This window comes from Bradyrhizobium sp. SMVTL-02, from assembly GCF_051853005.1.
Taxonomy (GTDB): domain Bacteria; phylum Pseudomonadota; class Alphaproteobacteria; order Rhizobiales; family Xanthobacteraceae; genus Bradyrhizobium.
Map to the genome: position 1 here is coordinate 3,806,106 of NZ_CP182469.1, position 54,275 is coordinate 3,860,380.

Here is a 54,275-nt window from a genome sequence, read left to right on the forward strand (position 1 = left end):
GCCAGCGGGGTCCCCAGGGGGTCGGGACCAGCCGGCGCACGTAGCAGCCGCCATAACCGTAGGAGACGGGGGCATAGGCATAGAAGCGCGGGCCACCCCAGCCGTAGCCGTGGTGCCAGCCGCCTCCGTGCCAGCCCCAGCCGCCGCCATGCCAATGTGCGGAGGCCGAGGTCGGTGCCAGCGCGGCACCCAGCGCGACCGCGGCAACGGCGGCAAGCGAAAGTTTCCTCAACATGGTGATCTCCTCAAAACTGCCGGCGCGGGGCTATCGCGTCGATGGAAAGGCCGCCGAAACGTTCCGCCCTTGATCAAGCTTCGGTTTCGATAAGCCCGACCTTACGCCAGCGAGGCTGAACCAAACCCTGAATGGTGGCTTCAGATTCGGTTCATCTGGGTGAAATCTCGGTAATTCACCCAAAATCCGATTGGGCTGCCCTGCGGCGAAGCGCCCGTGTGGGGTGTCTGGCGGTCGCTTGCCGTCCGGCAAAGGCGCCGATATAAGCCCCCGCAACTCCGAACCACCGCTTTCTTCCCAAGGACAAGATAATGGCCATCGAACGCACTTTCTCGATCATCAAGCCCGACGCGACCGAGCGTAACCTGACCGGCGCGGTCAATGCCGTGATCGAGAAGGCGGGCCTGCGCATCGTCGCGCAGAAGCGCATCCGCATGACCAAGGAACAGGCCGAGACCTTCTATGCAGTCCACAAGGCCCGTCCGTTCTTCGGCGAGCTCGTCGAGTTCATGACTTCGGGCCCGGTCGTGGTGCAGGTGCTCGAGGGCGAGGGCGCGATCGCCAAGTATCGCGAAGTGATGGGCGCGACCGATCCGGCAAAGGCCGCCGAAGGCACCGTCCGCAAGCTTTACGCAAAGTCGATCGGCGAGAATTCGGTGCACGGTTCTGACGCGCCGGAGACCGCCGCGATCGAGATCGCGCAGTTCTTCTCGGGCAACGAGATCGTCGGCTGATTCGTCAGCCGAAACACTTAAGTTGACGGGGGATAAGGACTCATTGTGAACTGGCTCTGGCAGATCTTCGATCCCGCTGCGATCGGGGCATTCTTCACCCAGTTCCGCAATGAGATGGCCGAGCCGACGTTCTGGATTGCGGTCGGCAAGATCATCTGGATCAACATCCTGCTCTCCGGCGACAACGCGCTGGTGATCGCACTTGCCTGCCGCGGCCTCAAGCCGCGGCACCGGCTCTGGGGCATGATCCTGGGCGCCGGCGCGGCCGTGCTGCTGCGGATCATCTTCACCGGCATCGTCGCGAGCCTGATGGAGCTCCCGTACCTCAAGCTCGTCGGCGGTCTCGCGCTGATCGTGATTGCGGCCAAGCTGCTGGTGCCGGAAAACGAGGATGAGGACGACGTCGAGTCCGCCTCGCATCTGTGGCAGGCGGTGCAGATCGTCGTCGTCGCCGACATCGTCATGAGTCTCGACAACGTCATTGCGGTCGCCGCCGCCGCCAATGGCAGCGTGCCGCTGCTGATCCTCGGCCTTGCCATCAGCGTGCCCCTGATCGTCGCCGGTGCGGCCTTGATCATGGCGCTGCTCGCCAAGCTGCCGGTGCTGGTGTGGGCCGGTGCTGCGCTGCTCGGCTGGATCGCTGGCGAGGTGATCGCGACCGACCCCGGCGTGGCGCCGAGGCTGCACACGCTGTTCGACGGCCCGCTCGGTGCCTCGCTGGACAAGATCCTCGCCGGCTTGCGCATCCCGCTGCAATTCGGCCATGGCGGGTCGGGCGGCGAATATCTCTGTGCGGCGCTCGGTGTCGTCGTCGTGCTGGTCGTCGGCACGATCTGGCGACGGCGTAGCCTGAGTGCGGCCGCGCTGGAATCCTCCGAGCGGCACGCCAAGGCGTCGGCGGAGTAGTTCTTTAGCGCCGGACGATGGAGCCGGCGCGTCCGACAAGGCGAGCGAGCTGCTTGAAGCGGCTGCCGACGCGGTCGGCGACGAGATCCACGAGCCGGTGCTCGAACACCAGCATCAATTTGCGGCCCTGGGTACGGAAATGCGTGGCGGTCAAGACGCCCGGCCGCGCCGCCGAGATCAGATGCGCGACGCGGAACGCCGCGCCGAGCAGGCGGGCGCGCTCGAGCTGCGCCGGCGTCAGCAGCTCCTGCATGGTGACCGGCGGCTGGTTCTCCTCACTGAGACCCGCATAGCGATAGAACACCGACAGGCCGACGAAGGCGCGCTCGGTGTGGGTGATCGCACCGAAATTGCCGTTGACGACGAGGCTGAGCGTCTGCTCGCCCCGGTGATCGGGGTGCACGCGCCAGCCGATGTCGGAGAGCAGGCAGGCGGTGTGGCGCAGGCGGCGATCCTCCTCGGTCTCGCGCAGCTTCACCACGCGCACGAGGCGATCGGTCCAGGCGATCAGCTCGCGGGCGTGCCTGGCCGAGCGCGACAGCAGCTCATTGAGCTCCTCCGCCGCGCAGATCAGTCCGTCCTTGTTGCGCTCGGCCTCCGGCAGCTTCTCGTGCAAGAGGCCCTCGCGCACGCCGAAGGTCGAGAACACGATCGTCTTGGGCTTCGCCACGCGGATGATGTGCTCGAGCACCAAGGCCGCATAGGTGAGGAGCGGGCGGCGTGCGTCAGCGACGATCTCGATGTCGGCGAGCATGTCGGCGGCCGCCAGACGCCGCAGCCTGCGAGAAAAGTCGAGCGCCTCGGCTGCGGAAATCGAATAGCCGTGCATCACCTGGAGCGGATAGCCGCTCTGGATGATGTGGATGCGCGCGAGCGCGCGCCAGGTGCCGCCGACGGCGTAGAAGGCGCGGCCGCGGCCGGCAGTGAGCAGCTGCACCTCGTCGAGCTCCTCGCGCACGATACGGTCGGCGCGCTTGAGCGATTTGTGGGCGAGGTCCTGCAGCGCGAGGCCGCCGAGCGGCAGCGTGACGCCGCTGCGCACGCTGTTCCTGCGCACGTCGATCAGCTCGAGCGAGCCGCCGCCGAGGTCGCCGACGATGCCGTCGGGATGGTGGATCCCGGAGATTACGCCAAGCGCCGACAGCCGCGCCTCGCGCGGACCCGACAGGATCTCGATCTTGACGGCGCAGATGCGCTCGGCCTTCGCGATGAAGTCGGGGCCGTTGGAGGCGTCGCGGCAGGCGGCAGTGGCGATCGCGAACACCCGACCGACCTGCATCACGCGGCACAGCGCGCGGAAGCGCTTGAGCGAGGTCAGCGCCTTGTCGACGGCATCGGGCGCGAGCAGGCCCGTGCTCTGCACCTCGCGCCCGAGGCCGCACAGCGTCTTTTCGTTGAAGATCGGAATGAGGCTCCGCGCCAGCGCCTCGTAAACGACGAGACGTACCGAGTTGGAACCGATGTCGATGACCGCGACAGTGCCGCCGCGCTTGCGCGGCCGCGTCACGTCAGGGATCCCGGATCAGGAGTGATGACGTTCATTCCGGCGCGTGAGACGGCGCGGCGAGGATTCCTTGAGCGACTTTCCACGGCCAGACAGACTCGGATTTGTCATGAAGTAGTTGTGGACGTTGAAAGGCTCCTCGCCCTTCGCCGCCTTCATACGCGTTGAGGAACCGTCCGGCAACAACTGCCAGCTCTGCTCATTGTCCTTCAGATTCGCGACCATGATCTGTTCGAGAACCTGCTGATGCACCGTGGGATTTTGCAGCGGACACAGCACCTCGACGCGGCGGTCGAGGTTGCGCGGCATCATGTCGGCCGAGGAGATATACACAGCCGCTTTCGCGCTCGGCAGGCCCTGACCCATGCCGAAGCAGTAGATTCGGCCGTGTTCCAGGAAGCGTCCGATGATCGACTTGACGCGGATGTTCTCCGACAGGCCGGGAATGCCGGGCCTGAGGCAGCAGATGCCGCGCACCACCAGCTCGACCTGCACGCCGGCCTGCGAGGCCTCGTAGAGCGCGTCGATGATGTCGGGATCGACCAGCGCATTCATCTTCATCCAGACCGCGCCGGGACGGCCGTGCCGCGCATGCGCGGTCTCGCCCTGGATGTGCTCGATGATGCGCTTGCGCAGCGTCAGCGGTGATACCGCCATTTTTTCCAGATCGCTCGGCGCGGCATAGCCCGTGATGAAGTTGAACACGCGCGCCGCATCGCGGCCGATGGTCGGATCCGAGGTGAAGTAGGAGAGATCGGTATAGATACGCGCGGTGACCGGGTGGTAGTTGCCGGTGCCGGTGTGAACGTACGTCGTGAGGCTACCGCTTTCACGGCGGACCACCATCGAGAGCTTTGCGTGCGTCTTCAATTCGAGGAAGCCGTAGACGACCTGCACGCCGGCGCGCTCCAGGTCGCGCGCCCAGCGGATGTTGGCCTCCTCGTCGAAGCGCGCCTTCAGCTCGATCAGCGCGGTGACGGACTTGCCGGCTTCGGCAGCCTCCGCCAGCGCGCGCACGATCGGCGAGTTGTTGGAGGTGCGGTAGAGCGTCTGCTTGATCGCGACGACGTCGGGGTCGCGCGCGGCCTGCTGCAGGAACTGGACGACGACATCGAAGGATTCATAGGGATGGTGGACGATCAGGTCCTTCTGCCGGATCGCGGCAAAGATGTCGCCCCCATGCTCGCGAACGCGCTCGGGATGGCGGGGCACGTAAGGGGTGAATTCGAGGTCGGGCCGATCTAGGCGGGTGAGCTGCGAGAGCTCGTTCATCGCCTGCACGCCGTCGACCAGGAACACCTCGTCGTCGGCGGCCGAGAGCGCATGCTGCACGAAGTTGCGCAACTCTTCGGGCATCTTGGCGTCGATCTCGAGCCGGATCACCGATCCGCGGCGGCGGCGCTTCAGCGCGGTCTCGAACAGGCGGACGAGGTCTTCGGCCTCTTCCTCGATTTCGAGCTCGGAGTCGCGGATGATGCGGAAGGCGCCCTGGCCGCGCAAATTGTAGCCGGGGAACAGGCGGTTGATGAACAGGGCGGTTGCCTGTTCCAGCGAAATCAGCCTGACGGCCTTGCCCTCGGAGGGTAGGCGGATGAAGCGGTCGATCTTGCCGGGCATGCGGATCAGCGCGTTCATCTGCTTGCCGTCGGCAGCGCGGGTGAGCTGGAGCGCGATGGTGAAGCCGAGGCTCGGAATGAACGGGAAGGGGTGGGCCGGGTCGATCGCCAGCGGCGTCAGCAGCGGGAAGACGTTGTTGAGGAAGTAGTCCTCCACCCAGGTCCGTTCCGGCTTGGTGACGTCCTTGCCGTCCACCAGGACGATGCCGACGTGGGTCAGCGTGCCGCGCAGGTCGCGCCAGATCGCCTGCTGGTCCGAGGCGAGCTGGGACACGGTGCGGTTGATCAGCGCGAGCTGCTCGGCCGGCGTCAGGCCGTCGGGGCTCCGCTCGGCGATGCCCTCGCGCACCTGTGCCTTGATGCCGGCGACGCGGACCATGAAGAATTCGTCGAGGTTGTTTGCCGAAATCGACAGGAATCGCACCCGTTCCAGCATCGGATGGCTCGGATTGACCGATTCCTCCAGGACGCGGCGGTTGAAATGCAGCCAGGACAGTTCGCGGTTAATGAACCGTTCGGGGCTCGATGCGATCGCCGGGAGGCCCTCGGTCTCCGCGGCTTTTTCTTTGATTTCAACGGCTTGCGCAGAGTCCATGAGAGGTCGATCCATCCAGTTCACCCCAATTTGCGACTTATGCGCAAAACCGGCGGGAGCATGTGTTAGAGCGATGACGTTTCGATGACATTGATGTTCCGCCGCTCCGCGCCGTCAAGCAGTGTGAGGACCGGGCGAGGGTCAGGCGTCCCGCAGCAGCTCGGCGGCCAGGGCCCGGGTGACGGGCCGGCCGAGGCGCAGGGCCTCGCTGTCGAGCAATTCCACTGCCTGCCGGGCCGCCGCCGAGGACCGCTCCAGCCGGGTGGCGAGGTAGCCGACCACGCTCTCGTCCACAATGAGCTGGCGATCGGCGCAGAATTTGACGATGAGGCCGCGGAACAGCTGGTCGTCGGGCGTCAGCAGCGTGACCACAGGCACGGCGCGCAGCCGCGAGCGCAGGTCGCGGAGCTCGATATCGAGCGAGGCCGGTGCGTCACGTCCGGTGAAGAGGACGAAGGCGCCGTCCTCGCGGGCGAGATTCATCAGGTGGAAGAGGGCGCGTTCGTCAAAATTTTTCGCCCTGAGATCCTCGACCACCAGGGCACCGGTGGCGAGCGCGGTCGGAACGCCCGCAGCGGTGAGAGCATTGGCGGTGGTCGACCGAGCGCCGGCCTCCTCGGCCCAGATCGCGGCGAGATGGCTCTTCCCGCTGCCTTCGGGCCCGGCCAGCCACATGATGCGGTTCGGCCATTCCGGCCAGCCGTCGATCAAGCCGAGGCCGGCGGCGTTGGCAGGGCCTTCGAGGAAATTGTCCCGGCTGAGGCTCTCCGCATGCGGAAGCGAGAATGCCAATTGTCGGGGGTGAACGCGGCCTGCCACGCTAGCTTTGCTCCGTGCCGGCGCGCCGGCTTGGTTTGACGAGATTCGACTTGATCGAGCGGGAGTTGGCCTTTTGCGGGGCCGCGTCCCATCTCATTTGGCCTCGATCGTGCTCATGTGCCGCAGCCACTCGACGAGGTAGAGCGACACGGAGGAGAGCGTGAAGACCGTGACGAGGCCCATCATGATCATATCATAGGGCTCAGGCCTGAAGCCGAAGGCAAGAGACGCCAGCACCAGGGCGGCGTAGGCGACCTGGGCGGCTGTGTTTAGCTTGGATACTTTCGATGGCTTCATCTCGACCGGCTTGTCGAACAGCCAGGACACGATCACGGCTGCGACGATCATGATATCGCGCGACACAACAAGGATCACGACCCATCGCGGGATGTCGCCCCAGATGCCGAGCGCCAGGTAGATCGACACCAGCAGCGCCTTGTCGGCGAGCGGATCCAGCAGGGCACCGAGCTCGCTCGCCATATTGAAGCGCTTGGCCAGGAAGCCGTCGACGGCGTCGCTGATGCCCGCAATCAGGAAGACGGCAAACGCCACCTCCATTTGGCTGGACACGATGGCCCAGACGATGATTGGGACCAGCATGATGCGGCCCAGGGTAATGATGTTCGGAATACTCACGCAGCGCTTCCCGGCACCGGTCTCACCTCAAATCCGGCCCGTCGGAGGCTGAACCGGTTGATATGTCTACATAGTATAGGGAGGAGCGCCTTGCGAGCCATTGCGCGTCCCCGGAATTCGACGTAACCAGCCGCAAACCCACTGGAAATCGGGCATGACCGACCGCAAAAACGGCCTCACTTACGCCGATTCAGGCGTCGATATCGACGCGGGCAACCGCCTGGTCGACCTGATCAAGCCCATGGTGCGCGCCACCGCGCGGCCGGGCGCGGATGCCGAGATCGGCGGCTTCGGCGGCCTGTTCGATCTCAAGGCCGCCGGCTTCAAAGACCCTGTCCTGGTTGCCGCCACCGATGGCGTCGGAACCAAGGTGAAGATCGCGATCGAGACCGGCCTGCACGGCGGGATCGGCATCGACCTCGTCGCCATGAGCGTCAACGATCTCGTGGTGCAGGGCGCCGAGCCGCTGTTCTTCCTCGACTATTTCGCCTGCGGCAAGCTCGACCCGGAGGCCACGGCCGCGATCGTCGCGGGCGTTGCCGAAGGCTGCCGCGAATCCGGCTGCGCCCTGATCGGCGGCGAGACGGCCGAGATGCCCGGCCTCTACAAGGACGGCGATTACGACCTCGGCGGCTTTGCCGTCGGCGCCGCTGAGCGCGGTACCTTGTTGCCGCGCAAGGATATCGCCGCGGGCGACGCCGTGATCGGCCTCGCGTCGTCGGGGGTGCACTCGAACGGCTTCTCACTCGTGCGCAAGATCGTGGAACAATCCGGCATCGGCTTCGAGGCCCAGGCGCCGTTCGCGCCCGTCATGACGCTCGGCGGCGCGCTGCTGACGCCGACCAAGCTCTACGTCAAATCCTGCCTGCGGGCGATCCGCGAGACCGGCGCGGTGAAGGGGCTCGCCCATATCACGGGCGGCGGCTTCACCGACAATATTCCGCGCGTGCTGCCGCAGAATCTCGGCGTCGGCATTGACCTCGCGCGGCTGCCGGTGCTCCCGGTGTTCAAATGGCTGGCGGCGCAGGCCGGCATTGCCGAGTTGGAGATGCTGCGGACCTTCAACTGCGGCATCGGCATGATCGCGATCGTCGACCCCGACAAGGTCGACAAGGTGATCCAGGTGTTCACGGACGCCGGCGAGACCGTGGCGCGGCTCGGCACCGTGATTCCGGCCGAGGGCGAGCATCGCGTCGTCTATAACGGTCACCTCGATCTGGCGCTGTGATGAAGCGCCGCGTCGCCATCCTGATCTCCGGTCGCGGCTCCAACATGGCCGCGCTGATCAAGGCAGCCGCTGGCGCGGATTTCCCGGCGGAGATCTCGCTCGTCATCTCGAACAAGGCCGATGCGCCCGGGCTCGAACGGGCCAAGGCGAGCGGGGTCAACACGCTGGTGATCGAGAGCAAGCCGTTCGGCAAGGACCGCGCCGGGTTCGAGAAGGTGCTGCAGGCCGCCCTCGACCAGCACGGCATCGAGCTGATCTGCCTCGCCGGCTTCATGCGCCTGTTCACGGCCGAGTTCACCAAAGCCTGGTACGGGCGGTTGCTCAACATCCATCCCTCGCTGCTGCCGTCGTTCCCCGGCCTCGACCCGCACGGCCAGGCCCTGCGCGCCGGCGTGAAGCTGTCGGGCGCGACGGTGCACTTCGTGATCCCCGAGACCGATGCCGGCCCGATCGTGATGCAGGGCGCGGTTCCCGTCGGCGACCACGACACCGCGGACACGCTGTCGGAGCGCATCCTTGAAGTCGAGCACCGCATCTATCCCGAGTCGCTGCGGCTGCTCGCGACCGGCAAGGTCCGGATCGAGGGCGATGTCTGCAAGACCGCGGGCAGCTCTGCGACGGAGAATTTTCTGGTTGCGCCGGTGGTGAGCTGAAGCGCATTTGCGTTTCGTCTCCCCAAACAAAATCCCCCGGCAGAGCCGGGGGCAACGTCATGATCTCTCGCGCGTGGCGAGAGAAGTCAGGAGACCTTGAGGTTCTCCGCGGATGATTTGCCGCGATTCTCCACGAGGTCGTATTCAACCACCTGGTTCTCGTTGAGGGTCGAGAGTCCGGCGCGCTCGACGGCGGAGATGTGGACGAACACGTCCTTGTCGCCACCATTCGGCTTGATGAACCCATAGCCCTTGGTCGGGTTGAACCATTTGACGGTGCCCTTTTGCGGCATCCTCAGTCTCCTCCACTAGATAGAAAAAAGACGCGGCCGCTTTTCGCGTGCCACGCCACAAACGGGCTTCCGGAAGTCTGTTCGAGTCTCATCGTCGCGAAACGCACAGCCGAGCGGCCAATTCCGATTGTGTCGGATATTGCAACATGAAAATCGCGCGTTAGCAAGCCGCGCGCGATTTTCAAGAGCGGGGCGGGTGCCGTTGTCTGCTATTTGCGACCTGTGGCCGCGGAACCACAATCGAGGCAATAGGCTCGGTAACGGCGTGCCAACAGGTTGACCCTCCGTGGCAGTTCGGCACAAATCGCCGCACACGCGAGCCGCTCGTGTTGCATTTTTGCGGACGCCCTTTACTTCGGGATTAGTCGTCATGCGCTGCACCTCGCGGCCCACCGGGATACGGCAGATCGGGCTGGACCGGGTCCGGGGGATCGCGGCAGCGATTGCCAAAGCCCTTGCGGCCGTGGCGGTCACGCTGGTCGTGACAATGTGGGCGGCGGCCTCCGTCCTCGCGCAAACTCCGACGCCCACGCCGACCCCGACGCCGACGCCGACCGCGACCCCCACGCCGACCCCGACCGCGACACCCACGCCGTCGCCGGCCCCGGTCCCGATGCCCACCTCGACCAATTACAATCAGTCGGCCGGCAACAGCATGCTCAATTCCGGTTCGGGATTTCTGGAGCGGCTGGGCAACCAGGCCTCCAGTGGTTTCAACCGGTCGTTCCGGACCAATCCCGGCGGAGGCGGCGCGTCCGCAAGCACGGAAGATCCCCGCTACCGCACCTGGTTGGAGGGCTACGACGTCTCGGTCCGCACCGAGGCCCAAGGCGACTTCGTCGGCGACAAGCGCAAAACCTTTGGCGGTGTCGCCGGCTTCGGCGCGCGGATTGCGCCGGGGGTCAACATCGGCTTCTCCATCGATCAGAGCCACACCGACATCGACGTGCCGCTCGCGCTGCAGTCGGCAACGCTCGACCTAACCCAACTCGGCTTCAACGGCTCGGTCGACAAGGGCCCGTGGACCTGGGCATTCGCGGTGGTACATGGTTTCGGCAGGGTCCATTCCAGCCGCGATACCGGCTTCGGCCTTGCCACCGCCGGTTATCGCGCCGCGGTCGACGGCGCGCTGACCGAGGTCAGTTACTACTGGACCAGGGATCAGATGCGCATCGTGCCCAAAGGAGCGCTGGAATATGTACGCGCCACCAGCGCAGCGTTCCAGGAGGCCGGCGGGCTCGATCCGCTCAATGTGGGCTCGACGGCGCTCTCGCGCGCACGCGTGATGATCGGGGCGGAGATCGGGCGATATTTCATCTTCGACCAGAAGCTCCTGGACCTGTCGGCCTATGGCAAGTTCGTCGACAATTTCTACCAGAACCTGGGATCGGTGCAGGTCAGCCTCGGGACCCAGAGCATCGTCGTTGCCCGGCATTGGCGAGAGCCGTTACGGCATGGACACGGGTGGCTCGGCCTCGCTCAGCCTGACCAACACGGCGCGACTCTACATCAACTACGACGGCAAGTTCCGCAAGGAGCTCACCTCGCACCAGGGCACGGTCGGCTTCGAATCCAGGTGGTGAGCTGAGCTCGCCTTTGCCTTAAGCCGGCGTCGCCGCGACGTAACCCGTCAATCCGAAACCTTCGCGCGCGGCCGTCATCATCGGCACCAGCGCGTTCGGATGGATGAACTCGTCGCGGAAGCAGGGATAGGTCCTGGGATCGAAGATCTTCTTCAACCAGTCGACCACGATCTTGTGGCGCTCGGAGGCGCGAAACTCCCTGTGATAGGTGAGCCAGAGATCGGCGTGATGGCTGACGCCGAGATCCACGGCAACGAGCGGTGCGCCGAGCGCGATCGACACGGTCGGCAGGAAGCCGATGCCGGCGCCGCGCTCCACCGCATAGAGAACGCCGACGGAGGAATTGGTCTTGATGCCGACGATACCCTCGAGCGATTTCAGCCCGAGCACGCGGGCATAGGCGCTGTCGTCGACCTGGGGCGCATTCTGCTTGATGATGCGATGGTCCTGCAGATCGGCTAGCGTCGCCGGCAGGCCGTACAGTTTCTCGTATTCCCTGGAGACGAAAGGATAGATGTGCATTCGGCCGAGCTTGGCAACGATCAGATCGGGATTGGTCGGTGGCTCGAGCTGGATCGCGATGTCTGATTCCAGGCGCGCGACGTCGGCTTGCTCCATCGCGCAGCGCAGGTCCACGGTGATCTTGCGATAGGTCTTCTGGAAATCGATCAGCCGCGGCAGGATCCAGAAATTGCCCGGACCTTCCGTCACCGCAACGCGCACGGTGCCCGACGTATCGTTCGACGAGCGCGAGGCGCGGCGGAAGACGTTGAAGGCGTGACGCTCCATATGCGCAACGTCGGCAATCATCGCAGTGCCTTCGTCGCTGAGCGTGAGCCCGCTCTGGTCGCGCAGGAACAGCTTGCAGCCGATGCTCTCTTCCAGACGATCGATCCGGCGCATCAGCGTCGTCGAGGTGAGGCCGAGCTCTTCGGCGGCGTTGCGGAAACTTTTATATTTTGCGCAAGCTAAAAACAGCTTCAAATCGTCCCAGGACGCGCCCAGGGCTTCGTCACGGTGCTGCATCATCGCAGCACCCCGGTGCAATAACTGATGCATACTCCTGATCCCCAACCGCTAAGCTCGTCATAGCGGGGCATGAAAGCCGCAAACGATAGAGGGACGATCCGGCTATGGAAAGAGGCTCGTTTGCCGCAAGGCATGATTTCGACGCGCTGCCGCTCAGTCCCGAGGTCGACGTCCGCTGCGCGCAATTTTCCGAAATTGCGGCGCTTTCGGAAATGGCGCACCGGCTCGTGCCGGGTGTGCAGATCGGGACGGCGGAGCTTGCGAAATATCACACGTTCGATCCCCAGAGCATCCTGACATTCAGCCGGAAGGGCCGCCTGCTCGGCGGCATGGCTTTCCTGTTTCTCAACGACCGCGGACACGATGCGCTGCTGCTCGACGAGATCTGCCTCAACGCGCCCGAAACGCACTATCTCGCTTCCGCAAGGGAAGACGTTGCTGCCATCTATATCTGGGCGATCGCTGCGACGGGGCGCGGCATCGCGGGACTCGGCAAGGCCGCGGCTCATCTGCGACAGGTAAGATTTCGCGGCGCGGATTGCTATGCGCAGCCGTCAACCGTGGCCGGACGCGACATCATGAAGGCGACCGGATTCGAGCCGGTTCCGAGCTTTCAACCTGACCTGTGGTGCTACGAACGCCCGTGGCATCGGCAGCCGATGCGCATGCCGGGTGCGATCATCCAAGCAAGGAGTTTTGCAGATGCACGGCACTAGGATTCCTCTCGCCAAGCCCGACTCCCGCGCCATCACCATCCGCCTCGCGCGCGATCCCAGCGATCTCATGCTGGTCACCGCCATTCGCTCGGCGGTCTATCTTGCCGAGCAGGATTGTCCGTTCGAGGAGGAGTTCGACGGCAACGACATGGTCGCCGCGCATTTCATCGGCTATGTCGGCAACGAGCCCGCGGGCTGCCTGCGGGTGCGCTTCTTCGGCGATTTCGCCAAGGTCGAGCGGCTCGCGGTCCGGCACCAATATCGGCGTTCGCGCGTCTCCTTCAAGCTGGTGCAGGCGAGCGTCGACTATGTGAAGCGCAAGGGCTTTCGCAAGATCTACGGCCAGGCGCAGGACCGGCTCGTCGACTTCTGGGCCCATTTCGGCGCGAAGCCGCTCGGCCACAACCGCAAGATCACCTTCTCGGATTTCTCCTACACAGAGATGCTGCTCGAGATCGAGCCCGGGCCGGACGCCATCACGCTGGACAGCGATCCTTACGTGATCATCCGTCCCGAGGGCGATTGGGATCGGCCGGGCGTGCTCGACGCCTCGGCGGGGCGGGCGGTGACCTCGCCGCTGCGGGACCTCGCACTCGCCGATCGCTGAAACTGGTGCAGCCAAACGCAAGACAATGCTGGCTTCCATCACCGACGACCCGCCGATCCTGATCTGTGCGGATCTCCAGGTCGAGTATCTGACCCCCGGGCGGCGCCACGTGATCCTCGACGGCGAGGCCGCCACCATGCGCTGTCTGGAACTCCTGACGCTCTGGCGGGACAAGCTCTGGCCCGTGATGCATCTGAAGCGCATTGCCCAAGCCGCCTGGTTCAATCCGGCATCGAGGCTGACCGATTGGATCGCTGAGGCGAAGCCGCGGCCCGGCGAGATGACGTTCGAACATCCGCTGCCCTCGGCCTACAGCTCGTCGCGCTTCGTGGATTACAAGTCCAATATCCGCAATGGGCGCTGCGTGCTGATCGGCTTCTCGCTCGAGGAGACCATCCTGGCCACTGCCGTCGAGGGGTTTCACCGCAGCCACCACTACCAGGTAGTCGCCGATGCCGTGGCCTGCCGACAACCGGGAATGGGCGATGCCGCTGCCTACAAGCAAGCGGTAGTGAATGTTGTCGGAAATTTTGCTACAATCCAATCCAGCGCCGAACTGATTAAAACCAGCGGCGCCCTTGCGGCGTAGGCGGCTGCGATCGGCGGGTGGGTGGGACATTGTCACGGGGAGAAGAGCTCAAGGAGCTGGCGAGCGAGCTATCGCGCGCAACCGAGAGGGCGCGCCGCATCGGCTTGCCCACGACGGTCTACCTGCTTTCGATGGCGCTCGTCGAGGTGAGGGAGGCCGCTGCCGCCGCCGACGATGGCGATGACGACGGCGCGGCATGAGAACTGGCAAGCTCTGCAAGCTACCAAGTCTGCAAGCTGGCGGTGTGCGGCTTTCTGCAACGCTGCTGAGCGCTTGCTGCCGACGAATTGGCGTTGCAAGTTTTGCCTCGGCGCAATAGCCAAGTAATTGGATCATCACGTGACGAAGCTGGCCGCGCCCGGCGACGCGACTATTCGAAGGATTTCGCAAATGTCCATGCTGCCCAATTCGCAAGAGGCCCGGGACGTAGCCTACCAGCTCCATCCCTACACCAACGCGCGCACCCATCAGCAGGCCGGTCCTCTGGTGATCGAGCGCGGCGAGGGGCCTTACGTGTTCGATGCGGCGGGCAAGCGCTATTTCGAGGCGATGGCGGGCCTGTGGAGCGTCGGGCTCGGCTTCAACGAGAAGCGTCTGGTCGAGGCGGCGCACAAGCAGATGCAGGCGCTGCCGTTCTATCACACGTTCTCCGCCAAATCGCACGGACCCTCGATCGACCTCGCCGAGAAGCTGGTGGCGCTCGCGCCTGCCACGATGAGCAAGGTGTTCTTCACCAATTCCGGCTCGGAAGCCAACGACACCGTGCTGAAGCTGATCGCCTATCGCTCCAATGCGCTCGGTCAGCCCCAGCGCAAGAAGGTGATCAGCCGCCTGCGTGCCTATCATGGCGTCACCATCGCATCCGCCAGCCTCACCGGTCTTCCGAACAACCATCGCTCGTTCGATCTGCCGCTGCCGAACATCCTGCACACGGGATCGCCGCATTTCTACAAGGACGGGGCGCCCGGCGAGAGCGAGGAAGCCTTCGCCACACGCCGCGCCGAGGAGCTCGACGCCCTGATCCAGAAGGAAGGGCCGGATACGATCGCGGCCTTCTTCGGCGAGCCGGTGATGGGCGCGGGCGGCGTCATCGTGCCGCCGGCGACCTATTGGGACAAGATCCAGGCGGTTCTCAAGAAGTACGACATCCTCTTGGTCGCCGACGAGGTGATCTGCGGCTTCGGCCGCACCGGCAAGATGTTCGGCTGCGAGACCTACGGCATCAAGCCCGACGCGATGGTGGTCTCAAAGCAGATCACCTCGAGCTATTTCCCGCTGTCGGCGGTCATCCTGAATGACCGCATGTTCGAGCCGATCGCGGACGAGAGCAACAAGATCGGCGTGCTCGGCCATGGTTTCACCGGGGGCGGCCATCCCGTCGGCTCGGCGATCGCGCTCGAGAACCTCAAGATCATCGAGGAGCGCGGCCTGGTCGCGCATGCCGCCGAGCTCGGCGCTTACATGCAAGGCAAGCTGCGCGAGCTCACCAGCCATCCGCTGGTCGGCGAGGTCCGTGGCGTCGGCATGATCGCAGCGCTCGAGCTCGTGCTCGACAAGACCCGCAAGACCGCCGCGGCGACCCCCGGTGCCGTCGGCGGCATCGCCAGCCGCATGCTGCAGGAGCGCGGCGTGATCTCGCGCAACATGCTGGACGCCATCGCCATCTGCCCGCCGCTGATCACGACCAAGGCCCAGATAGACGATCTGGTCGCCGCGATCGCGGGCGTGCTGAACGACATGAAGGGCGAAGTGGCGAAGCTGACGCCGGCGTAGGGCACGCTGCTGCATCAAATCCGTCATTGCGAGCGTAGCGGAGCAATCCAGAATTCCTCCTCGGAAACAGTCTGGATTGCTTCGTCGCAAGAGCTCCTCGCAATGACGATGGGGAGGGCGGAGCGGCCGCTTACGCCCGCTGAACCCCGATCACGCGGCCTTTCTCGATGGCCAGCGCCAGCTCGCCGCGCTTGAGCTTCAGGGCGGCCTCGCCGAACAGCTCGCGGCGCCAGCCGCGCAAGGCGGGGACGTCGGCGGCATCGTCGGCTGCGATCTCCTCCAAGTCGTCGACCGTCGCGATCACCTTGCTCGCGACCGCATGGCGCTCGGCGGTCATGCGCAGCAGCACCTTCAACAGCTCGACGATGGCCGCGCCGTTGGAATTGTTGCGGGGCTTCTCCAGCTTCGGCAGCGTCGAGAAATCCCGCGCCAGCCCTCGCTCGACCGCGGCGACGATGTCCGCGCCCCATTTCGACTTCTCGAAGCCTTTCGGCACCGAGCGCAGATGGGCGAGCTTCTCCAGCGTGTTCGGGGCGTGAGTGGCGATGTCGGTGATCGCCTCGTCGCGCAGTACGCGGCCGCGCGGCACGTCGCGGCTCTGTGCCTCCTGCTCGCGCCAGGCCGCAACCTCCATCAGGACGGCGAGGTCCTTCGGCTTGCGCACGCGCGTCTTCAGCCGCTCCCACGCGCGCTCGGGATGGAAGTCGTAGGTCCTCGGCGAGGTCAGGATCTCCATCTCGATCGAGACCCATTCGCTGCGGCGGCGCTTCTTCAGGTCGGCATCGAGCGCGGCGAAGACGTCGCGCAGATGGGTGACGTCGGAGACCGCGTAGTGCATCTGCTCCTTGGTCAGCGGCCGGCGCGACCAGTCGGTGAAGCGGTGGGTCTTGTCCGGACGGTGGCCGGTGACCTTCTCGACCAGCTGGTCGTAGGCGATGCTGTCGCCGTAGCCGAGCACCATGGCGGCGACCTGGGTGTCGAACACCGGGTGCGGGATGATGTTGGCCTGATGCCAGATGATCTCGATGTCCTGCCGGGCGGCGTGGAAGACCTTCAGCACGCCCTCATTGGCCATCAGCTCGAAGAACGGCTTGAGGTCGATGCCCGGGGCGAGGGCGTCAATGACCACGGCTTCCTCGGCGCTGGCCATCTGCACCACGCATAGCAGCGGGTAATAGGTGGTTTCGCGCAGGAACTCGGTATCGACGGTAATGACGGGGTGCTTGGCCAGCCGGCTGCAGGCAGCCGCGAGGTCAGCGGTGGTGGTAATCAAATCCATGAACGGCCCATGACACTTGATATCAGCCGTTCTGCCGAAAGTGCTGTGATGTCAAGGGGCTCTAAGCGAATTCGAGCCTTGCACCGGCCCGGAATCGCCGCTTTCCGACGAAATTCCTATTCGTAACGCACCCGCTGCGAGGATTTCCGGGCGCAGGGCAGCGCCACCACCAACACGCACATGGCGACAAGAGCCAGTCCCAGGAACTCGAAAACCAACAGATCCACGGCGAAATCTCCAGAAACATTGGTAGATTTGTCGGGGGTGCGTTGATGGTCTGTTAATTCCAATGGTTACCGGCGGCAGGCGCGGTCGGATGGTGGACGCGAGGTTAATGGGATTGGGCGCCCCAAAACGATTTCGGCGCCCGGTTGCGGAGCGCCGAACGATGGTCGTGCGATGAACTGCCGGCCTTACGGCAGTTTCAGCGAGGTCTCCGCGTTGTACGGCTTCAGCGTCTCGTCGGCAGCCTTCTGGGCGGCGGCGAGGGCCTCCTTCGGCTGCTTCTTGCCGTTGAGGACCAGCATCACCTCGTCCTCGAGGTTCTTGCGGACGGGGACGGTCTTGTAGGTCGCAAACCACGGCTTTGCTACGTCGAGCTGCTCGACGGCGGTCTTGGCGTCCGGGTTCTTGGCCAGGAAGTCGACCATCTCAGGCGTCTTGTAGGCGGCGATGTTGGACGCGAAATAGCCGGTGGCGCGGCTCCACCAGCCGCTCTTCTCGGGCGAGGTCATCCACTTGATCAGCGTCCAGGCGGCCTTCTGCTTGTCGGCCTCGAGCCCGGCCGGCATGATCAGCGAGGCGCCGCCGATCGGCACGGCGTTGCGGACATTGCGCGGGATGAAGGCGACCTTGTAGGCGAACTTGGCGTTGTCGCGCACATAGGTCAGCGAGCCCGTCGACAGCATCATCATCGCGGCATTGCCGGAGATGAAGGAGGTGCTGACGGCCGGACCGGGCGTGGCGCCGGGCGGATGCACCTTGTGCTTAGCGATGAGATCATTCCACCAGGTCAGCGCGCCCAGCATCGAGGGCGTGTCGTAATAGACCTCGCCGCCGAACTCCTCGTTGTAGTAGCGCCCGCCATTGCTCATGGTGAGCGTTTCCATCATCCAGCCGCAATAGTCGTAGGCGCAGGGGATCGCGATGCCCCATTGGATCACCTTGTCACCCTCGCGCTTGGTGAGCTTCTTGGCCCAGTCGGTGAGCTCGGCCCAGGTTTGCGGCGGCTTGCTCGGATCGAGGCCGGCTTCCTTGGCCTTGTCGGCGTTGATGTAGAGTAGCGGTGTCGAGTTGTGGAACGGCACGCCGTAGACCGAGCGGTTGATCACCGCGTTGCCCTGCAGTGCCGGGAAAAACTGACCGAGGAACTGGTCCTTGGTGATGCCGTCGGCGGCGATCAGGCCGTCGAGATTGGTGAGCTCGTTCTCGATCTGCATGTCCAGCAGGAAGTTCGCCGACATGATCACGGCGGCCGGCGGCTTGCCGGCCTTGATCGATGCGCGCGTCTTGATCAGCGTGTCGTCATAGGAGCCGGTGTAGACGGCGGTCGCCTTGACGTCGGGATGGGTCTCGTTGAACTCCTTGATCAACGTGCCCATGTCGCGGGCGAGCTTGCCGTCGACGGGGACGGGGAAGAACAGGTCGATCTCGCTCGGGCCTTCGCCGGCGAGAGCCGGGAAGGCGAGGGCGCTGGCAAAAGAGCCTGCCATGGCGAGGCCGAGCATGAGCCTGCGGGAAAACAGCATCGGAAAATCTCCTATTTGATGCCTGAGGTGACGAAAGAACTGATGAAGCGCTTCTGGAAGATCAGGAAGGTGACGAGCAGCGGCGCGATCACCATGAGCGTGCCCGCGGCGATGGTGCCCCAGGCCTGGGTGCCTTCGGCGGTCTTGGTGAACACGGAGAGGCCGACCGTGAGCGGCCGCTTGTCGGGCGAATTGATCACCATCAGCGGCCACAGGAAGTCGTTCCAGTGGCTGGTCACGGAGATGATGGCGAACGCCGAGAAGCTCGGCATCGACAGCGGCACGTAGATGTGGCGCATGCGCTGGAACAGGCTGGCGCCGTCGATCAGGGCGGCGTCTTCCAGCTCGGTCGGGATCGCCTCGAACGCCTGGCGCATTAGGAAGGTGCCGAACGCCGAGGCGAAGAACGGCATCATCACCCCGGTGAGCGTGTCGTAAAGGCCGAGCTGCGCCACCAGCTTCAGGTTCGGCACGATCAGCAGCACCGGCACCAGCATCAGCTGCATCAGGAACAGGTAGAAGATCAGCGTCTTCCCGGCGAAGTTCAGGCGCGCGAACGCAAAGCCGGCCAGCGTGATGGTGAAGAACTGTACCAGGAGGATGCCGCTGCAGATGATCGTGGTGTTGAGCGTGTAGCGCGGAAAATCGCCGATCTCCCAGGCGTCCCTTACATTGTCGAGCGTGGGCTTCATGCTCGGCATCAGCTCGGCCATCGCGTTGATGCCGTCCGAGGCCGGGCGCAGCGTCGCAACGCCCATCCACAGGAATGGGATGAGCCAGACGAACGCGAGCAGCACGGTCAGCAGGAAGCCGAGCTTGGGGGTGATCTCGCCGCGGGTGGCGAGCGGGGCGTCCTTCCAGAGCGCCGTGAACAGCTTCATGGCCCGCCCTCCCGGTTCGCCATGGTGCGGAAGGACAGTGCGGTGAGCCCCATCAGCGCGGCGAGCGTCAGCAGCGTCGCCGCCGAGGCCTTGCCGACATCGTAGTGCTCGACCGCCTGCTGGTAGATGTAGAACAGCACGAGATTGGTCGAGTTGGAAGGCCCGCCCTGGGTCATGACGAAGACATGGTCGACCTGCGTCACCGCGTTGAGGATCGCGATGACGGTGACGAACAGGAAGGTGGGCTTGAGCTCCGGCAGGATGATGTGGCGAAGCCGCTGATAAGGCCCCGCGCCGTCGAGATGCGCCGCCTCCATGACATCCTCGGGCACGGCCTGCAGGCCTGCGAGGAAGAACAGCATGTAATAGCCGGCGTTCTTCCAAATCGTGATGATCATGATCGCGTAGAGCGCGATGTCGGGGTCGCCGAGCCAGTTCGGTAGCACCGCCAGCAGCCGGCCGATGTAATAGTCGAGCAGGCCGACGTTGGGCAGGAAGATGAACAGGAACAGCGCGGACGCGGCGACCATCGGGATCAGCACCGGCAGGAACAGCGCGGCGCGCAGCGCGCTGTTCACGGCATGGGTGCGCGACAGCGCCAGCGCAAACAACAGCGCAAGGGCGATACTCGGCACCGCCGTGCCGACGGCGTAGATCAAATTGTTGACGACGGCGCCGGTGAAGGCGGGGTCGGCGAGCACCGCGCTGATATTGTCGATACCGACGAAGCGCAGCGGCGCCTTGGGCGTGGCGCGCTGATAGAGCGCGTCGATGACGACGCGGCCCATCGCGCCATAGGTGAACAGCGCGAGGAAGACCAGCGAGGGCAACAGCAGCAGATAGGCCGGCAGCGAGGCTTTGAAGCGGTTCGAGAACCGCTTCAGGACGTGCAGACGCGGTCCCGCCGACGTCGCGACCTGGAGAGCCGCGGGTTCAGCGAGGCTCATCTCACCGCGCCGGGAAATTGAGTGCATAGTCGCGGCCGTCCACTCCTGCTGGTGGCTCGAAGGGGAAGCGCAGACTGACGTCGAGGAAGTCGTGGCTATGTACGACCAGCTTCTCCTGGTCGATCAGCACGACGCCATAGGCCGGCGGCTCGTGGCTAGCGAGATGCTCGGTCGCGGCAGCGTCAAGCTCGAACCAGACCTGGTGGTTGGTGCCGCGCAGCGTCGAGAACGGGATCTTGCCGTAGCTGCCGAAGATCGGCCGGTGCACATGGCCGAAGAAGAGATGGCGGATGCGCGAGCGATAGGGCGCGATGACTTCGGCGAATTCGGCGCTCTGCTTCAGCGCGATCTCGTCCATGGCGTGCACGCCGACCGGGAAGGGCGGATGATGCATGAACACGACGAACTCCTGGCCGGCTGGCGCGGACGCGAGCGTGCTGGCAAGCCAGCCGAGGCGTTTTGCGCACATTTCGCCGGCGTGGCTGGTCTCGTCCAGCGTGTCGAGGAAGACGAACAGGCCGTGCTCGGTGGTGCGTGTGCCCTGCACGAAGCCGTTGGCATCGCGCGGGGCGGCTTTCAGGCTGTCGAGGCAGGCGACGCGCTTGTCGTGATTGCCGACCATGGCGATGTAAGGGATTTTCAGCGCCGCCATGGCCTCGGCGAAATTGGCATAGGATTCCGCCTCGCCCCAATGGGTGAGATCGCCGGTCACGACCGCAAACGCAGCGTTGGACTGGTGCTTGTTGATGTCCGCAACCGCCGCGTCCAGCCGGGCGCGCGGATCGAGCCCATAGAGCTTCAGCCCGGGGTTCGCGAGATGCGTGTCGGTGATATGGATGAATTTGAAGGGCATGGCGCGCTTTGTTCGGGACTGTCTAGAGGACGGGCGCCTCCCGGCAGGACGGCGCTGCCAGCCCGTTAGAGCGCGTGTGTTTCAGTTTGATGACAGCGATTCCCGCGGACGGGACGTGTCCACATCGCCCGCCGCGCAGGAATGGGACTAGCGCAAGGCGCAATCCATGACGTGGATCAATTAGAGATGGTGGTGCGCGGCGGAGCCCGCCTCACGTCCCGCAAAACGTCTGCAGCACCCGCTGCGCCGGCAGCGGTGGGTCGGCGTAGGCGGCGTAGTCCGGCTGGTCCTCGTAGGGCTTGGCCAGCACCTTCACCAATTCCTCGAACGGCGCGTAGTCGTCGTTGTTCACCGCCGCCTGGATCACGGCCTCGACGCGGTGGTTGCGCGGGATGAAGATCGGATTGACGGCGTGCATGGCGGCTTGCCGCTCGGCTGCACTCTGCGGCTCGCGCGCGATGCGCTCGCGCCAGCGTTTGGCCCAGTCGTCGAAGGCTGCGGGGTCCATGAACTGCGCGCGGACGTCGGCGGCGCCGGTCTCACTGCCTGCGGCGTCACCGAGCTTGCGGAAGGTTAGGGTGAAGTCGGCCTGGTTTTTGGCCATGGCATCGAGCAGGTCCTGGATCAGCGCCTCGTCGCCGTCGCGCTCCGTGAACAGGCCTATCTTCTTGCGCAGGCCGGCCTGATAGGCGGCACTGAATGTCTCGGCGAAGGCGCCGAGAATGTCCTGGGCTTCGGCGACCGCCTTGTCCTGATCGTCCGAGAACAGCGGCAGCAGGCATTCGGCGAGGCGCGTCAGATTCCATAAGCCGATGCGCGGCTGGTTGGCATAGGCGTAGCGGCCCATCTCGTCGATCGACGAAAACACCTGCGCGGGATTGTAGGCATCCATGAAGGCACAGGGGCCGTAGTCGATGGTCTCGCCCGAGATCGATGAGTTATCGGTGTTCATCACGCCATGGATGAAGCCGACCAGCAGCCAGCGCGCGATGAGCTCGGCCTGCCGTGCGACGACAGCGGCGAGCAGGGCGTGGTAGGGCCGCTCGGCATGGAGCAACTCCGGATAGTGGCGGGCGATGACGTGGTCGGCGAGCCGGCGGATCGCCTCGGTGTCGCGGCGGACGGCGAAGAACTGGAAGGTGCCGACGCGGATGTGGCTGGAGGCGATGCGGGTCAGCACCGCGCCGGGCAGCGCGGTCTCGCGGATGACGTGCTCGCCGGTGACGACGGCGGCAAGCGAGCGCGTGGTCGGAATGCCCAGCGCGTACATGGCTTCGCTGACGATGTATTCGCGCAAGACCGGCCCGAGGGCCGCGCGTCCGTCGCCGCGGCGGGAGAACGGGGTGGGGCCAGATCCCTTGAGCTGGATGTCGCGGCGCACGCCATCTTTGTCGATGACCTCGCCGAGCAGGATGGCGCGGCCGTCGCCGAGCTGGGGGACGAATTGCCCGAACTGGTGGCCGGCATAGGCCATGGCGATGGGATCGGCCCCTGCGGGAACCGTCTTGCCGGCCAGGATCTCGGCGCCTTCTGGGGTCTCCAGCAGGTCCGGATCGAGCCCGAGCTGGACCGCCAGCGGCCGGTTCAGCTTGATCAGCCTGGGGGCCGCCACGGGGGTCGGCGCGACGCGGGCAAAGAAGCTATCCGGCAGCGCCGAATAGGAGTTCTGGAAGGGGAAATGCACCGTCATGGCCTCAAGATAGGGCTGGAACGGCCATCGGCAAAGGCTCCAGCCCCGATAAGCCAAAATTGGCTGCCTCAGGCGCAAAACAGGGCGTTCCCTTGGTTGCCGCCCCCGTCCTCCCGGGGTAAACCCTGCCGCAACTTCGGACCGGTCGTTTGAGGCTGTCCGATTCGCTTCCTCCGACATTGATTTTGGGACGACCATGCATCGCTACCGGTCACATACATGCGGCGCGCTCCGCGAGAGCAACATCGGCGAGACCACCCGCCTCTCGGGCTGGGTCCATCGCGTTCGCGACCATGGCGGCGTGCTGTTCATCGACCTGCGCGACCATTACGGCCTGACCCAATGCGTGGTGGACCCGGACTCGCCGGCGTTCTCGATGGCCGAAAAGCTGCGCTCGGAATTCGTGGTCAAGATGGACGGCAAGGTCCGCCGTCGCCCCGAAGGTACCGACAATGACGACCTGCCGACCGGCAAGGTCGAGGTCTATGTCAGCCAAATCGAGGTGCTGGGCCCGGCCGGCGACCTGCCGCTGCCGGTGTTCGGCGACCAGGAGTATCCCGAAGACATCAGGCTCAAATATCGCTTCCTCGACCTGCGGCGCGAAAAACTGCACCAGAACATCATGACGCGCGTCGAGATCATCAAGTCGATGCGTCGGCGCATGGAGGGGCAGGGCTTCTTCGAATTCAACACCCCGATCCTGACCGCATCCTCGCCGGAGGGCGCGCGCGACTTCCTGGTGCCCTCGCGCATCCATCCGGGCAAGTTCTACGCGCTGCCGCAGGCGCCGCAGCAATACAAGCAGCTGCTGATGATGTCCGGCTTCGACCGCTACTTCCAGATCGCGCCCTGCTTCCGTGACGAGGATCCGCGCGCCGATCGTCTGCCCGGTGAGTTCTACCAGCTCGACGTCGAGATGAGCTTTGTGACTCAGGAAGACGTGTTTGCTGCGATGGAGCCCGTGATTACCGGCGTGTTCGAGGAGTTCGCCAAGGGCAAGCCGGTGACGAAAGGCTGGCGCCGGATTCCGTTCGCCGAGGCGCTGCGCAAATACGGCAGCGACAAGCCGGACCTGCGCAACCCCATCGAGATGCAGGATGTTTCCGAGCACTTCCGCGGAAGCGGCTTCAAGGTGTTCGCGCGCATGCTCGAGGACCCCAAGAACCAGGTCTGGGCGATCCCGGCCGCGGGCGGCGGCAGCCGCGCCTTCTGTGACCGCATGAACTCGTGGGCTCAAGGAGAGGGTCAGCCCGGCCTCGGCTACATCATGTGGCGCGAGGGCGGCGAGGGCGCAGGTCCCCTCGCAAACAACATCGGGCCCGAGCGCACGGCTGCGATCCGGGCTCAGCTCGGCATGAAGGAAGGCGATGCCGCCTTCTTCGTCGCCGGCGATCCCGACAAGTTCTGGAAGTTCTCCGGCCTTGCCCGCAACAAGGTCGGCGAGGAATTGAACCTCACCGACAAGGAGCGGTTCGAGCTCGCCTGGATCGTCGACTTCCCGATGTACGAGTACAACGAGGACGACAAGAAGGTCGACTTCTCACACAACCCGTTCTCGATGCCGCAGGGTGGTCTCGAAGCGCTGAAGGGCCAGGATCCGCTGACCATCAAGGCGTTCCAGTACGACATCACCTGCAACGGCTACGAGATCGCCTCGGGCGGCATCCGCAACCACGTGCCGGAAGCGATGGTGAAGGCGTTCGAGATCGCCGGCTACGGCGAGCAGGAAGTGGTCGAGCGCTTCGGCGGCATGTACCGCGCCTTCCAGTACGGCGCGCCGCCGCACGGCGGCATGGCCGCCGGCGTCGACCGCATCGTCATGCTGCTCTGCGGCACCACGAATCTGCGCGAGATCTCGCTGTTCCCGATGAACCAGCAGGCCATGGACCTCTTGATGGGCGCGCCCTCGGAAGCCACCCCCAAGCAGCTCCGCGAGTTGCACGTGCGGGTGAATCTGCCGCAGAAGTGAGTTGTCTCCATAGCGTCATTGCGAGCGTAGCGAAGCAATCCAGAATCTTTCTGCGGTGGGACTCTGGATTGCCTCGCTGCGCTCGCAATGACGGGAAAGTGTTGCGCCTCGTGTTCCTCCAACCCGGTCGACCCCTCGATCCGGAATTGCGCCAGCGCAACGATCGGCTCTGGTTCAAGGCGTCCATCAGCTGAACCACCGGGACCTTGCCGAGCGGCGTCAGCTTGATGGTGAGCGTCTGCCCCGAGGTTTCGACGAAGCTGGAGAGGGCATCGACTGCGACCCGGAGCTCCAGTTGCTCGTTTTGCACCGCGCAACCTGCCATATTCGCGAAACGTCGCCCGGTGCAGGGAAAGCTATGATTTTCAGATATTTGACCGCGCGCCCTGTTGATGGGGGCGCAATCCGATGTTGCCACCGGGCCTTCGGCCGTGCTTCATCCGGTTTCCACGACCCGGAAATACCCGCCGCTTGGACGATGGCTCCGGATCGTGCATTTTGAGGCCGGTAACGCGAGGCGAGACACCGCATGTCGTCCTATTCTGATGATCTCCACCAGGCGGCGCTGGCCTATCACCGACTGCCGCGCCCCGGAAAGCTCGAGATCCAGGCCAGCAAGCCGCTTGCCAACCAGCGCGACCTTGCGCTTGCCTATTCCCCGGGCGTCGCCGCGGCCTGTACCGAGATCGCCAAGAACCCGGCCGAGGCCGCGACGCTGACCACCCGCGCCAATCTGGTCGCCGTGGTCTCCAACGGCACCGCGGTGCTCGGCCTCGGCAATATCGGCCCGCTGGCCTCCAAGCCGGTGATGGAGGGCAAGGCCGTCCTGTTCAAGAAATTCGCCGGCATCGACGTGTTCGACATCGAGATCGCCGCCGACACCATCGATCGCGTGGTCGAGACGGTGGCGGCGCTCGAGCCGACCTTCGGCGGCATCAATCTGGAAGACATCCGCGGACCGGAATGCTTCGAGATCGAGGCGCGGCTGAAGGAGCGCATGAAGATCCCGGTCTTCCATGACGACCAGCACGGCACCGCGATCATCGTCGCCGCCGCCATCACCAACGGCCTCAGGCTGAACGGCAAGAAGCTGTCAGACGTCAAGATCGTGGCATCGGGGGCAGGGGCGGCGGCGATCGCGACGCTGAATCTGCTGGTGTCGATGGGCGCGCAGCGCAAGAACATCTGGGTCTGCGACATCGACGGCCTCGTGCACGAGGGCCGCAACACCTCGATGGACCGCTGGAAGGCGGTCTATGCGCAGAAGACCGACAAGCGCACGCTCGGCGACGTCATCGGCGGCGCCGACATCTTCATCGGCCTCTCGGCACCGGGCGTGCTCAAGCCGGAGATGGCGCAGGCGATGGGCGAGCAGCCGCTCATCATGGCACTCGCCAACCCGACGCCTGAGATCATGCCGGAGGAGGCGCGCAAGGTGCGCCCCGACGCCATGATCTGCACCGGCCGCTCCGACTATCCGAACCAGGTCAACAACGTCCTCTGCTTCCCCTTCATCTTCCGCGGCGCGCTCGATGTCGGCGCCAGCGCCATCAACGAGGAGATGAAGCACGCCGCGGTCGAGGCCATCGCGCAGCTTGCGCGCGAGGCGCCGTCCGACGCCGTCTCCCAGAGCAGCCTCGACACCGGCGAGACGGGCGGCTTCGGTCCCGGCTCGCTGATCCCCAGCCCCTTTGATCCACGGTTAATTCTTCGTATTGCGCCGGCGGTAGCGAAGGCGGCGATGGAGTCCGGCGTCGCGACGCGCCCCATCACCAATTTCGACGAGTATCGCGCGCTGCTCGAGCGCTTCGCCTTCCGCTCCGGCCTCGTCATGAAGCCGATGTTCGCCAAGGCGAAGACCCAGCCGGTCCGCGTCATCTACGCCGAAGGCGAGGACGAGCGCGTGCTGCGCGCCACGCAAGTGGTGCTGGAAGAGAAGCTGGCGCGGCCGATCCTGGTCGGCCGTCCCTCGGTGGTCGAGGCGCGCATCAAGCGCTTCGGCCTGTCGATCAAGGCGGGCCGTGATTTCGATCTCGTCAATCCCGAGGACGATCCGCGCTATCGCTCCTACGTGCAGTCCTATGTCGAGGTCGCCGGCCGCCGCGGCGTGACGCCGGATGCAGCCCGCACTGTGGTGCGCACCAACAACACGGTCATCGCGGCGCTCGCGGTGACACGAGGGGAGGCGGATGCAATGCTCTGCGGCGTGGAGGGCCGCTACATGAGCCATCTGCGCCATGTTCGCGAGATCGTCGGATTCTCGCCCGGGATCAGCGATTACGCCGCGCTGGCGCTGCTCATCACCAGCAAGGGCGCGTTCTTCATCGCCGACACGCAGGTCCGCCCCAATCCGAGCGCGGAGGAGCTCGCCGAGATCGCTTCGCTCGCCGCGGTCCACGTCCAGCGCTTCAACATCAAGCCGAAGATCGCCTTCGTCTCGCATTCGGATTTCGGCAGCTACGACACCGAATCCTCGCGCAAGATGCGCCGGGCGACGCAGCTCTTGAAGGACAAGCATCCGGAGATCGAGGCCGACGGCGAGATGCAGGGCGACACCGCGCTCTCAGCGGCCGCCCGCCGCATGGTGTTGCCGCACTCCAAGCTGGAGGGCGAGGCCAACATCATGATCATGCCGACGCTGGACACCGCCAACGTCGCCTATCAGATGATCAAGTCGCTGGCCGACGCGCTGCCCGTCGGCCCGATCCTGGTCGGCCCGGCGCGCCCGGCGCACATCCTCACGCCCTCGGTGACTGCGCGCGGCATCCTCAACATGACCGCGGTTGCGGTCGTGGAAGCGCAGGAGCGCGCGGCACGGCAGCAGCCGACGCTGTTTACGTAGGGGCGAGCTGTAGCGTCATCGGCGGTGCAAACCCTTCTCCCCTTGTGGGAGAAGGTCGCGCGAAGCGCCGGATGAGGGGTCTCTCTCCGCGAGTCTCGATCGCGAGAGTTGCCCGTGCTGATGGGTACCCCTCACCTGTCTCGCCGGTTCGCGGCGAGCCACCCTCTCCCACAAGAAGGGAGACGGGACCGCGCCGCCAACTTTTGAATTGCTCGTAGTTCTTCATTTCCCCGTTTGTAAACCGGCGCACGACTCATCATAATCCCTCGCGCTCTCGTCCGAGTTCCGATTTCAAAAAGCCTGAGCCAAGAGGCCGATCATGCCAGCGTTCGTGACTTTCGGGCGGACCCTGTTCGCCGTTCTGTTCATCTACACGGGCGCCACCAAGCTCTTTGCCATCCAGGCGACCGCCGATTTCATCGCGGCAAAGGTCGTGGTGCCCGAGGTCGTCGCGCCTTACGCCAAGCAGGTCGAGACGGCGACCGCGATGTCGACACCGCAGCTGCTGGCGATCGCGATCGGCGCGCTCGAGATCATCGCAGGCCTGATGATCGCGCTGAATTTCGGCGCGCGCTTCTTTGCGATGCTGCTGATCATCTACGTCGCGGTCGCAACCGTCCTGTTCTACGATTTCTGGAACCAGGTGCCGCCCGACAACGCCAAGATGCTGGTCGACGCGCTCAAGAACATCGCGATCATCGGCGCACTCTGCATGATCATCGGCTACGGCCGCACCACGCGTCCGGCCGAGGCGGCCTACGGGGACGCGTAGGAGGCTGCGCTCGTAAGGATAGCCTTCCGGCTCGGCGAAGCGCAGTCGCTGGGCGTAACCCAGCACTGTCTCTCGCCCCGGACAGAAGAGAGGTGGACTACGCTACCGGGGCACGGCCGCGGGCTAATCCACCCTGTGCCATGGCGTGACGGTCACGTCATGCGCCGCATCGAGCAGGTAGGGCGCGCCTGGCTTCATTCCATGCGAGGCCAGCACCTCATGCGGCGTCCGCTCGGGCACGCCGACAAAACAGCCTTCGCCGCCGGGTAGCCGCACGTGAGGGGCTTCCGAGAGCCAGAACGTGTCATAGCGGTCCATGAACATGTCGAACACGACGGGGCCGCCGATGACCGCGACGGTGCCGGGGGCGACGTCGGCGAAGGCGCAGGCCTCCTCGAAGCTTGCGTGATCCGGATTCCATAATGTGGCGTTCGGCATCTCCGGATCGACGGTAAGCGCCTTGATCTTGCGGGTCAGGATCAGGCGCTTGCGCTTCGGCGAGTTCGGCTGCTGCTCGTGCGAGTGCCGGCCGTGCACGATCAGCGCGGCGCGATCGAGCGCCTGCTCGAAGAACAGCTTGTCGCCTTCGAATTTCAACGTCTCGGGCATGATGTGCGACGCATCGGCGAGCATGCCGTCCGCGGAGACGATGACGTAGCCTTCGAAACGGAAAGACAAGTTCGGGCTATTCGGAAACGGTCGTCACCACGGAATTGACCGGGCGCTGGCTCACCGTCGGCAGCTTGACGTCCTTGAGAAGCTCCTGGTCGTATTCGGGCAGCGTCGATGCAGGGAATTTTGCGCGCATGGCCACCACCTTGTAGCCGCCGGCCTTCAGGCGCTTGAGCAGCTCGGGCAGGGCTTCGGCGGTGTGCTTCTGGAAGTCATGCATCAGGATGATGCCCTTGCCCCTGGCGTCGAGCTTCTTCATCACGGTCTCGATCACCTTTTCGGGCTTCGAGGCCTTGAAGTCGAAGGAGTCGATGTCGCAGGAGAAGATCGCCGTGTTGCGGTTGCCGAGATAGGTGACCATCTCTGGCGGATGCTGGAGCGCCGGGAAGCGGAAGAACGGCGAGGGTGAGATGCCGCCGAGCGCCCATTTCACAGCGGAGAGGCCCTTCTCGATCTCTTCCTTGCGCTGCGCTTCGGTGAGCTTCTTGTTGTTGAGGTTGGCGTGCGACCAGGTATGAGTGCCGACCGTGTGGCCGGCCGCATAGACCTGCTTCAGGATCTCCGGCTCGTAGGTCGCGTGCTTGCCGATCGAGAAGAAGATGCCGGTGGTGCATTCATCGGCCAGCGCCTTCAGCACGGCGGGTGTGTTCTTCGGCCAGGGGCCGTCGTCGAAGGTCAGCACGACTTCCTTCTCGCGCAGGAAGTCGAGCTCCTTGAAGTGCTCGAACCCGAAGCCCGGGCCGCCGGTGGTGTCGATCTCGACGGTACGGGCGACACCGAGCGCGCCTTGCGTGTTGCAGGCCGCGCGCGCCGGCTGCGGCGCCTGTTTCGGTGGGGGTGGATTGACGAAGCCTGCCGGCGCGGCGGCCGGTGCGGGTGCAGCTGCCGGGGCCGCAGCGGGCGCTGCGGCGTTCGGCGCTGCCGCTTGGGCCGCGGTGGGCTTGGCGGCCGGCGCCTGCGACCGCGCCCCGCCCGTCATTGCTAGAGACATCGCGCTTGCCAAAATCAGTCCTGCCGCCACGCGCATGGTGTTGTCCTCGAGATTGATCCCGTTGTTCCGCCGTGGCTTTTCGCCTCGGCCAAACCTTCCCGCCCCAAACGACCCTAGCCTAGATGGTGCGCCCTCGACATTGCAACGGCTGTTTGGGATCCCGCCGCAATTGTGCCCAACCCGATTTGGCCTCGCGTCGTGTCAGCTGGCCAGCGCCTTGGCGACGGCGGTTTTGACCCGCGTGTCGGTTGGCTCGACCGCGGACGGAAATACTTCGGCGATGTAGCCATCGCGGCCGATCAGGTATTTGTGGAAGTTCCAGCGGGGAACTTCCCGCGGTCGCGCCTCGGCCGCCCATCTGTAGAACGGATGCGCCTTGGCACCGATCACCACGGCCTTGGCCGCGATCGGGAAGGTAACGCCGTATTGGTGGTGCGCGGTCTCCGTGATCTCACTGGTACCGCCGGGCTCCTGGCTGCCGAAATCGTTGGAGGGTACGCCGATCACGGTGAGCCCGCGCTCGCGAAACTCGCCCCAGAGCTCCTGCAGGCCGGCATATTGCGGCGTGTAGCCACAGAGCGATGCCGTGTTCACCACCAGCAGTGGCCTGCCTGTGAAGGCAGCGAGTCGGATGTCGTCGCCTGCCAATGCGGGGAAGGAGAAGGCGTAGGCCGAGACCCGGCTCATGCCGGCATCGGCATAGGCGCGCGCCACCGGCGCGGCTGCGCCTGCAAGCGCCGCGATGAGCACTGTCCTGCGGTTCATCATGACGGCGTCCCCCGAAATGATCCGGGGCGCATGTTACTCCGCCGACGTGACCGGGTCGCTCAACACCGCGTTATCGCGCGTTAGTACAGACGAACGATGAAATCCGTGCCTTCGCCGGTCTCGCCCTGGTTGATACCCTGATCGGAGACGATGATCGAGGCGCCGGAGGTCAGCATCTCGTTGATCTTGGCCATGCTGTCGGCGCTCACCGAGATGCGGTCGAGCGCCTCGGTCGGGCTGTCCGGCGTCACCACCGGCTTTGCGGCGGTGGGGATCACGACGGCGCCACCCTTGCGGCGCGTGACGCGGTTGTCGTCCTCGCGCGCGGCTGAGCGGGCGGTGACGGGCAGCGACACCACCGACCAATGCAGCGCATTGGAATCGGCCTTGTCGATTTCGGCTGTGAAGACATGCGTGCCGAGCGGCCGCTCGCTCGCTGAGATCGTCACCGGCACCTCGAACAGCGGCGAAAAATTCTGGCGCACATAGAGCTTGGAATCCTTGCGGCTGATGAAGACCGCGATCTGGCCGGCCCGCTTCGGCGCGTCCGGCTTTGCCGCCGGCACTGGATCGGCGAGGCGGGTATCGTCCTTCTTCGCATCCGGCGCAGGCGACGTGGCCGTGACGGCGGCATCGGGCTTCTTGGCGGACTCGGCAGCTTCAGCCTTCGCCGTTTCGGGCTTCGCCGCTCCTGGCTTCGTGTCAGACTTTTTGGCAGCCTCGACCTTGTCGTCGGTCGCCGCTGGAGCCTTGGGCGCTTCCGCACTCTCGGCGGTCTTCGTCTCCGACCTCGCCTCGGCCTCAACCGCCGTCGCATCCGCGTCCGCGCGGACAGATGCATTGCCCGTTGTGATGTCCGACATGACGGTGTGGCCGACCGACGAGCGCAGCTCCGGCGCCGGCTCGGCACTGGCGGTTCTGGTCTCGATCGGCTTGGCGTCGGTGACCTTGGCGGCCGCGCCCTTGTCGGCCTTGTCGCCGGCATTGGTCTGAGGCTCCAGGCTGGCCGCGGGCTGCGGCGGCACGCGCAGCGAGGCGAGCAATGGATGCTGGACGCTGTGCGGCGTTATCTCGCCCGGCGTGACGATGACGCGCGCACCCATCTTGGTCCAGTTCCACATCTTCACCGCGAACGCCATCGGCATGCGGATGCAGCCATGCGAAGCCGGATAGCCCGGCAGCACGCCGGCATGCATGGCAACGCCGGACCAGGTGATCCGCTGCATGTACGGCATCGGCGCGCCGCTGTAGATGTTGGAGCGGTGGAACTTGTGCTTCTGGATGACGCTGAAGACACCCATCGGCGTCGAATGGCCCTTCATGCCGGTCGACACCGGAGATTCCGCGAACACGCCGTTGGTGTCGTAGATGGTCACCTTCTGCCGATCGATCGAGACCACGATGACGAGGGGTCCTTGCGGCTTGCTGCCGGCTTCCTTCTCGGCGACGGTGGCTTTCTTGCCCGCGGCGCCGCGCTTCTGCGGCGGCCTCTGGCGCGGAATGTCGGGATGCCGGTCCTGCCGGGCGTAGTAGGACCCGTCGGAATAATCCGTCCAATAATAAAACGCTGCGTCAGCCTGGCCCGCCGTTCCGATCGCGCCCGCCGCCGCCAAAATGGCGACCTGCCAAATCCGCACTGGCTTGGCGGCAAAGCCGGACACGTTCACGCTGCTCATCCTCGAATCCATAATCCCAATCATTAGTCTCACAGAGGGGATACGCGTTCACCAGCAGAGCGGTTCTGCCATCAGCTAATTTTGTCCGAGACGTATCAAAAAAGCCTCACGGAGCGGTAAACGGCGGCCGCGCCCGGCCCAGCGTCGTCTTCCTGACCGGCCAGCCGATGCCTACATTGTGGGACTTGTTACCGGAGAACTTCATGTCATCTCGTTTCCCCGGTCTTTCCGGCATCCGCTTGAAAGGCCTCGCTTTATTCCTCCTGGCGCTGGTTGCGCCGCTGGCTTCCGCATCTGCCGCCGAGGAGCCGGATCTGATCTTCCGACGCTCCACCGTGTTCAAATGGATGAGCCCGAACGATAAGCTCGCGACCTATGGCCTCGACGACCCCGAGGTCGAGGGCGTGGCCTGTCATTTCACGGTGCCGGAGAAGGGCGGTTTCAAGGGCTGGCTCGGCCTTGCCGAGGAGGTCTCGGACATCTCGCTGGCCTGCCGTCAGGTCGGCCCGATCAAGTTCAAGGCCAAGATGGAGCAGGGCGACGACATGTTCCGTCAGCGCCGCTCCCTATTCTTCAAGAAGATGCAAATCGTACGCGGCTGCGACGCCAAGCGCAACGTGCTGGTCTACATGGTCTATTCGGACAAGCTGATCGAGGGCTCGCCGAAGAACTCGACGTCGACCGTGCCGATCATGCCGTGGGGTCCGGCTGACGCCAACGTCCAGAAGTGTGGCGAATTCTTCACTCAGTGACGCATTTGCGTTCACTCCAGTGACGCATTTGCGTTCACTCGGTGACGTGTTCGCGGCTGACGCGCGGTTTTGCCAGATGCGAGCCGGTCAGCCGCACGAACATCTGCGGCGCGGCTTCGAAGCCGCGGCTCGATTGCAGCGCCATTTCGTTCGCCGAATTGGCGCGGCTGCGAACAGGTCGTTGATCCCCGCGGTCCGTCCGCAGGCCCGCCTCGCGCGGCGTTCCGCGATCTTGCGCCATCATGATGGCAATTCCTCACGTGGATGCCGTAATCCCGGTGATCCCGGCGTCTCGGTTTCGACGGCTTGGGTCGCGGCCGAAGCGTGCCCGGTTCCACGGGACCCAGCCTTCGTTGGCCCCTCTTCAGCAGAAAAACGTAAAACGCATGTGAAGCGTGCAAGGCGGGCGCATGACGATGCCGCCGTTAGGTACCCTTGCGCACTGCGCCAGCGACTTGCGAGGCCGCTTTGAGCCGCCACACGACCTCACTGAAATGATTGGCCTTTTCCGAGAATTGTTTCGTCGCCCGACAAGGGACGAAACAATTCGCTAGCGGATGAAACCATTTTCGGCTTTCGGCGCATCACGCGCGAAACTGCCCATGGTTATCAGCGTCACAACGACGACGGCGCACCGCCGGCCACCGAATTGAGGGACAAGACCATGCGCGCGCTCAGCTTTATCCTTGCTTTCGGCTTTGTGCTCGCCGGTTCCTCGTTCGCAGGTATGCCCGACGGCAATCTCCCCGGCGTCGGTACTTTCCAGTACACCGGCTCGCCGGTCGTGACGCCGGAGCCGCAGCCGATCGTCGTCGCTACTCGCTTCTGATCAGCCGGCAAGGCCATCATGTCGCTTCGTTTCTGCGCCGCAGCGTTCATCGCCCTTCTGACGATCAATTCCGTGCAGGCGCAGGTGCGTGCGCCGTCGCGGCTGCCCGACCCACGCAGCGAATTCGTGCGTCAGTGTGCGCCGCGCATGCTCGGACGCTGGGAGCATCCGGAAGAAGTCTGCGGCTGCCTGCACGACCACGCCGCCGCCGTCGTCGAGGACCGCGATTTGCGCGAAGCGCTGCTGCGCGGCATCAGCGAGACCGGCGTGCCCACGATCGAGACCGATTGGGTGCCGACGTCAAAGCAAAGCGAGATCGGCCCGACCTTCACCAAGATCGCCAAGCCGACTCTTCAGTGCATGTTCGATCCGGCGAAGTAGCTTCTCAGCTCATCATTTTGTCTTGGGCCCCTGCCGCGGCACGCAGGAGCTCGTGCGCGAGACTCCCTTGTCGGTCATCTTCGCGCCCCGCACTTCCTTGACCTGGCCGGCGGGGCAGGTTCCGTCGTCCACGAGCACGCGCTGGCCGAGCTTGAGATCCACGATGTCCTGCTCGCGTCCGATGGTGGCTGCGCGCACCGTCGAGGCAAGCGCGATGGAGATCAGGAGCAAGAGGCAGGTCGCGTGGCGCAGCAGCATGACGTGAGGTCCCGGCATCGATGCCGCAATCTAGGAAGCGGCGGGCGATTCTCATAGCGAAGCTTCATCACGCCCGGCGAGCCTTCGGCAAAAGTCCGCGCCAAGGGCGTTGCTGGTGGCGACGAGGATCATGCGGTGCCGATCTATGCCCAGCGCATTCCGGTGCGCACCGTGCTCGGCGCGCCGGAACCTTGCCCGCGAGTGCTCGACGGCGTGACGCGCCCTGCGACGCTCGATGGCCATACGGAAGGCCGACTGCTCGAAGATGCATTGCGGGATGCATATTTTGTGGAGTACCCGAACGGCTGAAATCGGCTAGCTTGCGCGCTCCCTGAGGACATTCGAATGCCTGGAGTTGCCTGATGAATGCCGAAACGCAGCAGCGGATTCTCGACGCCGTCGATGCCGGTTTCGAAGCCCAGCTTGCGACCACCAGCGATCTCGTCGCGATCCCCTCGACCCGGGGCGCCGAGGGTCCGTGCCAGGACATGATCGGCGACCTCCTGCGCGCGCGCGGCTACGAGGTCGACGATTGGCACATCAAGGTCGACGATCTCAAGGATCTGCGCGGTTTCGGCCCGATCGAGCACGATTTCTCGAAGGCGCGCTCGGTGGTGGGCACGTATCGTCCCGGGACGGAGGCCGGCAAATCGCTGATCCTCCAGGGCCACTGCGACGTGGTGCCGGCAGGGCCTCTCGACTTGTGGGACACGCCGCCGTTCTCGCCCGTCATCAAGGACGGCAAGATGTTCGGCCGCGGTTCCTGCGACATGAAATCGGGCACCATCGGCGCGCTCTATGCGCTCGATGCGATCAAGGCTGCCGGGTTCAAGCCGACCGCGCGGATTCACTTCCAGTCCGTCATCGAGGAGGAGAGCACCGGCGTCGGCGCGCTCTCGACGCTGCAGCGCGGCTATCGTGCGGATGCCTGCTTCATCCCGGAGCCGACCGGCGGCAAGATGGTGCGCTCGCAGGTCGGCGTGATCTGGTTCCGCCTGCGCGTGAAGGGACACCCGACCCATGTCGCCTTTGCCGGCTCCGGCTCCAATGCCATCATGGCGGCCTATCATCTCGTCCAGGCGCTGCAAAAGCTCGAGATCGAATGGAACGAGCGCGCCAAGGCCGACCGTCATTTCAAGACGCTGAACCACCCCATCAACTTCAATCCCGGCATCATCAAGGGCGGCGACTGGGCCTCCAGCGTTCCGGCCTGGTGCGATGTCGATTGCCGCATCGCGATCCTGCCGGGCTGGTCGGTCGCCGACCACCAGAAGGAGATCGCGGCCTGCGTCGCGGCCGCCTCGCGCAACCACCGCTTTCTCGCCAACAATCCGCCGGAGATCGAATGGTCGGGCTTCCTGTCGGAAGGCTATGAGCTGACCGGCGCGGCGGAGCCGGAGGCTGCGTTCGGCAAGGCCTTCAACAAGGTCTATGGCGGTGCCGTGGAAGACCTCGTCTTCACTGCGCTCACCGATACCCGCTTCTACGGCCTGAACCACGGCATCCCCAGCCTCTGCTTCGGCGCCAGCGGCGGCGAGATGCACGGCTTCAACGAATATGTCGAGCTGGACTCGCTGAAGAAGACCACCAAGGCGATGGCGCTGTTCATCGCGGAATGGTGCGGGGTGGAGAAGGCGTAGCCCTCTCCGCCGTCATTGCGAGGAGCCCTTGCGACGAAGCAATCCAGGCTGCCGATACGGAAGGCAGGCTGGAATGCTTCGCTGCGCTCGCAATGACGGATGATAGTCCCGTGGGGTGGGCAAAGGCGCTCTTGTGCCGTGCCCACGAGTGCTACCGACATGACCAAGTGCGTGAGCACGCTTCGCTTTGCCTCCTGCGGGATCTCGGCTGGAGCACCCTTGCCCGAAACAGGGGCTCTCCCAAATCCTTTAAGCTTAAAATAAAGACTAGGACGGGGGGCGCGCCGGTGGCAGACTGGCGTCCGTTCCGCCGGACGAGTCCTCGGGAGTCACAATGCGCGATTGGGATGATGCTTACGCCAACTCGGCCCATATCCCGGGCTCGGACAAGCTGCCGGCGCTGTGGGCGGAGCGGGCGGCGGCCTATCGCGCCGGGCTGAAGGATTTTCGCGCCGACATCGCCTATGGCTCCGGTGAACGCCAGACGCTCGACCTGATCCTGCCTGACGGTGACAGCAAGGGCCTCGTCGTGTTCGTCCACGGCGGCTACTGGATGCGCTTCGACAAGTCGGCCTGGACGGACCTGGCCGAAGGCGCGCGGCATCATGGCTGGACCGTGGCGCTGCCGAGCTACACGCTGGCGCCAGCCGCGTGCATCTCCGACATGACCGCCGAAATCACCGCCGCCATTGCCACGGCTGCCTCGCTCGTTTCCGGCCCGATCCGGCTCGCCGGGCATTCCGCCGGCGGCCATCTCGTCACCCGCATGCTGTGCGACGACAGCCGGCTCGAGCCCGCCGTCTTCAACCGCATCGCCGGCACGCTCTCGATCAGTGGCCTGCACGATCTGCGGCCGCTGCTCAAGACGAAGATGAACGACACGCTGCACATGACCATGGAGGAGGCGACGCTGGAAAGCGCGGCGCTGCATCGGCCGCGCGGCCATTCGCCCGTGACCGCCTGGGTCGGTGGGGACGAGCGTCCCGAATTCATCCGCCAGTCCGATCTGCTGGCTAATGTCTGGACCGGTTTCGACGTGCCAACGCACCTCGTGATCGAGCCTGCGCTGAACCATTTCACTGTCATCGACGGGCTCAAGGATCCGTCGTCGCAGATCACCGCGCGCCTGGTCGGCCTCGATTGACGAGGCCGGAATGATCGATCGGGAGGGCCAGCCATGACGTCCAGCGATTACGATCCCGCAAGCGAAGGCGCCGAGACCGATTTCGCCCGCCGCATGTCCTATGGCGATTATCTGGCGCTGGATTCGATCCTCGGCGCGCAGCATCCGCTGTCAGAGGCGCATGACGAGATGCTGTTCATCATCCAGCATCAGACCACGGAGCTGTGGATGCGGCTCGCTATCCACGAGCTCAGCGCCGCGCGCCGCGCCATCGCCAAAGACGAGGTTGCCCCCGCCATGAAGATGCTGGCGCGGATGTCGCGCATCTTCGAACAGTTGAACAACGCCTGGGATGTGCTGCGCACCATGACGCCGAGCGAATATACGCGCTTCCGCTCGCAGCTCGGCCAGTCCTCCGGCTTCCAGTCGCGCCAGTACCGGCTGATCGAATTCCTGCTCGGCAATCGCAACCATGCGATGCTGAAGCCGCACGCCCACGACGTGGAAACGACCAAACTGCTCGAAGCGGAGCTGGCAACGCCGAGCCTCTATGACGAGGTGCTCAGACTTGCCGACCGCCACGGGTTGAAGATGCCGCCGGCAGTGCTGTCGCGCGACGTCCGCGAGACCCACAGCTTCAACGAGGGCGTGCTGCAGGCCTGGCGTATCGTCTACCTGGCCCCGGAGACACACTGGATGCTGTATGAACTCGCCGAGAAGCTGGTCGATTTCGAGGATTATTTCCGGCGCTGGCGCTTCAACCACGTGACCACCGTGGAGCGCGTCATCGGCTTCAAGCGTGGCACCGGCGGCACTGGCGGCGTCAGCTATCTCAAACGCATGCTCGAGGTCGAGCTGTTTCCCGAACTCTGGCGCGTCCGCACCATTCTGTAGAAACGCTCATGAACAGATATCGCGTCTACGACGAGACCAAGGCCCTGTTCCATCTGCCTGAGGGCGTGATCTATCTCGACGGCAATTCGCTCGGCGCGCTGCCGCTGGGCGCTGCCGAGCGTGTCAATCGCGTCATCACGATCGAATGGGGCAACGAGCTGATCCGCGCCTGGAACAGTGCAGGCTGGTATGCCCAGCCGCGCCATGTCGGCGATCGGATCGCCCGGCTGATCGGCGCGGAAGCCGGCTCGGTCATGGTTGGCGACACGCTGTCGCTGAAGGTCTACCAGGCGCTCGCGGCTGCGCTCGACATGAACGCCTCGCGCAAGGTCGTATTGTCGGACACCGGCAATTTCCCGACCGATCTCTACATGGCCGAAGGCCTGATCGAAACGCTCGGACGCGGCCAGCAATTGCGCCTGGTAGCGCCGGAGGAGATCGAGGGCGCGCTGTCGGAGCAAGTCGCCGTCCTCTACATCACCGAGGTCGACTATCGCACCGGCCGCCGCCACGACATGGCGAAGCTCACCGCAAAGGCGCACGCGCGCGGCATCGTCACGGTCTGGGATCTCGCGCATTCGGCCGGCGCGCTGCCGGTCGATCTCGCCGGCTGTGGCGCCGACTTCGCCGCGGGATGCACTTACAAATACATCAACGCCGGCCCGGGTGCGCCAGCCTTCCTCTATGTCGCGCCGCGCCATGCCGACACTGCGCGCGCGGCGCTGTCGGGCTGGATGGGCCACGCAAAACCGTTTGCGTTCGAGCTCGCTTACGCGGCCGCCGGCGGCGTCGAGCGCATGCGCGTCGGCACGCCACCGGTACTGGCGATGGCGGCGCTGGAGGCCTCGCTCGACATCTGGGACCGCGTCGACATCGCCGAGGTGCGCGCGCGATCACTGGCGCTCGGCGATCTCCTGATTGCGGAAGTCGAACGCCGCTGTCCGCGGCTCGAGGTCGTCACGCCGCGCGAACACGAGCGCCGCGGCTCGCAGGTCTCTTTCGCCTTCGACAACGGTTACGCCGCCATGCAGGCCCTGATCGCGCGCGGCGTCATCGGCGATTTCCGTGCGCCTGACATCATGAGGTTCGGGATCACACCGCTGTATATTGGTGAGGCGGAGATCATGAAGGCCGCGGAGATCATCGAGGAGGTGATTTCAGGCGAGGTGTGGCGCCGGCCGGAATATCAGGTCGTGAACGCCGTGACGTGAGCGGGGAGGTCCCCGCCCAGCCGTCATTGCGAGGAGTTCTTGCGACCAAGCAATCTAAGATCCTTCCGCGGAGGCACTCTCGATTGCTTCGCTTCGCTCGCAATGACGGCGGATGGATCAGGAGTGCGGCCCCCACAACGCCGTCACAATCGCGTCGAGCCCATCGGTCAGCGCCGCCGGTCCCGGCTGCAATATGATCGGCGACTTGATCTCGACGATGCGGTCGTCGCGCACGGCTGGAATCTCGCTCCAGCCGTCACGTTGCTTGATGCGGGCAGGCACGACCTTCTTGCCACACCATGAGGCGAGGATCACATCGGGTGCGGCTTCGCGCACGGCGTCCGATGATACGATGCGGTCCTTCGCAGCCTGCCGATGCCGCAGGTCCTGGAAGACATCCGCGCCCCCGGCGATCTCGATCAGCTCCGAGACCCAGCCGGCGCCCGAGATCAACGGATCGTCCCATTCCTCGAAATACACTTTTGGCGGCGGCGAGCGGCGAGGTGTTGCTGCAATTGCCGCGAGGCGCCGTTCAAAACCCTGAGCAAGGTCATCCGCACGTTCGACCACGCCGATCAGCGCACCCAGCGTCCGGATCATCGCCAGGATGCCGGCGATGTCACGCTGGTTGAAGAGATGGACGTCGATGCCCGCGCGCACGAGATCGGCGACGATGCCGGCCTGGAGATCCGAGAAGGCCAGCACCAAATCCGGCTCCAGGGCCAGGATCTTCGGGATGTCCGCGGAGACGAAGGCCGACACCCGCGGCTTCTCCCGCCGCACCTGCGGCGGACGGACGGCGTAGCCGGATACGCCGACGATGCGCTCCTGCTCGCCGAGCAGGTAGAGTGTCTCGACCGTTTCTTCAGTCAGGCAGACGATGCGGCGGGGCGGGTACTGGCGCATGGTCGACCATATGGTCATGCCGCGGTGGATGTCACGGAGGCCATTACCTCGGACGTCATTGCTTTGCCGCACGAAGCAATTCACGCTGAGACAACAATGAATTGGGAGGAGATCCGATGACGCCGCTCGAAAAACTCAAAGCGATGAAGATGCCGTTCGCCGAGCTCAAAGGCGTCGAGTTCGTCGAGGCCGAGAAGGACCGCGTGGTGGCGCGGATGACGGTCCGGCCCGATCTCTGCACGCTGCATCACACCATCCATGGCGGCGCGGTGATGGCGCTGGCCGATTCCGTCGGCGCTGCGGCCACCGTGATCAACCTGCCCGAGGACGCCAAGGGGACGACCACGCTGGAGAGCAAGACCAATTTCATCGGCGGGGCCAAGGAGGGGGCCACGGTGATCGCCACCGCCACCCCGGTTCACCGGGGCCGGCGGACCCAGGTCTGGACCACCCGGCTGGAGACCGAGGATGGCAAGCTGGTGGCCGTGGTGACCCAGACGCAGCTGGTCCTGTAAGATTACGGGGCCTTGATTCTGTTAACGAAAAAGTCGCTCCCGATGCCACTAAGTAGGGCAGGTTCCCGTCTTGAAATGCGTGTTGCAATGCACAATATAGGGGGCCTAGGGATTCGAACGCCTCCTCGAGGGACACCAAGAGGAGTTTTGACGTGGTACTTGAAAACACCGTGCGCACTGCCCCAGGCTATGTGCGGACCCTGATCCAGCAGGAAGAATTGCCGCTTCTGCGCGATCACCTGCTGCGACTCGATGCCGACAGCCGGCACGACCGTTTCAACGGCTTTCTCGACGACAGCTTCATCGAGCGCTACGCCGCGCGCTGCGCCGAGGACGGCACCGTCATCGTGGCCTATATCGTCGACGGCGTGGTTCGCGGTGCCGCCGAACTGCATCCACCGGAAGGTGGTTCACTGCCCGAGGTCGCCTTCAGCGTGGAAGCCGCCGCACGCCGCCAGGGTGTCGGCACCGTGCTGTTCCGCCGCCTGATCGCGGAGGCGCGCTGGAAAGGTTACAAGCAGCTACGCATCACCACGGGTGTCGAGAATCAGGCGATGCGGGCGCTCGCCAGGAAGTTCGGCGCGCATCTGGCCTTCCGTCACGGGGAATCGACCGGAACGATCGATCTCGCCAAGACGCCCGAGGCCGAGCTGGCGGATCTCGCGGCCGCGCCGTTTACGGCAGGCCGGGCTCTGCTCAGCTTCAACTCGACATGCTGGAAGCTCATCTCCAGCATGTACGGCAATCGCGCCGCCTAGCTCAGACGCGGACTGGAATCAAAAAGCGGACCGGCAAAACCGGTCCGCTTTTGTGTGGCGGATCGAGAAATAAACGCTCAGGTGCCGGTGCGCGTAGCGGTGCTGAAGCGGCGCACGACGCGGCGTTCGACCACCACGGAGCGCTGCGCGCCCTGTTCGCCGGCGATCACGCGCGTGGCGGTGATGCGGCTGTTGGTCCGGGCCTGCTTTTTCACCTCGGCCTGGACGACGTCGAGCGGCATCCCCATCAGAGCTGCGGCGATCTCGGCCTGCTGCTCCTGGTCGTCGGTGATTCCGACGGCGGCGAAGATCGCCTCGTCCAGGGTCGGCGGGTCGTGACGCACGCGCCGCGTGCCATACTTGGTATTCCAGTCTGCGCTCATGGTAGCCTCATTTCGATCGGGGATACCTAGTGCTGCCTATGTTGCATTGCAATATGAATTTGGTGTGGCATCTCAGATATTCACCGCTCGCATCGATCCGGCATCAGGGCGGTGACGGAGCACCGGCATCGGCCTCGATCCGTTGCTGGGGCCAGCGCTTGAGGGCGGCGTGTCCGGCCGCGGTGAGCCGATAGATTCCCCGTTCGGCACGCTCGAACCAGCCATACACATTGTTAAGCAAGATCTTGCCGGCATCGGGACAGCGCACACGCAGCTCGCGGACGGGCCGCGGGCCGGTCGCGAGTTCCGCCGCGCAAGCCAGCGCCTGCTGCCGGTAGGCCGTCATGATCGGCGCCCGCGTGCTGCCGCCGAGCACCGGATCGCCCTGGCGGCGCTGATGCTCGGCAACGAGGCGCGAGCGAATCTTCGGTTCGCGCCGCGGGGCCGCCGTCGGCGGCTTGACCAGCACCTCCACCTGGCCGTGGTCGGTCACCCCCAGCATACCGAAGCCGAGGCGGCGGCAGAGATTGCGGTAACGCGCGTCGCTCTCGCGTCCCTTGCCGCGTGCGGACATTTTGGCCGCGATCCAGACCTCGTCGCCCGCCGGCGCGCGGTCGACCGCCTGCAGGATCAGCTCGAGATTGAAGGCGAGCTTGAGCTCGCCGATCACCACGACCGGCGGGTCGCCGGGGCTGAGGCCGACCAGATCGCAGCCGCCGATCTCGCCCTTGACCGTGAAGCCGAGCTCTTCGAGGAAGCGTTTGACGGGCAGGTAGAGCGCGGTTTCCACAGGTGGTCCGATCGGAGAATCAGTTGCGGTCAGTCTAGAGCCTTCTCGGCTCAGATTGAATCCGAGCCGGCCCCGGAGGTTTCGATCTGAACGCAGCTACACCCGCCCGCCGACCGGGATCAGCGCGCCGGTGACGCCGCTGGCGGCATCGCTGGCGAGGAACAGGATCACCTCTGCGAGCTCCTGCGGCGTCACCCACCTGGAAAAATCCGCCTTCGGCATGTCGGCGCGGTTGGCCTTGGTGTCGATGATCGAGGGCAGCACCGCGTTCACGGTGACCTTGCCCTTCCACTCATTGGCGAGCGCCTCGGTGAGGCGATGCACGCCGGCCTTTGAGGCGGCATAAGGGCCCATGCCATTGCCGGCCTGGAGCGCGCCCATGGCGCCGATGTTGACGATGCGCCCGGCTCTGGACGCGGCGAGATGCGGCAGCGCGGCGCGCGAGGCGTTGAGCGCCGTCAACACGTTCAGCGCATGCATGCGTTGCCACGTCGCGATGTCACCGTCGCCGACGGTCTCGAAGGCGAAGCCACCGGCGATGTTGATCAGTGCGTCGATCCGGCCGAAATGCTTGGCCGACGCATCGATCGCCGTCTTCGCCTGCGCGGCGTCGGACAGGTCGACGCCGCCGATCTCGATGCGCTCGGGCGTCGCTGACAGTTGCGAGGGCGCATGATCGATGCCGGCGATGAGCGCGCCGCGCGCCTGCGCGATGTCGGCGACCACCTTGCCAAGCGCGCCGAGCACGCCGGTGACGACCAGAACCTTGCCTTGCATCATCGTTCTCCCGGCGCTGCCGCTAGGCTTGCAGATAGCGCGCCTTCAGTGCGGTGCGCTCTGCTGTGCCGAGCTTGAGGCCATCGCGCAAGTAGGTTTCGAGATCGCCATGGTCGCGGCCGACCGCTTCGAAGGCGGCCGCCAGGTACGAGGCTTCGACCGAGCCGATCGCGTCGAGAACTTCGGCGGGAAGATCGGCGGCGTTCGACGGGTCGCGCTTGTAGTGGCGGTTGGTCAAAAGGTAATCCTCGGCAATGACGTCGTCGGGGACGCCCAGCGCATGCAGGATCAGCGCGCTGGCAAACCCAGTGCGGTCCTTGCCGGCGGTGCAGTGGATCACGAGCGGCGCGCGGTCTTCGAGCAAATGGCCGAACAGCGCGCGAAAACTATGCGTGTTGTGGCGAACATAGTTGCGATAGGACTCGCGCATCAGCTCGAGCGCAACGGGGGCGGTCAACGTCCCTCTCGCGAGTTCGGCGCGCAGCGCGGCGACGACGGTCGGCTCGATCGGCAGCGAATACACAGTGATCTCGTTCACGACGCAGACGCCGGCCGCACGCTCCTCGACACCGCGGAAATCGAACGCGCTTCTGATGCCGAGCGCGCGGACGATCTCGACATCGGCTGCAGTGAGCTGCCCGAGATGATTGGAGCGAAAGATGTGCCGCCAGCGCGTGGTTCGGCCGTCGGCGGTCCGATAGCCGCCGAGATCGCGAAAGTTGCTGGCGCCTTGCAACGCGAGATGGCGGGGAGGGGGGTCTTTAAGGGAGGAGTCTTGCATGAGATCAGCTTGGGTTATGATTCCAGCGGACGCATGGCGGGCGTCCTTGAGGTCTATTACAGGGGGCGATCATGGGCCGGCACAAGGCCATTGTTTTGGCGATCACCATGCTGGTGGATGGAATTTTCGGATCGCGGCAGGCTGATGCGCAGACGTTCAAAACCTACCGCTGCGCCGACGGTACGCAGTTCATCGTGGGGTTTTACGACTACGACAAGCGTGCCTTCCTGCAGATCGACGGTGAACCGGTCACGCTCGCCAAGCGGCTGACGCTGTCGGGCGCGCGCTATTCCGGGGCGGGGATCACACTGAGCATCCCCAAGTCCGGGCCCACCACGGTCAAGCACCTGAAGCGGCCGGTCACGGCCTGCGCGGTGATCGAAAAGCCCGGGATCTAGCCGGGAGGCCAACGAGAATCAAAAAGGGCCGAAACGCCGTTGTTTCGACCCTTTTTCAAACTGCTGCCGGCCACTTGCGAGAGCCCGGCGCTTTCAAACCAGCAGCTTGCATCAGCGTTCCCATTTGGGCTTGGCTTCGTCGACCGCATCCTGGTGATACCAGCTGTCGCTGCAGATCGAGACGTTCGCGGGAAGCGAAGCGTGATCGGCGGGAAGGCGGGTCTCGCCATAGCGGCGTCCGGCGAGAGCTGAGCGGCCCCCGACAGGGAATTGGTAGATCTTCGCAGATCCGTGACTCAGACCATTGTTCATCATTGCGATTCTCCTTGGTCGAAGCGCCTTGGCCTCCATGGTGCGCCCGACTCGTTCGATTGTGGTTACTGGAATCCCCATATCGGCCGCGCATCCCGAATTGGGAAGTGCTGAAAAGGAGATCAGTTGCGGCCTATTTTCTAGGCACGCAGCCGCCTGCACCCCCAAAGGCACCGTATGAGTGGGTAACGCCCAGGCCATTCCAAAGGTTGCTCGGCAGGTGCCTGGTGCTTTACGAAAATTGCGGCACGTTGATGCGCGTTTCATCGGCAGCCTTCGGCACGGGGCGGCCTGCTCCACAATAGGGCGTTTTTCCGCGGAATTTTGCGGTGCAGCTTCACGCGAAGGTGCGCGGCTATGACGCAGGTCGCCTGTGGACGGTTTGCCGGCGTCGCGGAGCGGCCGGCTGCCGTGGAGAACCTCCGCACTGCGGCTTTTTGGCACGTTAAATGCTTGTAAAGCGCCGGCCGATGATGGCCGGGTACAAACGTGCGGGGACTAGCGGTCCCCACCTTTCGCATCATCTACAGAGAGGCTCAATGACCAAGTACAAGCTCGAGTACATTTGGCTCGACGGATATACGCCGACTCCGAACTTGCGCGGCAAAACTCAGATCAAGGAATTCGCGTCGTTCCCGACGCTCGAGCAGCTTCCGCTCTGGGGCTTCGATGGCTCCTCCACCCAGCAGGCCGAAGGCCACAGCTCCGATTGCGTGCTGAAGCCGGTCGCCGTGTTCCCGGACGGGGCGCGCACCAACGGCGTGCTCGTGATGTGCGAAGTCATGATGCCCGACGGCAAGACCCCGCATCCGTCCAACAAGCGCGCCACCATCCTCGATGACGCCGGCGCCTGGTTCGGCTTCGAGCAGGAATACTTCTTCTACAAGGACGGCCGTCCGCTCGGCTTCCCGACCGCCGGCTATCCGGCGCCGCAGGGGCCGTACTACACCGGAGTCGGCTTCTCGAACGTCGGCGACGTCGCCCGCAAGATCGTCGAAGAGCATCTCGACCTCTGCTTGGCTGCCGGCATCAACCATGAAGGCATCAACGCGGAAGTCGCCAAGGGCCAGTGGGAATTCCAGATCTTCGGCAAGGGCTCCAAGACCGCTGCCGACCAGATGTGGATGGCCCGCTACCTGATGCTGCGCCTCACCGAGAAGTACGGCATCGACATCGAATTCCACTGCAAGCCGCTTGGCGACACCGACTGGAACGGTTCGGGCATGCACGCCAACTTCTCGACCGCCTACATGCGTGAAGTCGGCGGCAAGGAGTATTTCGAGGCGCTGATGGCGGCCTTCGAGAAGAACCTGATGGACCACATCGCCGTCTACGGCCCGGACAACGACAAGCGTCTGACCGGCAAGCACGAGACCGCGCCGTGGAACAAGTTCAGCTACGGCGTTGCCGATCGCGGTGCCTCGATCCGCGTTCCGCACTCCTTCATCAACAACGGCTACAAGGGCTATCTGGAAGACCGCCGTCCGAACTCGCAAGGCGACCCCTACCAGATCGCTTCGCAGATCCTGAAGACGATCTCGTCCGTGCCGACCGACAAGAAGGCCGCGGCCTAAGATCCTCCCGGCCCGGGCTGGGGGCTGGCCCAGGGTGGCATTCAATCCGCCGGAGCGAAGGCTCCGGCGGATTTTGCATTCTGATGACAGCCATCCTCACGATGCGCGGGGCAGCGCCGCGTGAAACTTGTCCATCGCCGTCGAAAGAGGGATAGAGTGCTGCTGGATGCGCGCGGGCCGGGGACACGGCTGGTGTTTGAGGGTTTCTACAAGGTGCGGTTTCAGCTCGGCGACGCCGTCGGCCGGAGCGTCATGCATGCCGGGAATGGCAAGATGCTCGGGGGCAATTCGGCCTTCGCCCATATCGGCACCTATGAGAAGACCGACGAGGGCGTCAACGTCGTGATCAAGACGGTCCGCCACAACCCCGATCCGAACTACCGCGCCATGGCCGGCACCGACGATGCGACCTTGCTGGCGAAGGGCTGGGCCGACGGCGATCTCTATCGCTTCAAGGGCGAGCTGAAAGAACTGCCGGGCGTGCCCTTCCAGTCCGTGATGACGCCGATCACGCAGGACGAGGTGCCGCTCGCGGGCGGCGTCGGCGAGGGCGGCATTGCCAATGGCCTCTACTCGGTTCATCTGCGCATGCTCGACGGCATCGACGGCGGCCTCACCGGCGTGATGCTGCTCAACCAGGGCCGCATCCTCGGCGGCGATGCGGCGTTCTACTATCTCGGCAGCTACACCGCCGCAAAGGGCCGCTGGAAAGGTCAGATCCTCAACCAGGAGCACACGCCGGCCAAGGACGATCCGATCTTCGGCGGCCACGAGGTCGGCATCGGCTTTTCCGGAAGCTATGACGCCGAGGCGGCGGTGCTGGAGGCCACAGCGCTCGCCGGCAAGCGATCCTTGCGCCTCACCGCCGCGCTCAAGCTGATGCAACGCGCTTGAACGCCACAGGAATTGCACATGGAAAACGTTCGCATGCTCTCGACGCTCGGCCTGGCGGGCGCGATGCGCAGCCTGTCCTCCGCCTTTGAAACCGCCAGCGGCATTCACGTCGATGCGGATTTCGCGCCGACCCTGGCCCTGCTCAAGCGCCTGCGCGCTGGCGAGACCGCCGATCTCGTCATCCTCACGCGCGAGGGGCTCGACGAGATGATCGGCGAGGGCCGTGTGGCCGCGGAAAGCGCAGCGGATCTGGCGCGCTCCTTCGTCGGCATTGCCGTGCGGGCAGGGCAGCCGCACCCTGATATCGCCAGCGAAGCTGCGCTGCGCCAGACGCTGCTCGCAGCGCGGTCCGTTGCCTATTCGCGGTTGGGTGCGAGCGGCGTGTACTTCGCCCAGCTGATCGTGCGGATGGGGGTTGCGGCCGAGATCAACGCCAGGGCCACCATCGTCGAGCAAGGTTTTACGGCGGAGCGGCTCGTCAGCGGCGAGGCTGACCTCGCCGTGCAGCAGATCAGCGAGCTTAAGCAGGTCGGCGGCATCGAGGTGGTCGGCCCGATTCCGCATGAGCTGCAAACACCGGCGATCTTTTCTGCCGGCCGCATGGCGAACGCCAACGACGCCGTCGCGGCCGATCGGCTGCTGCGCTACCTGGCCTCACCGGAGGTCGTTCCTGTCCTCCGCCAATCCGGACTCGAGCCTTGAATTTGCCGGGGCGGGGACGCAACGTAGCGATCATGCGAACCCATCTCCTTGCCATCGCCGTCGCACTTGCCGCGCCTCTCGCAGCTCACGCGCAATCGGCCGACCTCGTCCTGTGCGACCGGGTCGCGGCCGATCCCAGCGATCCCGACAAGCCCGCCGATGTGAGGGGTGTTGCGGAGATCGCCGCCTCCGACGTTGCAACTGCGATCAAGTTCTGCAAGCAGGCGGCAGGCTCTTCTCGGCGCGCGATGTTCGCGCTCGGGCGCGCCTATGCGGCGAACAGGCAGACGGCGGAGGCTATCGCCGCCTGGCGCAAGGCGGCGGACAAGGGATCGAGCGCGGCGATGGTCGAACTCGGCGTGCTCTACGGCACCGGCTCCGGCGTTGCAAAGGATGAAGCGCAAGCGCGAAAGTTGTTCGAGAAGGCGGCGCAATCAGGCAATCCCCGCGGCGTCAGCAACCTTGCCGCGCTCGGCAGCGCAGGTGGCGCGGCGCCGGCCGATCCCGCCCAGGCGCGTGCGCTGCTCGGCAAGGCCGCCGAGACCAATGCGGAGGCGCAGTACCAGCTCGGCCTGATGCTGTCCGAAGGCGATGGCGGCGCAAAGGACGACGTCGCGGCGCGCGCGCTGTTCGAGAAGGCGGCAGCGCAAAACCATCCCGGTGCGCTGGAGCGGATGGGCGCCTTCGCGGAAGGCGGCCGCGGTGGTCCGAAGGACAAGGACGCCGCAAAGGCCTATTACGAGCGCGCCGCAGCGCTCGGCGACGAGGATGCCAAGAAGGCGCTGGAGCGCATCCGCTGTCCCTATGCCATCAAGGACAAGCAGGGCAAGCTCGTCACCACGCTGTGCTTCTAGCTCACTTCATGTAGTAGGTGAGATTGTTGCGGCCGTCGCAATAGGTCGTCTCGAGATAATCCGGATACTCGGCGGCGGCCTGCTGTCGCGCGCTGACGCCGGTGGGTTCGACGGGCTCAAGCAGGAACCAGCTCCGGCACCGGTCGTTGAACCCCGACAAGCGGGAGGCCCGATCATGATCCGCAAGCTGGCATCCGGCGAATATCGCCTCTACTCACGCAAGGTGAATCCGAAGACCGGCAAGCGCCGCAACCTCGGCACCTTCAGGAGCCGTGCGGCGGCCGAGAAGCACGAGCGCGAGGTGCAATACTTCAAGCGCCACTGAGGCAAGGCGCCGGCCCTCAAAAACAAAAACTCGAAAACAACCCCATGCACAGTAGGGCCTCCGCTGAAAACACAGCGAAATCCGCATTTTGCGGATTTTACGAAGTCCGTTTGACCCGTCGGGCAAAACAGGGGTGTAGTGGCATCATTGTAACCGAGGTTCGGAGCGGCCCCCTGCGTGGAAATGCGGGGTGGAATCGATGCGGCCGCAATGCTAGGTAGCCCGCGATTCCATTTGATTTTACGGGCAAATTGCATTGCTGGACGGACTCTACAAAGTTGAATACGGCGTCAACGATGCGTTCGGCCGCAGCATCATGTGCCTGCACGACGGCAAGATGCTGGGCGGCAATTCGGGCTTTGCGCATCTTGGCACCTATGTGGAGCGCGACGGCGAGATCAGCGCCGAGGTCATCACCGAGCGGCATAACCTCGATCCCAACTACAAGCCGCTGATGGGAGCGGACGTCGCCAAGATCGGGGCGCGGGGCCGGCTGCACGGCAACGAGATCCGTCTTGAGGGCGGCGCGGACACCCTGCCGGGCGCCCGTTTCTGGGCCAATCTCACGCGGCTCGATGACGGGGCGCTGCCGCCACGCGGCACGATCGGGAAGGGCGGCATCGCCAACGGGCTCTATGGGATGAGCCTGCGCGCGCTCGACGGGGTCGATGCAGGCCTCTCGGGCGTGATGCTGCTGATCGACGGCCGCATCCTCGGGGGCGATGCGTTCTTCTACTATCTCGGCTCGTATTCCTCGGCGGAAGGCCGCTGGAAGGGCGAGATGCTGAACCAGGAGCACACGCCGGCGAAAGGCGAGAACCCCGTGTTCGGCGGCTACGAGGTCGGCATCGGCTTCTCCGGGACCTGCACGGAAGACACCGGCGAGCTCGAAGGCATCGCGCTCGCCGGCAAGCGCAGCCTGCGCCTTGCGGCCTCGCTCAAACTGATGCGGCGGGCGTAGGGCGCGCACTCAATTGGCATAGGCTGTCCGCTTCGTGAACTGAAGCGACCCGAAGCGGTCACGGCGGTACTCATACTCGAGAGGGACATTCGCCATGACCGCGCCCCCCTGTTGACTTGAAAATCAGTCTTCGCGACTGGCCAGCCTACGATAGACCGCGAGATCGTCAAAGGTAGGTGCTTCGCCGCGCCGCACGTTGGAATTGATGTCGGGCCCGAGGACCAGCGATGTACCAAGCCCGGCATAGATGTATCGGGTGCCGAACGCCTTCTTTAACGCAGCAAAAGTCGGCTCGCCCGTGCAGTGCCCGGGGGCAATGTTCTCGACCTTGAATTTGTCCTTGAGCGCCGTCACGATCTTTTCAATGGCATCGTCGGCTGCAACAACGAGGTGGAAGCCCCCAGCGATGAGATGAATTCTCGGGTTGATCGCCGTTGCAGCCTCGACAATGCGTTCGATTCCCGGATGCGAACAGCCGACGACCAGAACAAGACCGTCCGGAGTGTTCACTGCGAGAGAGAGTTCTTTGAGTTCCTTTGTGCCGGGGAGATCAGAAATCAGAGCGATCAGAGTAAAGCCTGGTGCTATCTCCGTCGTCCGATCAATCAGTTCGAAGTTTGCGTTGGGCCATGCGGAGCCGAACTCCAGAATGGTGGGCGGTTTGCCGCCGTAATATCGCATCTCTTCAGGCAGGGAATCGTCTTTGCGATAAAATGTCGATGGAAGTGATGAGCCGTAGATGCCGAATCCTTCCTTGGGAGCGTAGATCTTCACCTTCGGGTTCACACTAAGCACATAGCTCAATCCGGCCATGTGATCGGAATGCCTGTGGGAGAGAACGACAAAATCAAGTGCGGTAAGGTCAACCCCTTTCGTTCTGACATTCTTCTCAAAGATCTCCGCGCTATCTCCAGTATCAAATAGAATGCGCTTTCCCGCGACCTCCACCAGCGCGGAGAACCCCCAGTCCTTTGTCATTGCGGGATCGGCGCCAAATGCGTCATAGAGGATCGTAATCTTGCCGCTCGGCTCGGCCGCGATGCTCGCGCAAGAGGTCGCCGCTATTGCGCAGGTGACCGCGGCGGCGATGAAACTCCATCTTCCGAATGTCATGGACGTGCCTCCTCTTTCCGTTGGACTTCCGCTGAAGGCTGAGTTGGCGCAGTCCGACTTTGACTGGCTGGGGTACTGTGGCACCCTGTCGCAAGTTGCGGACTGTCGCTCATCTTCGGATGCTCTCGGCCGATGGGCAATGAGACATTTTTGAGCTTGGGACTTGAACCTTCAGGCGCCTCGATAGACAGTTCGCCGAACTGTTTCTCGCAATCGACCGGAGGGATCATGGGCAAAATGCCACACGCCCAAATACTGGCGAGACCGTGTGGAAGAGTTCCGCGCGAACGTGGGCAACGGCGAGCATAAGCAGGCCGAGGAACCGCTCTCGAAGATCGCCAATACTTATGACGATCTCGCCAGGGCGAGCCCGGTTGATCCACACCGTTCAGGACGCCACAAACATTCGATGCTTGATCCGAGGGGAGGCAAAACCGTGCGCCAGTGCCGGTGCGGCGAACGGGTTTGGGACGAGAACCTTGGCATGATTTGTGCACACCAATCATCACCGGGGAATTGCTCATTCCCACCCGGGGCTGGAAAGCCGCCGCCCGCGCTCAATTTAAGCGGGCGGCGTTTTTGCTTTCTAGAGTGGAAAAGGCCTCAACCCGGGGCTGGCGTGGGCTAAGGCCTTCTCTGCCGTCTCTAAATCACAAGACGCTAGGATAATATTCCACCTTGTCCTGGTATCGTCCATTGTCCTCATTTGAGTTACCCGTGTCCTCATCAGGACAGCACCGGCACTGTCTGTCTAAGTTAAGGACGGCAGTATCCTCATTTAGTTTAAGGATTGATCCAAAGCCCATGATTATCGTCTTAGGGACATGGGGAGAAAGACCGGATCAGATGACAGCGAGGCCGCCGACAAGATGCGGACCGATGAAGCTCGCCAAGTCGTCAAAGAGCATGCCGACGACCAGCGGGAGCTACAGGACAAGCTACGACGCAAGGTGAACTAGGCCCCGGTTGGAACCAGCGGCTGTGTTCTAAGAATCACGCCTGACAACGTGAGGCCCAAGGGCCACAGCTTCGCCAGCCCCGAGCTGAGACTCTTGAGCTTGTCTGAAGTCTGTCAAATTTCCCCGCGGTCCCGGAACGAATGTGCACTTTTGCACTTAAGCCACTAGCTTCCACTTAAGGAGGTGGCACCTGTGGGGAAAAGAAGTGCCCGCCGCCGAGTACTATTTGAAGCAAGCTGAAATCGCATCACGCTTGGCGCGGGCAGAACCGGACCCGGAGAAAGCCCGGGCAATGCACATCATGGCGCTAAGCCTCTTCGATAAAGCGCACAGGGCTCAGGTCAAAGACACGCCCGCGCCGCCGGAGAGCCACACAGTGCTTCCTGTCATCGAGCGGCAGTAAGGCCGCTTCGGTTGGCGGTCTCTTTTAGTTCGTCATGCCGCCTTATTGGCCCGAAGCTGCCCTCGCAGCAACTCCCCGTTGGGTCTGCTCTTCGGAGAGCAGAGCGGACGCGCGACAGCACTGGCCGCCATAGCCGGTTCTGAGCCACTGCTCAGGTGGAGATGGAGTAATGCTCGCGGGCACCTCTTAACGTTCAGCTGCGAATATGCGCCATTCCCCCGGGATAACCTTGAGGGATCGGGTGCCGCGGTCCTTGAAGCGCAACCCAGAACCGGCCACCAGATCCTTGACCGTGCTCGACACCAAAACCTCGCTCCCAGCGGCAAGCGCCGCAACCCGCGCTCCTATGTGGACAGCGATACCGCCGACATCATCACCAATCATTTCGCACTCGCCTGTGTGAAGCCCAGCACGAACCTCAATGCCGAGCGGCCTGATTTCCTCGGCAATGGCCGAGGCGCAGGGAACGCCGCGGGCTGGACCGTCAAAGGTCGCGAGAAAGCCGTCTCCAGTCGTTTTCACTTCCTGGCCTCGAAAGCGCGCGAGAGTTGCGGCGATGAAGGCGGCAGTACCGAACTCGCTCGATCAGTTGCGCGCGCATTTGGTTCAATCAGATGCTGACTGACGGGCGCTCATTCCTGCAGGGTTCTGCCCCTAGCCTTGCCGATCTCGCCGCCTACCTTCCGATTTGGTTCTTGCAGCAAAGATTCGGACCATTGGCGGCGCCGCTCGACGGCTTTCCGAGCCTGCTGAGTTGGACCGAACGCGTTGCCGCAATCGGCCACGGCAGGCGGAGCCCAATGACCTCGAAAAAAGCGCTCGATGCGGCGAGGGACGCTACGTCGATCGCCAGCGTAATCCACGATCCAAAAGATCCGATCGGCCGGAAACCTGGTCAGACCGGATGACACCGGACGCGACCCGGTCGTCGGCGAGTTGATCGCCTCGGGCGTCCATGAGATCGTCGTCCAACGCAGCGATCCGGCGGTCGGAGAGGTCTGTGTGCCATTTCCCACGCGCCGGTTTTGTCGTGATGTCGGTCTGATTTGCCGATTGAGCAACCGACGCAATTCCAACCCGCTGTCAATCTCAAGACGGCGAAAGCACTCGGTCTCGCACTTTCGCGAACGTGATCGCCCGCGCTGACGAGTTGATCGAAGAACCGACTGACTTCCGTT

Annotated in this window: 58 protein-coding genes and 2 pseudogenes (1 of these 60 only partly in view); 32 read left to right on the plus strand and 28 right to left on the minus strand. The window is 64.4% G+C overall.

Features of this window, described 5'->3' with window-relative positions:
* On the minus strand, window positions 1-235 hold the 5' portion of the coding sequence (locus ACNJYB_RS17775; protein ID WP_439375117.1) for a sulfur globule protein precursor. 23 nt of this gene lie to the left of the window's left edge; only the first 235 of its 258 coding nucleotides appear in the window; its start codon is at window positions 233-235; its stop codon lies off the left edge, out of view.
* Window positions 236-546: 311 nt separating this feature from the next.
* Between ACNJYB_RS17775 and ndk the strand changes: the two genes are divergently transcribed.
* Together ndk and ACNJYB_RS17785 are read left to right on the plus strand one after the other, a co-directional pair.
* Window positions 547-969, plus strand: coding sequence for a nucleoside-diphosphate kinase (gene ndk, locus ACNJYB_RS17780; RefSeq protein WP_439375118.1), 423 nt, complete (start codon window positions 547-549; stop codon window positions 967-969).
* Between the two features lie 45 nt (window positions 970-1,014).
* Window positions 1,015-1,875 (plus strand): TerC family protein, encoded by an 861-nt coding sequence (locus ACNJYB_RS17785; RefSeq protein WP_439375119.1) that lies wholly within the window; start codon window positions 1,015-1,017, stop codon window positions 1,873-1,875.
* Between the two features lie 4 nt (window positions 1,876-1,879).
* On the opposite strand, the gene ppx is transcribed toward ACNJYB_RS17785, so the two are convergent.
* The 4 genes from ppx to ACNJYB_RS17805 form a co-directional block, all read right to left on the minus strand.
* On the minus strand, window positions 1,880-3,382 hold the full coding sequence (gene ppx / locus ACNJYB_RS17790) for an exopolyphosphatase (RefSeq protein WP_439375120.1): 1,503 nt from the start codon (window positions 3,380-3,382) through the stop codon (window positions 1,880-1,882).
* 15 nt (window positions 3,383-3,397) lie between these two features.
* Window positions 3,398-5,590, minus strand: a complete 2,193-nt coding sequence (locus tag ACNJYB_RS17795; protein ID WP_439375121.1) for an RNA degradosome polyphosphate kinase — start codon at window positions 5,588-5,590, stop codon at window positions 3,398-3,400.
* Between the two features lie 141 nt (window positions 5,591-5,731).
* Complete coding sequence (locus ACNJYB_RS17800; protein WP_439375122.1) at window positions 5,732-6,409, minus strand: chromosomal replication initiator DnaA; 678 nt, start codon at window positions 6,407-6,409, stop codon at window positions 5,732-5,734.
* 93 nt (window positions 6,410-6,502) lie between these two features.
* Window positions 6,503-7,045 (minus strand): CDP-alcohol phosphatidyltransferase family protein, encoded by a 543-nt coding sequence (locus tag ACNJYB_RS17805; RefSeq protein ID WP_439375123.1) that lies wholly within the window; start codon window positions 7,043-7,045, stop codon window positions 6,503-6,505.
* 154 nt (window positions 7,046-7,199) lie between these two features.
* Between ACNJYB_RS17805 and purM the strand changes: the two genes are divergently transcribed.
* Both purM and purN read left to right on the plus strand, forming a co-directional pair.
* Window positions 7,200-8,273 carry a phosphoribosylformylglycinamidine cyclo-ligase gene (gene purM / locus ACNJYB_RS17810; protein WP_439375124.1) on the plus strand — a complete coding sequence of 358 codons (1,074 nt, stop codon included), beginning with the start codon at window positions 7,200-7,202 and terminating at the stop codon, window positions 8,271-8,273.
* Window positions 8,273-8,926 (plus strand): phosphoribosylglycinamide formyltransferase, encoded by a 654-nt coding sequence (gene purN, locus ACNJYB_RS17815; RefSeq protein ID WP_439375125.1) that lies wholly within the window; start codon window positions 8,273-8,275, stop codon window positions 8,924-8,926. Before purM ends, purN begins: the two co-directional genes overlap by 1 nt.
* 86 nt (window positions 8,927-9,012) lie before the next feature.
* On the opposite strand, the gene ACNJYB_RS17820 is transcribed toward purN, so the two are convergent.
* A complete protein-coding gene (locus tag ACNJYB_RS17820) occupies window positions 9,013-9,219 on the minus strand; it encodes a cold-shock protein (protein WP_008551638.1) in 207 nt (68 codons plus the stop codon).
* A 370-nt stretch (window positions 9,220-9,589) separates the two neighbouring features.
* Between ACNJYB_RS17820 and ACNJYB_RS17825 the strand changes: the two are divergent.
* A pseudogene (locus tag ACNJYB_RS17825) lies at window positions 9,590-10,802 on the plus strand (autotransporter outer membrane beta-barrel domain-containing protein).
* 18 nt (window positions 10,803-10,820) lie between these two features.
* On the opposite strand, the gene ACNJYB_RS17830 reads toward ACNJYB_RS17825, so the two are convergent.
* Complete coding sequence (locus ACNJYB_RS17830; protein ID WP_439375126.1) at window positions 10,821-11,861, minus strand: LysR family transcriptional regulator; 1,041 nt, start codon at window positions 11,859-11,861, stop codon at window positions 10,821-10,823.
* Between the two features lie 74 nt (window positions 11,862-11,935).
* On the opposite strand from ACNJYB_RS17830, the gene ACNJYB_RS17835 reads away from it, so the two are divergent.
* From ACNJYB_RS17835 to ACNJYB_RS17855, 5 genes are all read left to right on the plus strand, one after another.
* Entirely contained in the window at window positions 11,936-12,547 is a 612-nt protein-coding gene (locus ACNJYB_RS17835) for a hypothetical protein (RefSeq protein ID WP_439375127.1), read from the plus strand.
* A complete protein-coding gene (locus ACNJYB_RS17840) occupies window positions 12,534-13,154 on the plus strand; it encodes a GNAT family N-acetyltransferase (RefSeq protein WP_018645421.1) in 621 nt (206 codons plus the stop codon). The genes ACNJYB_RS17835 and ACNJYB_RS17840 overlap by 14 nt, the downstream gene beginning before the upstream one ends.
* Before the next feature lie 25 nt (window positions 13,155-13,179).
* The gene (locus tag ACNJYB_RS17845; RefSeq protein ID WP_439375128.1) at window positions 13,180-13,743 is read left to right on the plus strand and encodes an isochorismatase family protein; all 564 of its coding nucleotides are present in this window, start codon (window positions 13,180-13,182) and stop codon (window positions 13,741-13,743) included.
* Window positions 13,744-13,772: 29 nt separating this feature from the next.
* Window positions 13,773-13,943, plus strand: a complete 171-nt coding sequence (locus tag ACNJYB_RS17850; RefSeq protein ID WP_439375129.1) for a hypothetical protein — start codon at window positions 13,773-13,775, stop codon at window positions 13,941-13,943.
* Between the two features lie 190 nt (window positions 13,944-14,133).
* Window positions 14,134-15,516, plus strand: a complete 1,383-nt coding sequence (locus tag ACNJYB_RS17855; RefSeq protein WP_439375130.1) for an aspartate aminotransferase family protein — start codon at window positions 14,134-14,136, stop codon at window positions 15,514-15,516.
* 130 nt (window positions 15,517-15,646) lie between these two features.
* Here ACNJYB_RS17855 and rnd read toward each other — a convergent pair whose 3' ends face one another.
* The 6 genes from rnd to ACNJYB_RS17885 form a co-directional block, all read right to left on the minus strand.
* The gene (gene rnd / locus ACNJYB_RS17860; RefSeq protein WP_080137879.1) at window positions 15,647-16,795 is read right to left on the minus strand and encodes a ribonuclease D; all 1,149 of its coding nucleotides are present in this window, start codon (window positions 16,793-16,795) and stop codon (window positions 15,647-15,649) included.
* A 413-nt stretch (window positions 16,796-17,208) separates the two neighbouring features.
* Window positions 17,209-18,543, minus strand: coding sequence for an ABC transporter substrate-binding protein (locus tag ACNJYB_RS17865; protein ID WP_439375131.1), 1,335 nt, complete (start codon window positions 18,541-18,543; stop codon window positions 17,209-17,211).
* Window positions 18,544-18,554: 11 nt separating this feature from the next.
* On the minus strand, window positions 18,555-19,424 hold the full coding sequence (locus ACNJYB_RS17870; RefSeq protein WP_439375132.1) for a carbohydrate ABC transporter permease: 870 nt from the start codon (window positions 19,422-19,424) through the stop codon (window positions 18,555-18,557).
* Window positions 19,421-20,371: a carbohydrate ABC transporter permease gene (locus tag ACNJYB_RS17875; RefSeq protein ID WP_439375133.1), complete on the minus strand. Its 951-nt coding sequence runs from the start codon at window positions 20,369-20,371 to the stop codon at window positions 19,421-19,423. Before ACNJYB_RS17875 ends, ACNJYB_RS17870 begins: the two co-directional genes overlap by 4 nt.
* 1 nt (window position 20,372) lies before the next feature.
* The gene (locus ACNJYB_RS17880; protein ID WP_439375134.1) at window positions 20,373-21,224 is read right to left on the minus strand and encodes a phosphodiesterase; all 852 of its coding nucleotides are present in this window, start codon (window positions 21,222-21,224) and stop codon (window positions 20,373-20,375) included.
* 211 nt (window positions 21,225-21,435) lie between these two features.
* Window positions 21,436-22,914 carry a protein adenylyltransferase SelO gene (locus ACNJYB_RS17885; protein WP_439375135.1) on the minus strand — a complete coding sequence of 493 codons (1,479 nt, stop codon included), beginning with the start codon at window positions 22,912-22,914 and terminating at the stop codon, window positions 21,436-21,438.
* A 196-nt stretch (window positions 22,915-23,110) separates the two neighbouring features.
* Between ACNJYB_RS17885 and aspS the strand changes: the two genes are divergently transcribed.
* The 3 genes from aspS to ACNJYB_RS17900 all read left to right on the plus strand — a co-directional run bounded on the left by aspS (window position 23,111) and on the right by ACNJYB_RS17900 (window position 28,497).
* A complete protein-coding gene (aspS, locus tag ACNJYB_RS17890; RefSeq protein WP_439375136.1) occupies window positions 23,111-24,883 on the plus strand; it encodes an aspartate--tRNA ligase in 1,773 nt (590 codons plus the stop codon).
* A gap of 529 nt (window positions 24,884-25,412) precedes the next feature.
* On the plus strand, window positions 25,413-27,725 hold the full coding sequence (locus ACNJYB_RS17895) for an NADP-dependent malic enzyme (protein WP_439375137.1): 2,313 nt from the start codon (window positions 25,413-25,415) through the stop codon (window positions 27,723-27,725).
* Window positions 27,726-28,044: 319 nt separating this feature from the next.
* Window positions 28,045-28,497 carry a DoxX family membrane protein gene (locus ACNJYB_RS17900; RefSeq protein WP_439375138.1) on the plus strand — a complete coding sequence of 151 codons (453 nt, stop codon included), beginning with the start codon at window positions 28,045-28,047 and terminating at the stop codon, window positions 28,495-28,497.
* Window positions 28,498-28,620: 123 nt separating this feature from the next.
* Here the strand turns inward: ACNJYB_RS17900 and ACNJYB_RS17905 are convergent, their stop codons facing one another.
* The 4 genes from ACNJYB_RS17905 to ACNJYB_RS17920 form a co-directional block, all read right to left on the minus strand.
* Window positions 28,621-29,175 carry a dihydrofolate reductase gene (locus ACNJYB_RS17905; RefSeq protein ID WP_439375139.1) on the minus strand — a complete coding sequence of 185 codons (555 nt, stop codon included), beginning with the start codon at window positions 29,173-29,175 and terminating at the stop codon, window positions 28,621-28,623.
* Between the two features lie 7 nt (window positions 29,176-29,182).
* Window positions 29,183-30,196, minus strand: coding sequence for a polysaccharide deacetylase family protein (locus ACNJYB_RS17910; protein ID WP_439375140.1), 1,014 nt, complete (start codon window positions 30,194-30,196; stop codon window positions 29,183-29,185).
* 165 nt (window positions 30,197-30,361) lie between these two features.
* Window positions 30,362-30,928 carry a glutathione peroxidase gene (locus ACNJYB_RS17915; RefSeq protein WP_439375141.1) on the minus strand — a complete coding sequence of 189 codons (567 nt, stop codon included), beginning with the start codon at window positions 30,926-30,928 and terminating at the stop codon, window positions 30,362-30,364.
* Between the two features lie 80 nt (window positions 30,929-31,008).
* Complete coding sequence (locus ACNJYB_RS17920; RefSeq protein ID WP_439375142.1) at window positions 31,009-32,604, minus strand: L,D-transpeptidase family protein; 1,596 nt, start codon at window positions 32,602-32,604, stop codon at window positions 31,009-31,011.
* A 203-nt stretch (window positions 32,605-32,807) separates the two neighbouring features.
* Between ACNJYB_RS17920 and ACNJYB_RS17925 the strand changes: the two genes are divergently transcribed.
* On the plus strand, window positions 32,808-33,356 hold the full coding sequence (locus ACNJYB_RS17925) for a CreA family protein (RefSeq protein WP_439375143.1): 549 nt from the start codon (window positions 32,808-32,810) through the stop codon (window positions 33,354-33,356).
* Window positions 33,357-33,390: 34 nt separating this feature from the next.
* On the opposite strand, the gene ACNJYB_RS17930 is transcribed toward ACNJYB_RS17925, so the two are convergent.
* Window positions 33,391-33,600: a hypothetical protein gene (locus ACNJYB_RS17930; protein WP_439375144.1), complete on the minus strand. Its 210-nt coding sequence runs from the start codon at window positions 33,598-33,600 to the stop codon at window positions 33,391-33,393.
* Window positions 33,601-34,020: 420 nt separating this feature from the next.
* Here ACNJYB_RS17930 and ACNJYB_RS17935 point away from each other — a divergent pair, with 420 nt between their 5' ends.
* Window positions 34,021-34,185, plus strand: a complete 165-nt coding sequence (locus ACNJYB_RS17935; RefSeq protein ID WP_439375145.1) for a hypothetical protein — start codon at window positions 34,021-34,023, stop codon at window positions 34,183-34,185.
* Between the two features lie 18 nt (window positions 34,186-34,203).
* Window positions 34,204-34,566, plus strand: a complete 363-nt coding sequence (locus tag ACNJYB_RS17940) for a hypothetical protein (RefSeq protein WP_439375146.1) — start codon at window positions 34,204-34,206, stop codon at window positions 34,564-34,566.
* A gap of 12 nt (window positions 34,567-34,578) precedes the next feature.
* Here the strand turns inward: ACNJYB_RS17940 and ACNJYB_RS17945 are convergent, their stop codons facing one another.
* Window positions 34,579-34,824: a DUF6719 family protein gene (locus ACNJYB_RS17945; protein ID WP_439375147.1), complete on the minus strand. Its 246-nt coding sequence runs from the start codon at window positions 34,822-34,824 to the stop codon at window positions 34,579-34,581.
* Between the two features lie 78 nt (window positions 34,825-34,902).
* Here ACNJYB_RS17945 and ACNJYB_RS17950 point away from each other — a divergent pair.
* From ACNJYB_RS17950 to kynU, 5 genes and pseudogenes are all read left to right on the plus strand, one after another.
* A pseudogene (locus ACNJYB_RS17950) lies at window positions 34,903-35,133 on the plus strand (pyridoxamine 5'-phosphate oxidase family protein); the annotation flags it as partial.
* Window positions 35,134-35,186: 53 nt separating this feature from the next.
* Window positions 35,187-36,464: an ArgE/DapE family deacylase gene (locus ACNJYB_RS17955; protein ID WP_439375148.1), complete on the plus strand. Its 1,278-nt coding sequence runs from the start codon at window positions 35,187-35,189 to the stop codon at window positions 36,462-36,464.
* 334 nt (window positions 36,465-36,798) lie between these two features.
* A complete protein-coding gene (locus ACNJYB_RS17960; RefSeq protein ID WP_439375149.1) occupies window positions 36,799-37,608 on the plus strand; it encodes an alpha/beta hydrolase in 810 nt (269 codons plus the stop codon).
* A gap of 33 nt (window positions 37,609-37,641) precedes the next feature.
* The gene (gene kynA / locus ACNJYB_RS17965; protein ID WP_439375150.1) at window positions 37,642-38,481 is read left to right on the plus strand and encodes a tryptophan 2,3-dioxygenase; all 840 of its coding nucleotides are present in this window, start codon (window positions 37,642-37,644) and stop codon (window positions 38,479-38,481) included.
* 8 nt (window positions 38,482-38,489) lie between these two features.
* A complete protein-coding gene (gene kynU / locus ACNJYB_RS17970; protein ID WP_439375151.1) occupies window positions 38,490-39,692 on the plus strand; it encodes a kynureninase in 1,203 nt (400 codons plus the stop codon).
* Window positions 39,693-39,809: 117 nt separating this feature from the next.
* Here the strand turns inward: kynU and ACNJYB_RS17975 are convergent, their stop codons facing one another.
* On the minus strand, window positions 39,810-40,598 hold the full coding sequence (locus ACNJYB_RS17975; RefSeq protein WP_439375586.1) for a cobalamin-binding protein: 789 nt from the start codon (window positions 40,596-40,598) through the stop codon (window positions 39,810-39,812).
* A 116-nt stretch (window positions 40,599-40,714) separates the two neighbouring features.
* Between ACNJYB_RS17975 and ACNJYB_RS17980 the strand changes: the two genes are divergently transcribed.
* Both ACNJYB_RS17980 and ACNJYB_RS17985 read left to right on the plus strand, forming a co-directional pair.
* The gene (locus ACNJYB_RS17980; protein WP_008129901.1) at window positions 40,715-41,113 is read left to right on the plus strand and encodes a PaaI family thioesterase; all 399 of its coding nucleotides are present in this window, start codon (window positions 40,715-40,717) and stop codon (window positions 41,111-41,113) included.
* A 152-nt stretch (window positions 41,114-41,265) separates the two neighbouring features.
* On the plus strand, window positions 41,266-41,871 hold the full coding sequence (locus ACNJYB_RS17985; RefSeq protein WP_439375152.1) for a GNAT family N-acetyltransferase: 606 nt from the start codon (window positions 41,266-41,268) through the stop codon (window positions 41,869-41,871).
* Between the two features lie 77 nt (window positions 41,872-41,948).
* On the opposite strand, the gene ACNJYB_RS17990 is transcribed toward ACNJYB_RS17985, so the two are convergent.
* The 4 genes from ACNJYB_RS17990 to ACNJYB_RS18005 form a co-directional block, all read right to left on the minus strand.
* Window positions 41,949-42,254 (minus strand): hypothetical protein, encoded by a 306-nt coding sequence (locus tag ACNJYB_RS17990; RefSeq protein ID WP_063683963.1) that lies wholly within the window; start codon window positions 42,252-42,254, stop codon window positions 41,949-41,951.
* 103 nt (window positions 42,255-42,357) lie between these two features.
* Window positions 42,358-43,044, minus strand: a complete 687-nt coding sequence (locus ACNJYB_RS17995) for a DUF2161 domain-containing phosphodiesterase (protein WP_439375153.1) — start codon at window positions 43,042-43,044, stop codon at window positions 42,358-42,360.
* A gap of 96 nt (window positions 43,045-43,140) precedes the next feature.
* On the minus strand, window positions 43,141-43,821 hold the full coding sequence (locus ACNJYB_RS18000; RefSeq protein ID WP_439375587.1) for an SDR family oxidoreductase: 681 nt from the start codon (window positions 43,819-43,821) through the stop codon (window positions 43,141-43,143).
* A gap of 22 nt (window positions 43,822-43,843) precedes the next feature.
* Complete coding sequence (locus tag ACNJYB_RS18005) at window positions 43,844-44,602, minus strand: tyrosine-protein phosphatase (RefSeq protein ID WP_439375154.1); 759 nt, start codon at window positions 44,600-44,602, stop codon at window positions 43,844-43,846.
* 71 nt (window positions 44,603-44,673) lie between these two features.
* Here ACNJYB_RS18005 and ACNJYB_RS18010 point away from each other — a divergent pair, with 71 nt between their 5' ends.
* Window positions 44,674-45,000, plus strand: a complete 327-nt coding sequence (locus ACNJYB_RS18010) for an MliC family protein (RefSeq protein WP_439375155.1) — start codon at window positions 44,674-44,676, stop codon at window positions 44,998-45,000.
* 111 nt (window positions 45,001-45,111) lie between these two features.
* Here the strand turns inward: ACNJYB_RS18010 and ACNJYB_RS18015 are convergent, their stop codons facing one another.
* Window positions 45,112-45,315: a DUF2735 domain-containing protein gene (locus ACNJYB_RS18015; RefSeq protein ID WP_439375156.1), complete on the minus strand. Its 204-nt coding sequence runs from the start codon at window positions 45,313-45,315 to the stop codon at window positions 45,112-45,114.
* A 536-nt stretch (window positions 45,316-45,851) separates the two neighbouring features.
* Here ACNJYB_RS18015 and ACNJYB_RS18020 point away from each other — a divergent pair.
* The 4 genes from ACNJYB_RS18020 (at window position 45,852) to ACNJYB_RS18035 (ending at window position 49,336) form a co-directional block, all read left to right on the plus strand.
* Complete coding sequence (locus ACNJYB_RS18020) at window positions 45,852-46,886, plus strand: glutamine synthetase beta-grasp domain-containing protein (protein ID WP_260370112.1); 1,035 nt, start codon at window positions 45,852-45,854, stop codon at window positions 46,884-46,886.
* Window positions 46,887-47,078: 192 nt separating this feature from the next.
* A complete protein-coding gene (locus ACNJYB_RS18025; protein ID WP_439375588.1) occupies window positions 47,079-47,780 on the plus strand; it encodes a GrlR family regulatory protein in 702 nt (233 codons plus the stop codon).
* 18 nt (window positions 47,781-47,798) lie between these two features.
* Window positions 47,799-48,482, plus strand: a complete 684-nt coding sequence (locus tag ACNJYB_RS18030; RefSeq protein WP_439375157.1) for a substrate-binding domain-containing protein — start codon at window positions 47,799-47,801, stop codon at window positions 48,480-48,482.
* Between the two features lie 32 nt (window positions 48,483-48,514).
* A complete protein-coding gene (locus ACNJYB_RS18035) occupies window positions 48,515-49,336 on the plus strand; it encodes a tetratricopeptide repeat protein (protein WP_439375158.1) in 822 nt (273 codons plus the stop codon).
* A 1-nt stretch (window position 49,337) separates the two neighbouring features.
* Here ACNJYB_RS18035 and ACNJYB_RS18040 read toward each other — a convergent pair whose 3' ends face one another.
* A complete protein-coding gene (locus ACNJYB_RS18040) occupies window positions 49,338-49,496 on the minus strand; it encodes a hypothetical protein (RefSeq protein WP_439375159.1) in 159 nt (52 codons plus the stop codon).
* A gap of 15 nt (window positions 49,497-49,511) precedes the next feature.
* Between ACNJYB_RS18040 and ACNJYB_RS18045 the strand changes: the two genes are divergently transcribed.
* Together ACNJYB_RS18045 and ACNJYB_RS18050 are read left to right on the plus strand one after the other, a co-directional pair.
* Window positions 49,512-49,661 (plus strand): hypothetical protein, encoded by a 150-nt coding sequence (locus ACNJYB_RS18045; RefSeq protein WP_007591825.1) that lies wholly within the window; start codon window positions 49,512-49,514, stop codon window positions 49,659-49,661.
* A 256-nt stretch (window positions 49,662-49,917) separates the two neighbouring features.
* The gene (locus tag ACNJYB_RS18050; RefSeq protein WP_439375160.1) at window positions 49,918-50,622 is read left to right on the plus strand and encodes a GrlR family regulatory protein; all 705 of its coding nucleotides are present in this window, start codon (window positions 49,918-49,920) and stop codon (window positions 50,620-50,622) included.
* Window positions 50,623-50,745: 123 nt separating this feature from the next.
* Here ACNJYB_RS18050 and ACNJYB_RS18055 read toward each other — a convergent pair whose 3' ends face one another.
* Entirely contained in the window at window positions 50,746-51,735 is a 990-nt protein-coding gene (locus tag ACNJYB_RS18055; protein WP_439375161.1) for an MBL fold metallo-hydrolase, read from the minus strand.
* Window positions 51,736-52,899: 1,164 nt separating this feature from the next.
* Here ACNJYB_RS18055 and ACNJYB_RS18060 point away from each other — a divergent pair.
* Window positions 52,900-53,097: a hypothetical protein gene (locus tag ACNJYB_RS18060; RefSeq protein WP_439375162.1), complete on the plus strand. Its 198-nt coding sequence runs from the start codon at window positions 52,900-52,902 to the stop codon at window positions 53,095-53,097.
* A 186-nt stretch (window positions 53,098-53,283) separates the two neighbouring features.
* Here ACNJYB_RS18060 and ACNJYB_RS18065 read toward each other — a convergent pair whose 3' ends face one another.
* A complete protein-coding gene (locus ACNJYB_RS18065) occupies window positions 53,284-53,619 on the minus strand; it encodes an adenylate/guanylate cyclase domain-containing protein (protein WP_439375163.1) in 336 nt (111 codons plus the stop codon).
* A gap of 92 nt (window positions 53,620-53,711) precedes the next feature.
* On the opposite strand from ACNJYB_RS18065, the gene ACNJYB_RS18070 reads away from it, so the two are divergent.
* Window positions 53,712-54,005, plus strand: coding sequence for a glutathione binding-like protein (locus ACNJYB_RS18070; protein WP_439375164.1), 294 nt, complete (start codon window positions 53,712-53,714; stop codon window positions 54,003-54,005).
* Window positions 54,006-54,275: the final 270 nt, after the last annotated feature.

What these genes read in the sequence shown, in the direction of transcription:
- ndk (WP_439375118.1), top strand. Translation starts at nt 547, where the DNA reads ATGGCCATCGAACGCACTTTCTCGATCATCAAGCCCGACGCGACCGAG.
- ACNJYB_RS17795 (WP_439375121.1), bottom strand. Translation starts at nt 5,590, where the DNA reads ATGGACTCTGCGCAAGCCGTTGAAATCAAAGAAAAAGCCGCGGAGACC.
- purM (WP_439375124.1), top strand. Translation starts at nt 7,200, where the DNA reads ATGACCGACCGCAAAAACGGCCTCACTTACGCCGATTCAGGCGTCGAT.
- purN (WP_439375125.1), top strand. Translation starts at nt 8,273, where the DNA reads ATGAAGCGCCGCGTCGCCATCCTGATCTCCGGTCGCGGCTCCAACATG.
- ACNJYB_RS17820 (WP_008551638.1), bottom strand. Translation starts at nt 9,219, where the DNA reads ATGCCGCAAAAGGGCACCGTCAAATGGTTCAACCCGACCAAGGGCTAT.
- ACNJYB_RS17830 (WP_439375126.1), bottom strand. Translation starts at nt 11,861, where the DNA reads ATGCATCAGTTATTGCACCGGGGTGCTGCGATGATGCAGCACCGTGAC.
- ACNJYB_RS17835 (WP_439375127.1), top strand. Translation starts at nt 11,936, where the DNA reads ATGGAAAGAGGCTCGTTTGCCGCAAGGCATGATTTCGACGCGCTGCCG.
- ACNJYB_RS17840 (WP_018645421.1), top strand. Translation starts at nt 12,534, where the DNA reads ATGCACGGCACTAGGATTCCTCTCGCCAAGCCCGACTCCCGCGCCATC.
- ACNJYB_RS17845 (WP_439375128.1), top strand. Translation starts at nt 13,180, where the DNA reads ATGCTGGCTTCCATCACCGACGACCCGCCGATCCTGATCTGTGCGGAT.
- ACNJYB_RS17855 (WP_439375130.1), top strand. Translation starts at nt 14,134, where the DNA reads ATGTCCATGCTGCCCAATTCGCAAGAGGCCCGGGACGTAGCCTACCAG.
- rnd (WP_080137879.1), bottom strand. Translation starts at nt 16,795, where the DNA reads ATGGATTTGATTACCACCACCGCTGACCTCGCGGCTGCCTGCAGCCGG.
- ACNJYB_RS17865 (WP_439375131.1), bottom strand. Translation starts at nt 18,543, where the DNA reads ATGCTGTTTTCCCGCAGGCTCATGCTCGGCCTCGCCATGGCAGGCTCT.
- ACNJYB_RS17870 (WP_439375132.1), bottom strand. Translation starts at nt 19,424, where the DNA reads ATGAAGCTGTTCACGGCGCTCTGGAAGGACGCCCCGCTCGCCACCCGC.
- ACNJYB_RS17875 (WP_439375133.1), bottom strand. Translation starts at nt 20,371, where the DNA reads ATGAGCCTCGCTGAACCCGCGGCTCTCCAGGTCGCGACGTCGGCGGGA.
- ACNJYB_RS17880 (WP_439375134.1), bottom strand. Translation starts at nt 21,224, where the DNA reads ATGCCCTTCAAATTCATCCATATCACCGACACGCATCTCGCGAACCCC.
- ACNJYB_RS17885 (WP_439375135.1), bottom strand. Translation starts at nt 22,914, where the DNA reads ATGACGGTGCATTTCCCCTTCCAGAACTCCTATTCGGCGCTGCCGGAT.
- aspS (WP_439375136.1), top strand. Translation starts at nt 23,111, where the DNA reads ATGCATCGCTACCGGTCACATACATGCGGCGCGCTCCGCGAGAGCAAC.
- ACNJYB_RS17895 (WP_439375137.1), top strand. Translation starts at nt 25,413, where the DNA reads ATGTCGTCCTATTCTGATGATCTCCACCAGGCGGCGCTGGCCTATCAC.
- ACNJYB_RS17900 (WP_439375138.1), top strand. Translation starts at nt 28,045, where the DNA reads ATGCCAGCGTTCGTGACTTTCGGGCGGACCCTGTTCGCCGTTCTGTTC.
- ACNJYB_RS17910 (WP_439375140.1), bottom strand. Translation starts at nt 30,196, where the DNA reads ATGCGCGTGGCGGCAGGACTGATTTTGGCAAGCGCGATGTCTCTAGCA.
- ACNJYB_RS17915 (WP_439375141.1), bottom strand. Translation starts at nt 30,928, where the DNA reads ATGATGAACCGCAGGACAGTGCTCATCGCGGCGCTTGCAGGCGCAGCC.
- ACNJYB_RS17920 (WP_439375142.1), bottom strand. Translation starts at nt 32,604, where the DNA reads ATGAGCAGCGTGAACGTGTCCGGCTTTGCCGCCAAGCCAGTGCGGATT.
- ACNJYB_RS17925 (WP_439375143.1), top strand. Translation starts at nt 32,808, where the DNA reads ATGTCATCTCGTTTCCCCGGTCTTTCCGGCATCCGCTTGAAAGGCCTC.
- ACNJYB_RS17930 (WP_439375144.1), bottom strand. Translation starts at nt 33,600, where the DNA reads ATGATGGCGCAAGATCGCGGAACGCCGCGCGAGGCGGGCCTGCGGACG.
- ACNJYB_RS17935 (WP_439375145.1), top strand. Translation starts at nt 34,021, where the DNA reads ATGCGCGCGCTCAGCTTTATCCTTGCTTTCGGCTTTGTGCTCGCCGGT.
- ACNJYB_RS17940 (WP_439375146.1), top strand. Translation starts at nt 34,204, where the DNA reads ATGTCGCTTCGTTTCTGCGCCGCAGCGTTCATCGCCCTTCTGACGATC.
- ACNJYB_RS17945 (WP_439375147.1), bottom strand. Translation starts at nt 34,824, where the DNA reads ATGCTGCTGCGCCACGCGACCTGCCTCTTGCTCCTGATCTCCATCGCG.
- ACNJYB_RS17955 (WP_439375148.1), top strand. Translation starts at nt 35,187, where the DNA reads ATGAATGCCGAAACGCAGCAGCGGATTCTCGACGCCGTCGATGCCGGT.
- ACNJYB_RS17960 (WP_439375149.1), top strand. Translation starts at nt 36,799, where the DNA reads ATGCGCGATTGGGATGATGCTTACGCCAACTCGGCCCATATCCCGGGC.
- kynA (WP_439375150.1), top strand. Translation starts at nt 37,642, where the DNA reads ATGACGTCCAGCGATTACGATCCCGCAAGCGAAGGCGCCGAGACCGAT.
- kynU (WP_439375151.1), top strand. Translation starts at nt 38,490, where the DNA reads ATGAACAGATATCGCGTCTACGACGAGACCAAGGCCCTGTTCCATCTG.
- ACNJYB_RS17975 (WP_439375586.1), bottom strand. Translation starts at nt 40,598, where the DNA reads ATGCGCCAGTACCCGCCCCGCCGCATCGTCTGCCTGACTGAAGAAACG.
- ACNJYB_RS17980 (WP_008129901.1), top strand. Translation starts at nt 40,715, where the DNA reads ATGACGCCGCTCGAAAAACTCAAAGCGATGAAGATGCCGTTCGCCGAG.
- ACNJYB_RS17990 (WP_063683963.1), bottom strand. Translation starts at nt 42,254, where the DNA reads ATGAGCGCAGACTGGAATACCAAGTATGGCACGCGGCGCGTGCGTCAC.
- ACNJYB_RS18000 (WP_439375587.1), bottom strand. Translation starts at nt 43,821, where the DNA reads ATGCAAGGCAAGGTTCTGGTCGTCACCGGCGTGCTCGGCGCGCTTGGC.
- ACNJYB_RS18005 (WP_439375154.1), bottom strand. Translation starts at nt 44,602, where the DNA reads ATGCAAGACTCCTCCCTTAAAGACCCCCCTCCCCGCCATCTCGCGTTG.
- ACNJYB_RS18010 (WP_439375155.1), top strand. Translation starts at nt 44,674, where the DNA reads ATGGGCCGGCACAAGGCCATTGTTTTGGCGATCACCATGCTGGTGGAT.
- ACNJYB_RS18015 (WP_439375156.1), bottom strand. Translation starts at nt 45,315, where the DNA reads ATGATGAACAATGGTCTGAGTCACGGATCTGCGAAGATCTACCAATTC.
- ACNJYB_RS18020 (WP_260370112.1), top strand. Translation starts at nt 45,852, where the DNA reads ATGACCAAGTACAAGCTCGAGTACATTTGGCTCGACGGATATACGCCG.
- ACNJYB_RS18030 (WP_439375157.1), top strand. Translation starts at nt 47,799, where the DNA reads ATGGAAAACGTTCGCATGCTCTCGACGCTCGGCCTGGCGGGCGCGATG.
- ACNJYB_RS18035 (WP_439375158.1), top strand. Translation starts at nt 48,515, where the DNA reads ATGCGAACCCATCTCCTTGCCATCGCCGTCGCACTTGCCGCGCCTCTC.
- ACNJYB_RS18045 (WP_007591825.1), top strand. Translation starts at nt 49,512, where the DNA reads ATGATCCGCAAGCTGGCATCCGGCGAATATCGCCTCTACTCACGCAAG.
- ACNJYB_RS18055 (WP_439375161.1), bottom strand. Translation starts at nt 51,735, where the DNA reads ATGACATTCGGAAGATGGAGTTTCATCGCCGCCGCGGTCACCTGCGCA.
- ACNJYB_RS18070 (WP_439375164.1), top strand. Translation starts at nt 53,712, where the DNA reads ATGCTGACTGACGGGCGCTCATTCCTGCAGGGTTCTGCCCCTAGCCTT.